This is a genomic window from Enhygromyxa salina, assembly GCF_002994615.1.
Lineage (GTDB): Bacteria > Myxococcota_A > Polyangia > Nannocystales > Nannocystaceae > Plesiocystis > Plesiocystis salina_A.
The window spans coordinates 1-56,951 of the sequence record NZ_PVNK01000171.1 but is presented as its reverse complement, the minus strand read 5'-3'; the positions used below and the strand labels follow the sequence as shown (position 1 = coordinate 56,951).

Below are 56,951 nucleotides of genomic sequence, written 5' to 3'. Positions count from 1 at the left end.
TCGCCGGGCTGACCGGGCTCAATTTCGACCACCTCCAGTTCTTCCGCGACAACGCCCGCATGCTGCGCGACGAGCAATTCTGATCACCCCAACTTGCGGCTGACCAGCTCGCGGAGGTGCTCGACGAGGTCCGTGCGCGAGTACGAGCCCTTGGCCAAGACCGAGGCGGCCTTGAGCGAGAGCAGGCGCCGCTCGGACTCGCTCAGCATCTTGGCCGTGACGATCACGACCGGCACCGCGCGCAGCGCAGGATCGGCGCGGAGCTGCTCGAGGACCTCGAAGCCGTCGATCTGCGGCATCATCAGATCCAGGAGCACCAGCCTCGGCTTGTGCGCGCGCATGGCCGCGAGCGCGATCAGCCCGTTTTGGGCCTCCTGGACGTGCCAGCCCGCCTCGAGCACGGCGCGACACAGGAGCTCGCGGGCGTCGGCGTCGTCATCGACGACCAGGACATGGTTGGACCCCGGCCCGAGGCGATAGCGCGACAGCACGCTCAGCAGGCGCTCGCGCGCGACCGGCTTGCTGAGCACGTCGGCGGCTCCGAGCGCGTAGCCCATGCCCGCGTCGGGGACCATCGAGACCAGCACGACCGGCGTGTCGGCGAGCGCCGGGATCTGCTTGAGGCGCGAGAGCACGGCCCAGCCGTCCATGCCCGGCATCATGACGTCGAGCGTGATCGCGTCGGGCTCGTGCTCGGCGGCGAGCTCGAGCGCCCGCGCGCCGCTCGGGGCGCTCAAGACCGCGTAGCCCTCGTTCTCCAGCAAGCGCCGGAGCAGCGCCCGCGACTCGGCCTCGTCGTCGACGATCAGCACGGTCCCGAGCTGCTCGCGCGGCGCCGGCTCGAACACCGCCGCGCCGGTCGAGGTCGGCGCGACGGGATGGACCGCGGGCAGCCACAAGCTGAAGGTCGAGCCGACCTCGCGCTCGCTCCGAACATCGATCCCACCCCCGAGCATCTTGGCGAACTGATCGCTGATCGACAGCCCGAGGCCGGTCCCGCCGAAGCGCCGCGAGGTCGAGGCGTCGGCCTGGGTGAAGGGCTTGAACAGCTTGGGCAGCTGCTCGGCGTCGATCCCGACCCCCGTGTCCTCGATCTCGTAGCGGATCCAGGCCTCGCCCTCGACATCGAGCTCGCGCACGCGCAGCTCGACGCGGCCGCTGTCGGTGAACTTGCACGCGTTGCTGAGCAGGTTGAACAGGACCTGACGCAGGCGCGTGACGTCGGTCGTGATCGTCTTGACGGTGGTCTCGACCGACAGGCTCAGCGCGTTGTCGTTGGCCCGCGCGAGCGGCTTGATCGTGGCCATGACCTCGGCGATCAGCTCGTCGAGCGAGATCGGCTCGATGTAGAGCTCGATCTTGCCGGCCTCGACCTTCGACAGATCGAGGATGTCGTTGATGACCCCGAGCAGGTGCTTTCCGGCCCCGCGGATGCGCTCGAGATCGGGGATGAGGCTCGCGTCGCCGCCGTCTTCGGCGTCTTCGATCAACATCTCGGAGTAGCCGATGACCGCGTTGAGCGGGGTCCGCAGCTCGTGGCTCATGCTGGCGAGGAACTGGCTCTTGGCCAAGCTCGCGGCCTCGGCCGCCTCCATGGCCTTGCTCAGCTCGCGCTCGGTTCGCTCGTGCTCGGCGACCTCCCGCTGGAGCGCGGCCGTGCGCGTGGCCACGAGCTCGTCGAGGCGCGCGAACATCTCGCGTCGCTGCTCCTCCATCCGCGCGCGCTCACTGATGTTGCGGCCGACCGCGACGAACAGACGCTCACCCTGCTCCATGAAGGGCGCGATCACCATCTCCATCGGGATCTCGTGGCCGTCCTTGTGGCGGTGGCGGGTCTCGACCCTGACCGAGCTATTGAGCGGCATCTTTCGCCAGCTCTCGCCGAGCTGCGCCTTGGGGATCGCGCCCACGGTCGGGTTGACGTCGCCGATCTCGAGCTTCAGGAACTCCTCGCGGGTGTAGCCGAGGTTCTCGTGGGCGTAGCGGTTGCTCTCGAGCAGGCGGCCGCGAATGTCATGCAGGACCAGCGTTCCGTGGCTGCGGTCGACGAGCAGGCGGAGGCGACTCAGCTCCTGCTCCATCTCGCGCATCCGCTGCTCGTCGGGCGTGGACTCACTCATTCGCGCTGCTGCTCCCCGGCCGTGGCTCGCCTGGTGTATCTTGCCTTGGTTTCATGGTCACGATTCTGATCGTCGAAGACAGCGAGCTCAGCCGCGACATGCTCAGTCGACGGCTGCGTCGACGCGGCTTCGAGGTCCTGACCGCGGCGGACGCGGAGACCGGCATGGACATCGCACAGCGTGACATGCCCTCGATCATCTTGATGGACATGAGCCTGCCATTGATCGACGGCTGGGAGGCCACGCGCCGGCTCAAGGCCAACGACGAGACCCGAGCGATCCCGATCCTCGCGCTCACGGCCCACGCGATGGCCGGCGACCGTCAATCCGCGATCGAGGCGGGCTGCGACGACTACGACACCAAGCCCGTCGAGCTCCCGCGGCTGCTGGGCAAGATCGAGCGCCTCCTCGCCCTCGCCCAGGCCCGAAGCTAACGCGGCGTTCGCGGGTTGCCTCGTGGTCTCCGTTGGGCGCCGACTCGGAGTAGCATCGCCTCGTGCTCGGCTCGATCTTGTCGTTGACGCTCGCCCTCGGGCCTGGCTTGGGCGCACCCGAAGACGGCAAGCGCTTCTCCCCGCCGCCGATCGAGCACGGCTTCGATCTGCGCGAGAGCTGGGACGACATCTGGCGCCGCTTCGAGGATCGCAACGGCCGGCCCGACCCCCACGGCCCGCTGCTCCAACCCGCGCCCGAGCTGCAAACCCACGAGTACGAGCTGACCCAGGCCGTCGCTGCCCACCCGCTCTACCTCGAGCGCGACTGGAACCTTCGGACCCGCGGCGCGCGGGTGTTCATCCACTCCGACGACGAGTTCTCGTTCTTCAACCAGGTCCGGCTCAAGGAGCAGATGCCGATGGGTAGCGTCGGGGCCCTGGGCATCCGCTACGACCGGATCGAGCTGCGCGAGATCCGAAGCTCGCTGGTTCAGCTCGCCTTCGCGTTCCCGGACATCCGCGGGACCGGGGCCTTCGTCGAGATCCGTCCGATCGCCCGGTTCGAGAAGCCCGACCTCGACATCGAGTTCGCCGCCGGTTGGGCGCGGCCCCACATCGGCCAGATTCAGGCCCGGGTGTTCCTGTTTGATCCCTTCAACAACGCTTCCGATGCCCTGGCCCAAAACCGCGCCGTCGTCCAGGATCTGCGCGTCGTCCAGCGGAGCCCCTCGATCGGGGTCTCGGGCGAGAGCGAGGTGTTCTTGCTCCCGAGCCTCCGCGCTCAGGCCTTCTTCGGCGCGGTCCTGCCCGCCCGGGCGAGCCTCTACTACGCCGACGAAGACAGCGCCGACGTGGTCCGCACCCAGTGGTCGGTGCTCGGCGGCGGCTGGCTCGAGTGGGCGCTGCCCGTGGCCCCGCTGTGGCTCGGCGCGAGCACGACCGTGGTCACCACCTTGCAAGACGACCACGACGAGTTCGGCGAGCTCGTCGACCGCCTGCCCGAGCGAGAGTCGCGGGCGCGGGTCTACATGCTCGCGCACCTCGACAAAGATAGCGTCGGTCGCTTCGTCGGCCGCCTCGAGCTCGAGCTCGCCGGGAGCTTTCGCCTGACCGAGCTGTGGAAGCACGCCTCGCAGTACGGCTCGATCCCCCGCGATCGGAGCTGGCTCGGCATGGTCCGCGCGCTGTGGATGCCCACGAAGCCGTTTGGGATCGAGCTCGGCTACCTCGTGCTCGATCGCTACGCGCCCGGCGACAACGATCTGGCGACCTTCTTGACCGCGACCAACCACCGGCTCAGCACGCGCTTCTCGCTGGCCTTTGATCCGCACGTGCGGATCACCTTCGGGGTTGGCTGGGATCTGGACGACCCTGACAACCCCTACGATCAGGGCGGCATGTCGTTGACGGCGCGCTGGTGAGCGCGAGCAGGGCAGCGAGGTTTTTTTTTCGAGCGCGCAGCGCTTGATTCAGGCCTAGCAGGCTGCTAGTCCGCCAGCCCCTGCGCGTAGACGTAGTCGGCCAGCGCCGCGATCTCCTCGTCGGAGAGCTTGCCCTCGAACGCGGGCATCTCTGCGTTCTCGCCGTAGAGATCAGCCTGGCTCGAATTGCGGATCACCCGAGCGATCCACGCCCGCGTGCCCCGCCCCCAAAACACCGGGGTCCCGACCCCGTCGGCGCCCTTCTCGATCTCGTGGCAGCCCGAGCAGTCGAGCTCGTCCTCCCACAGGGCCGCGCCCTGCTTGGCCAGCTTGGCGTCGTAGGCCGAGGGGTCCGGCTCGTCCTTGCCCTGCTCGCGCAGCTCGAGCAAGAACTCGATGACCGCGTCGAGCTGCTCGTCGGGCAGGTCCTCGACCGAGTAGGCCTCCATCTCCTCGTGGCCCTTGGTCCCGCCGAAGTAGGTCAGCGAGCGCGGCTCTCGCACGGCCCCGCGCAGCCACGCGCGGTCGTTGTAGTGGGTCAGGCTCGGCGCCTCCTCGGCCCCGCGCCCGTCGATCTCGTGGCAGGTCGCGCAGGTCTCCTTGAACACCGCGATCGCCGCGTACTGCGGGTCGTTTTGCCAGACCGCCGTGCCGCCCTCGGGCGGCACCCCCTCGGCCGCGAGCTCGCGGGTGCGCTCGGCGTCTTCGTGGGCCGCGACGAGGCCCTCTTGATAGTGCTCGTTGTTCGCGTCGGCGACGACCGCGAGCGCGGTCAAGACCACGACCCCGACCATGATCAGCCCGACCCCCGCGAGCACGGGGCCGCGCTTTTTCGCCGCCCGCGACTCGGACCGATCAATGAAGGGCAGCGCGAACAAGAAGGTCGCGACCCCGCCCGGGATGATGACCGTGGCGATGATCGACAGCGGCCCCTCGAAGTACTTGAGCAGCTGAAACAAAAACAGGAAGTACCACTCGGGCCGCGCGACGAAATTCGAGGCCGGATCGGCTGGCGCGAACAGCTCGGCGCCGTGGGTCCGGTAGGTCATCCACACCAAGACCGCCCCCGTCACCGCCATCGCGGCCACGTCGATGAACAGCTGGTTGGGCCAAAAAGGCTGGGTCTTGCGCGCGAGCTCCTCGTCAGACAGCGACGCGGGCGGCGTGACCCCGTGGCGACGAAACAGGTACAGGTGGGCCCCGAGCAGGACCGTGAGCGTGACCGGCAGCACGAACACGTGCAGGGCATAAAAGCGCGTGATCGTGAGGTTTCCGTACTGCGCCCCGCCCTGCAGCGTGTGCTGCATCGGCTCGCCGAGCGGCACCGTGCCCATGATCCCCGTCGCGACCTGCGTCGCCCAGTAGCCCTTTTGATCCCAGGGCAAGAGGTAGCCGGTCAGCGCGAACGCGAGCACCAAGCCGCCCATGAACAGCCCCGTCCACCAGTTGACCTCACGCGGCTTGCGGTAGGCCCCGGCGAGCACGACCTGCAGCAAGTGCAGGACCACGACCACGACCATGACCGAGGACCCGTGGTGATGGAGCCCGCGCAAGAACCACCCGCCGGCCACGCGATCTTGAATGAAGGCCGTGCTCGCCCACGCGTCGGTCGCCGAGGGGCTGTAGTAGGTCGCTAGCAGGATCCCGAGCACGACCTGCTGAAGGAACAGGTAGGTCAGGACGCTGCCAAACACGTAGCGAACCCGGGCGCCGCCGGGCACGTCCTCGTCGAGCCCCCCCTTGATCAGCGCGACGAGCCCCGTGCGCTCGTCGAGCCACCCGATGAGCTTCTTGCCGACGCCCATCAGACCTTCACCTTGTCCTCGATGCCCTGCTTGAAGCGCTCGAAGCGGATCGCCAGCAGCTTCCCGTCTTGCTGCTCCTCGAACTCGAGCTGATCGAGCGGGCGCGGCGAGGGCCCGGCCTCGTGGGCGCCGTCGAGCCCAAACGCCGAGTCGTGACACGGACACACGAACTTGTCGGACTCGGCCTCGTAGTCGACCGCGCAGCCGAGGTGCGGGCACACGCTGCTGAAGGCGTGGAGCTGGCCGTCGAGCTCGACGACCCAGGCCGAGCCGATCTTGACGTTCTTGGTCCGGTTCCAGGCGTCGACGCGGTCGGCGAAGATGTCGACCTTGACCGGCACGGCGCCGAACTGATCGCGCTTGCCGACGACCACGAACTCGTCGCCGCCCGACGTGACCTCGACGCCCTCGGCCAGCGGCCACAGCGAGTAGCGCAGCGCCGGCGCCACGACGACCGCGGCCAGCCCGGCCCCGAGCGCCCCGACGCCGACCTTGAGAAACGCCCGGCGGGTGTCGTCGCCCTCGCTCGGGGTCTGCGTGTCTTGCCCTTTTGCTTCGTCGCTCATGTCGCTCCTGTGGTCGACTGAATGTAGCCCAGCAGCGCGTGCCTGCGGCAGCTGCTGACCGAAAGGCCAGCTCGGCTCACTGCGCAGTTTCAGCGTTGGGCAGGGCGACAACACCCTGGACCCAACCGCTGTTACACGATCCTGCGGTACGATGGCGCGCCGTGCCTCGTACGTGGATCCGGGCGACCCTGACCGCCGCGACGCTCGTCGGGCTGTCGCTGAGCGGCTGCGGCAGCGGCCACGCGACGACGGAGTCCCGCGACGCGGCGTCGACCCGGGCCCGCTACGAGGAGACCCGCGAGTCGATCACCCGGCTGGCGCGAGATCTCATGCGCGTCAACGAGGTCACCGGGGTCTCGCTCGCCCTCGTCGACGGCGACGAGGTCGTGTGGGCGACCGGCTTCGGCATGGCCGACGTCGACCGCAAGCTCGAGGCCGGACCCCGCACGGTCTACGACGTCGGCTCGCTGGCCAAGCCGATCACCGCCGCCGCCGTGCTCCAGGCCGTCGAGCGCGGCGAGCTCGACCTCGACCAGCGCCTGGCCACGCTGATCCCCGAGCTCGAGCTCGCCGGGAGCGCCGAGCAGGACATCACCCTCGCCCAGCTCCTCACCCACCAGTCGGGCCTGCCCTCGGACTGGTTCATCCACAGCCTGTCCGAGGCCCCGCCGCCGTGGGAGCAGATCGTCGACGAGATCCAGGGCCTCGAGCTCGCCGCCGAGCCGGGCACGCGCACCGTCTACTCCAACCTCGGCATGACCCTGGCCGGCGTCGCGCTCGGACGCGCGGGCGACCGCCCCTACGAGCAGCGGGTCACCGAGACACTCCTGCGCCCGGCGGGCATGCGCACCGCCTACTTTGCGCGCGGCCCCGAGCCCGAGCCGGTCCTGCTCCCGACCCACGACGGCCCCCACGGCCTCGCCGCGATCGAGCACGCCGCCGCCTACCGCAAGCGCGAGGCCCGGCTCGATCCGGAATTTCGCATGGCCCCGGCCGGGGGCCTCCACGCCAGCGTCCTCGACCTCGCCGCGTTCGCCCGCCTGCTCCTCACCGAGGGCCGCGTCGGCGCCACCGAGGTCCTCAGCCCCGCCTCGGTCGAGGCCATGCTCAGCCCCCACAACGACGAGCTGGCCCTCGATCTCGATCACAGCTTTGGCTACGCGTGGTTCCTCGATCACGCCGAGCTCGACTGGGTCGGGCGCGTCGCCTCGCACGGCGGCCGGACCTACTACCACCACGCGCGCCTGATCCTGCTGCCCGATCACGACCTCGCCGTGGCCGTGGCCAGCAACTCGCTGACCGCCGCCAACGTGATCGAGAGCCTCGCCGTCGAGACCCTGATCTTGGCGCTGCAAGAAAAGCACGGGCTCGAGGCCCCGGCGCCGATCCCCAGCGTCGAGCACTCGGCCTCGCAGACCGAGCACACCGACGCCTTCCTCGACGCCCACGCTGGCGACTACGCGACCAGCATCGGCGTCTCGCGCGTCGGCCTCCACGAGGGCGAGGTCTGGTCCCGCGCCGCCGTCGGCAGCAGCCGCCTGACCCTCGACGGCCCCGACGGCGGCACCGTCGAGGCCATGCCCGGCGCGCGCGTACGCTTCCTCGACGAGGCCGAGCGCCACCTGATGGTCGTGCAGCGCGGCGAGAAGCAGCGGCGCACGGGCGTCCGCCTCGAGCCGCCCGCGCCGCTGTCCGAGCAGTGGCGGGCCCGTGAGGGGCGCTGGACCTTGATCGAGCGCCCCGGCGAGGTCTCGACGATCCGCGCGCCCGCCCTCCACGTCGTCAACGGCCGCCTGACCCTCGAGTTCCTCGGCTTGCTCGAGTACCCGCCGATGCCCGTGGCCATGGCCCTGCGGCCCCTCGACGACGCGCGCGCCCGGATCGAGGGCCTCGCCCGGGGCCAGGGCACGATCGTCGAGTTCCGCGACGGCGGCGACGGCGACGGCGAACATCTGTGGTGGGCCGGTCGCGAGTTTTGCCGCCGGGACTGACCCCGCCCGCGCGAGCTGGCATCATCTGCCCTCGCATGCCTGCCAAAGCTCTGACCGTGCTTCCCTCGCTGCTGGCGCTGGTGCTGGCCGCCCCAGCTGTCGCCGGCCCGCCCGGCGAGCCCGCGCCCGCGCCCGCGGCCAGCCCTGCTCCGGCCGCGCCCGACGGCGACATCTTCCCCTACCCCTGGCAGGAGAAGGTCCTCGCCAACGGCCTGAAGGTCATCGTGATCCCGACGCCGAGCGAGGGCCTGGTCGCCTACCGCACCGTCGTGCGCACGGGCGCCCGCGACGAGTACGAGGAGGGCGCGACCGGCTTCGCCCACTTCTTCGAGCACATGATGTTCCGCGGGACCGAGAAGTACCCGGCCGACAAGTACAACGAGATCGTCACCCGGATCGGCGCCGACTCGAACGCCTACACCTCGACGGACATGACCGTCTACGAGTTCGACATCGCCAAGGAGGATCTCGAGACCGTGGCCGAGATCGAGTCCGACCGCTTCATGAACCTCGCCTACGAGGAGGCCGCGTTCGAGACCGAGGCCGGGGCCGTCTACGGCGAGTACCGCAAGAACCGCTCGAGCCCCTTCTTCGTGCTCTACGAGGCCACCCGCAGCGAGGCCTTCAAGAAGCACACCTACGCGCACACGACCATGGGCTTCGTCGAAGACATCAAGGCGATGCCCAAGAAGTACGACTACTCGCGGAGCTTCTTCAAGCGCTACTACCGGCCGGAGAACTGCATCGTCGTGATCGCCGGAGACGTCGAGCCCGAGCCGACCTTCGCCCTGATCGAGCAGTACTACGCCGACTGGAAGCCCGGCTACGTCGCGCCCAAGATCAAGCCCGAGCCCAAGCAAAAGAAGGCCCGCCGGGCCGAGGTCGAGTACGAGGGCAAGACCCTCCCGCGCGTGTGGATCGCCTACAAGGGCGGCGCCTTCGCCCCGGCCGACCGGACCTGGGTCGCCTCGCTGGTCCTCGCCGAGCTCGCCTTCGGCGAGACCAGCGACATCTACCGCGAGCTGCGGCTCGAGCAGCAGCGGGTCGAGAGCCTCGATGTCGGCGCCGCGACGAGCCGCGACCCCGAGCTGTGGAGCGTGCTCGCCACGATCAAGAGCGAGGACGACGTCGACGCCGTGATCGCTCGAATTGAGCAGACCATCGCCCGCTACCGCGACGAACTCGCCGACCCGGGCCGGCTCGACGCCGTCAAGTCGCACATGCGCTACGACTACCTGCTCGGCCTCGACACCCCGAGCGCCGTCGCCGGGGACGTCGCCCACTTCGTCGGCACGACCGGTGACCTCGCCCAGATCGAGGTGCTCTACCGCGAGCTGTCGGCGGTCACGCCCGAGGACGTCCGCGAGGCCGCGCGCCGCTGGCTCGTCGAGGACCACCGAACAACCACGATCCTGCGCGAGGCCAAGCCCGAGCCAGCGCCCAGCAACAAGTCCAAGGAGGCCCGCTGATGAAGACCTCGAACTCCATCTACCTCGCGGCCGCCCTGCTCGTGCTGCCCGCGTGCAAGGTCGACGGCGAGACCGTCGTCGGCGACGAGACCAAGGCCGACACGACCCAGACCGAGGCCGCCGCGCCCAACAACGCGAGCATCGAGCTCCCGGTCCCGGCCGAGCCCAGCGTCAGCTACGGGGCGTGGTTTCGGGTCGGGAGCCAGGACGACCCCGTCGGCCGTGAGGGCCTCGCGTGGCTGACCGGCGAGCTCCTCGCGGGCGGCGGCACCCAGGATCACCCGTGGCAAGAGATCGTCGAGCTGCTGTTCCCGATGGCCGCGCGCTGGTACGTCAACGTCGACCGCGAGATGACCACGTTCGGCGGCCGCAGCCACCACGAGACCGCCAACGAGTACGCCGCGCTCTTGACCCGGCAGTGGTCCGCGCCCGCCTTCGACCCCAAGGACTTCGAGCGCCTGCGCAGCGAGGGCCTGAGCTACCTCGAGAAGAGCCTGCGCTACGCCTCCGACGAGGAGCTCGGCAAGGCCGGCCTCGAGTGGTTCGTCTACGAGGGCACCCGCTACGCGCACCCCCCGGTCGGGACCGTCGCCGGCCTCCAGGCGATCACCGTCGACGACGTCCGCGCGTTCTACGAGGCCCACTACACCCAAGATCGGGTCGTGTTCGCGATCGGCGGCCGCTACGAGCCCGCCCAGCTCGAAGCGCTCGAGGCCAGCGCCAAGGCCCTGCCAGAGACCGCCAGCGCCCCGCCAGCCCCGCCCCCCGAGGCCGCGCCCTTCACCGGCAAGCACCTCCTGCTGATCGACAAGCCCGGCGCCGACGCCTCGATCTCCTTTGGCCACCCCCTCGACGTCCACCGCGGCGACGACGACTTCTACGCGCTGTGGCTGGCCAACTCCTGGTTCGGCGAGCACCGCAATTCCTCGAGTCACCTGTTTCAGGTCATCCGCGAGGTCCGCGGGCTCAACTACGGCGACTACAGCTACATCGAGGCCTTCCCCCAGGGCGGCCGCCGTCAGATGCCGCCAACCAACGTCGCGCGGCGGGCCCAGCTGTTTCAGGTCTGGATCCGGACCCTGCCCAACGAGCACGCCCACTTCGCGCTCCGGGCCGCCCACCGCGAGCTCGAGGCCCTCGTCGAGGACGGCCTCAGCCAGGAACAGTTCGAGCTCACCCGCGACTTCCTGCGCAAGTACATCCTCCACTTCGCCGACACGACCAGCCAGCGCCTCGGCTACGCGATCGACGATCGTTTTTACGGCATTGAAGGCGAGGGCCACCTCCAACGCTTCGCCGAGGCCCTCGACACCATGACCCTCGAGCAGGTCAACGCCGCGATCAAAAAGCACATCGACCCCACCAAGCTCAAGATCGTGATCGTCACGGGCGAGGCCCAGGAGCTGCGCGACGCGATCGTCGCCGACCAGGCCGCGACGATCGACTACCCCTCGCCCAAGCCGCCCGAGGTCCTCGCCGAGGACAAGGACATCGGCGCACACAAGCTCGGGATCCCGGGCGAGAACGTGAAGATCGTCCCGGTCGACGAGATGTTCGCCAACTAGCAGCCCGGGCTGCAATCCATCGTGTCGCCTCGCGCCGGAATTTTCGCCGAGGGCGCGAAGCCAAAACGCCGCTGTACCGGGCGTACTGCAAGTTTTGGCGACAAAGCCCTCGGCGAAAAGGCCAAGCGAGGCGGCGCGAGGGATTGCACCCCGGGCTGCTAGCACCCCGGGCTGCTAGGCCCAGGCTCAGGCGCCGCAGTCGAGGCTCGGGCTCGACGACAGCTCGCAGACCGCCAAGACCTGCACGTCGCCGGGCACGGACACGCCCGGCCGACGCAGGAGCTCGAACTCGAGGTTGCGCTTGCTGGCCACGCACTCGGCGGCCAGGTCGGCGCCGGTCTTGGCGATCCAGCACGCGTCCTCGCCCGCGGGTAGCTCGTGCGTCTCGCCGACCAGCGCACACTCGACGAGCTCGCGCTCCTCGCCGCCGACCTCCTCGAGCACGTCGCAGCTGTAGTCGAGCGCCTCGGTCGAGCTGTCGACGTCGAGCACGCAGGCCGGGAAACAAGCCGGCGGCAGCTCGAGCTCGATGCCCGCGACGATGTCGAGGATCGCCGGGGTGTAGTCGGCCTCGCAGACCGAGTAGAGGTTGCGCCCCTTGTCGCCCAGGCTCGGGGCCATGAACGCGCTCGCGAAGGTCTCGAGCCGCACGGGCGGGATCGCGGTCTGGACCACGCCCTCGACCTCGTTCGCGCAGCCGGCCCCGATCCCGAAGTCGCGCTGAAACTCCGGATCGTCGCTGTCGGCGAACACCTGCTCGGCCTCCCCCTCGCTGTAGCCGGCCGGGACCCCGGCGATGACCGAGACCAGGACCTCGCGGCCGGCCTGCTTGGTGGCCGCGACGGCCTCGAGCTGCTCGACGTAGCGCGAGACCGGGCGCAGGACCATCTGAGCCGGGTCGCTGGTCTCCTGGCCCTGCGCGTCGAGGTTGACGTCCCAGCAGTCCTCGTAGGGGCTGTCGCCCGAACAGGCCACGCCCGCGTTCCAGCACACCGCCGAGGTCGCGAAGTTCGCGGTCTCGGCCCAGAAGGTCTCGGCCTCGAACAGCGCGCCCTCCATGCCCACGCCGAACGAACAGTCGACCTCGTCGGTCACGATCAACACGGCCAGGAGCGCGTCGTGACGCAAGAAGCCGTACTCGGGCTGGGTCGGGTCCTGCATGTTCGTCAGGGCCCGGGCCATCGCCTCGAGCGGCGACTCCCAGCCGCAGCCGCTGATGCCCTGGGGCGCGAAGCACTGGAAGGCGTCGAGGACCCCGATCGCCTCGGGCAGGTTGTCGACGCCGTTGAAGCTCTCGATCCACGGCCGCGCGCTGGCCTCGCCGTCGGCTGTGAGCGGCGTCGGGCGGATCGTCAGCTCCGCGTCGCCGTACTCGCACTGCGCGGCGCAGGCCACGTCGTACTGGTCATCGCCCGCGAACTCGAAGGTCTCGGGCCGATCGAGGCACGACCCTAGGTGTAGCTCGCCGCCGGTCCCCGTCTGGCAATTCGTCCCGCCCAGATCCGTGGTCGTGATCCCGATCCGGTAGTCGGCCCCCGCATCCTCGAGCTTCTCGATGAAGGGCCCGAAGTTGGCCGCGAGGTTGGCCTGCTCCTCGCCCATCGAGCCCGAGTTGTCGATGACCAGCAGCACGTCGACCTTCTTGTTGACGTCGAGCGGCAGGCCTTTGCCGTCCTCGAGGACCGGCGTGGCCTCGACCGGCTTGATCGGGTGGGGGTTACAGCCCGTCGCGGCGACGGACGCGGCGACGAGCAAGGGGGCGACAAAGAGCGAGGGGGTGCGGCGGCGAGTCAACATCTGCCGATCACCTGAGCAAAGCCCTCGCCAGCAAAAAGTGTGGTGATTTCAACGCCTGGCTCCGAACAGCCGACAACCGCGTTGGCGCGGGCCCAGGGAATGTGAAACCACGATTGCTGGCCGCTAGTGTGGCCACTGGTCGGCAACAGAGACACGAGGTGCGATATCGCTCAGCTGAAGAACAACCACGAAACTGTCATCAATCCGCTGAGTTTCAAGCCACGGGCTGGAGACAAAGAGCCCGAGCGAAAAATACTCGCTTGTGATGCAATGCCTCGCGCGATCAAAAAAACTTCGCCCTCGCGCTTGACCCATTAGGTCGCCCGAGTACACTGCGTCCGTATCGAGTTAGCTGAGGTATCGAGATGGCCCGCCAAGCACAGATCTGTGGACGCGAAGATGTTCCCAACGCCGCCTACAAGGGCGCCGCCGGGAGTTGTTCGTGGTCTGCGAGCGCTTGGGCGAGTCGCTGTCCCGGACCTTGGCGAGGTACCGGGGCCGCCTGAGCGGCGGCGGCAGTGAGCACGCCCTCGCCGACCTCACGGAGAGGCAAGCCGACAGCTGGCGACGGCACCCGATTCGAACTCGGGCGAGACCACCAGTCCTTGGGAGTTCGACCCTCCCTCTCTCCGCTCTGCGCTGCTCACCCAAAAACTGGCCCTGGAGAGACAAGCCGACAGTCGGCGACGGCACCCGGCCGCTACCCGGACGAGATCGCAAGATCCTTGGGAGTTCGACCCTCCCCCTCTCCGCGAGCCCTCCGTCTTGACAACTTGATTGATGAATATCGTGTGATTGCGAGCGTAGCTCAGCGGCAGAGCGCTGCGTTGCCAACGCGGAGGTCATGGGTTCGAATCCCATCGCTCGCTGTCTGTGTGCGGAACTCGATTGGCTGAGTACGACACTTCCAATGTCGCTGTTGCGGGTTCGACTCCCGTCGCACACTCTTTGGGCTGCTAGTTCAATGGGAGAATGCCTGGTTTGCACCCAGGTGATGCCGGTTCGAGTCCGGCGTGGTCCACTCTTTGTGATTGTTTGCAGTTTAGCGCGCCCGCCCGGCGGCGCTCGGTCTCCAACACCGAGCGGAGAGGGTTCGACTCCCTCGCGCGCTGGTCATGTGTATGGGTCTATCTTGATGCAGTGGCCGAAATGGAGAGGCGCACGATTGCAGTTCGTGTCCATGCGGGTTCGAGTCCCGCCTGCATCTTCCAGGTCTCCACGACACCTCCACGAGCGTGAGCCTCGCTCCCTCGGAGCTCGCGGCGGCCAGCTCGGGTTCGTTGATGAGGCTGTGTCGTGCCGCTGGGGCTCCGCGCAGGGCGCCATCCGACCGAGCCTTGCAGCGGAGCCAACGATTGCAACACGACGGCCCGGCGACCAGGGCTCCGAGGGTCCCTCGGAGCGAAGTTTTCACGGCGTATGCGTCTCAATCGAAGCGGCGCCGGTCACTCGGACTATCCGAAGACCGACACCGCTCATGCCTCCGGTGAGTGAATTCGCTTCGAGGGACCCTCGGAGCCCGCCGGGCCCCTCCGCCGTCAGACGACCCCAGAACAGACTTCGGTCGGGATCGGCTCGCCCAGGCGGAGAGTTCGGTCGCCCCTCAATCCGCGCTCGCGTGCGCCTCGTGCTCGGTGATGCTGCCGTCCTTGAACAGGTACTCCCGCAGCTCCTTGTCCAACACGGGCAGCCGCCGCCGCAACCACTCGAGGGTCATCGCGGCGTGCTCGATCTCCTCATCCCGGTTGTGGGCGAGGATCTTGCGCAGACCGTCATCCGTGCAAGCGTCGACGCGCTGGTTGTACCAATCAACCGCCTCGAACTCCTCCATCAGCGAGACGATGGCGCGATGCACGTCCCGGGTCTCGTCGCTCAGTTTGTCGTACGGCTCGTGGTAGCCCTCGTGTGCTGACATGGGTGCCCCATAGCACGCTCTTGGCCCGGTGCATGCCCGCTCATCGACCGAGCCGGAACGTGGTAACTTGCGCCGATGCGACGCTGGACCCACCTCTCGCTTGGACTGACCCTCCTCGTTGCGTGCGGCGACGACCAGACCACCGTCGACTCGGGCTTGGCCACGGCCGACGCGACGGGCACGGGTGACGGTGACGGTGACGGCGACTCCGGTGACGGTGACGGCGACTCCGGTCACGGTGATGGCGACGGTGACTCGGGCGACGGCGACGGCGATCCCGGCGACGGTGATGGCGACGGCGACGGCGACGGCGACGGCGACGGCGACGGCGATCCCGGCCCGCCCTTCGTGCCCTTCGATCAGGCCGACTGGGCCCACGGCGACATCGCGATCGACCGCGTGGAGGTCAACCAGGGCGTCGCGATCGAGGTCGTGTCCAACGGCCAGCTCATCCCCGTCGAAGACCGCGCGGGCGGCCTCGTCAAGGACCGCGACACCCTCGTCCAGGCGTTCTGGACCGTCCCCGGCAACTGGCAGCCCCGCCCGATCGTCGCCAAGCTCCACGTCCGCAACACCCAAGGCCAGCTCGACGTCATCGAGGTCACCAAGTCGATCTCCGGCAGCCCCTCGTCGGGCAGCATCGACGGCCCGATCACCTGGCAGCTCCCGGCCGAGGCCTTCGTCGGCAACCTCGAATTCTTCATCGAGCTGTGGGAAGAGGGCGACCCCGGCGACATCCCGGCGTCGAGCGCCTCGCCCTCGGCCCCGGCGGGAGGCATGCAACCGATCGGCGTCACGACCGAGCCGATGGAGCTCAAGGTCATCCTCGTGCCCGTTCAATACGACGTCGGCAACTGCCACACGAACACGACCGACGTCATCAACACCAACTTTCAGGCCTTCTCCGACTGGATCTTCGCCCAAAACCCGATCCACACCCTGCAGATCTCCATCCACGACGACATCCTCGTCCAGGACACCCCGCTCCAGACCCTGAGCGAGATCAACGCCAAGCTGGCCGGGATGCGCTTCAACGACTTCGCCGAGCCCAACGAGTACTACCACGCGGTCGTCAACGCGTGTGTGGGCGGCATCGACGGGGCCGGCGGGATCGCGCCCGGGACCCCAGGGCCGATCAAGGGCGCGGGTGACCTGCGCGTGTCGAATACGCTGTGGATCGACAGCAATTGGACCAAGGGCGCGATGGTCCACGAGCTCGGCCACAATCAAGGGCGCCCGCACTCCCCCTGTGGCAACCCCGACGGCGCCGATGTCAACTACCCGCACCCGGGCGCGAGCATCGGGGCCTGGGGCTTCAACATCATCGAATTTCAGTGGTACAACCCAAACAACTATAAGGATTACATGGCGTACTGCAATCCCTCGTGGGTGTCCGATTGGACCTGGGGATTGACCCACGAGCAGGTTCGGGTCCTGACCTCGTGGGACTACGCGGGCGCGCCAAACAATGACGACCCCTTCGTCGAGGTGCTCCACGGCTTTGTCCACCCCTCGGGCATGGAGCAGTGGTGGACCTCGCCGGGCACCGTCACCCAAGACATGCTGACGACGGCCGAGAGCATGGAATTTTACGACGACGAGGGCGCGCTGATCGAGTCGCGGCCCGCGGCCAGCTGGTTGATGTCGGACGGCAAGACGCGCTACTTCATGGCCGAGGTGCCCGACTCGGATCTCGACCTCGTCGGCGACATCGTGCGGGTCTCCAAGGACGCCCCCACGCTCGTCCCCCGCACCCAGGTCACCCGCTACTTCGGCAACTGAGGACGCAATGCGCAGCTCGAGCACAACCACGGCGCTGTTTTGGATCCTGGCCGCGCTCGGCCCCGCGTGGGGCTGCGGCGACGACGGGACCGGCAGTGAGACCCCTGCCCCCGAGACCAGCGGCGACGGCGACTCCGGAGACGGTGACGGCGACTCCGGCGACGGCGACACCGGCGACGGCGACGGCGACGGCGACTCCGGAGACGGCGACGGCGACGGCGACGGCGAGGGCGCCGAGCCCTGCTCGTTCGAGTTCGAGGCCACCCAGATGAAGACCAACGGCCAGATCCACGCGGCCTTCGACGTCGACGTCGGCCCAACTGGCGAGTTCGTCGCCGTCGGCCGGATCGCCAACGACTCGAGCGACGCGTGGATCGCCAAATTCAGCGCCGACGGCGAGATGGCGTGGGAGCAGGTCGTCGACGGCGGCGGCGGCTACGACTTCGCGTCCGGCGTGGCCCTCGACGACGCGGGCGATCTGATCGTCGTCGGCAGCCTGCAGGGCAACACCAACAAGGATCTGTGGATCGAGAAGCGCAGCGGCGCCGACGGCAGCACGGCGTGGACGGTCATGGAGGTCAGTAACTTCGACGGCGACAACGAGCCGGGTGACGTCGAGCTCGGCGCCGACGGCTCGATCTTCGTCTCGGGCTCCGTGCGCATGGGCGACGACGACACGGACGTGTGGGTCCGCAAGCTCTCGTCCGCCGACGGGGCCGCGGCCTGGACCGCGACCTACTCGGGCAACACCGACATGAGCGGGTTCTCGATCGACAAGGGCAGCCAGCTCGCGCCCGCGCCCGATGGCTCGGTCTACGTCAGCGCCGAAGAGGGGGTCGACTTCGAGACCCGCGACGCGATCCTGCTCGAGTTCGGTCCCGACGGCGGCGCCGCGCAGTGGAAGCTCGCGCCCGGCTCGAGCGACGATCCGCACATACACAGCTCGGGCGGGGTCGCGGCCGGGCCCGATGGCGAGGCCTACTTCGCCATGGTCCAGGCCAACGGGATCGAGCGGCTGTGGCTGCACCGGGTCTCGGCCAGCGGCGAGGTCGAGTGGACCATGACCGAGGACGACTTCGTCTACGAGCCTACCCGAGGCTGGTCGATCACCGGCCTCGACATCGGCGCCGACGGCAACCTGACGATCGGCGGCAGCCTGCGCAACGAAGAGACCGGCGAGGGCATCGACTGGAGCGAGGTCTGGGTCGCCAACATCTCGCGCGCGGGCCAGGGCGTGTGCATCGAAGCCCACACCTGGCAAAACGAGCACATCATCCCGGCCTCGACCTTCAACTACGGCCTCGCCGAGGGGCCCGGCGGCACGGTCGTGGTTGGCGAGATCCGCGATGGACCCGAGAACTACCTCTGGGTCGGCGGCTTCAACTGAGCCGACCTACTGCGGGTCCGGCAGCGACGACTCGCACTCGGTCAGCGGACCGGTGAGCCCGCTCCAGCCCGGCGGGTGATCGACGGAGGCGGGCGGTCCCGTGACGGCTTTCCCGACGTGTGCCTGACCCCGACGCCCGGCGGAGCCCCGGCCCCGGTCGCGTACCCAAACATCGCTGCTGGCAACATGGCCGTGCCCGGGGTGTACAACGTCCTGTACATGGGCATGCCCGCGCACAACATGTCGTCGGTGGTTCCCATGAGCGACGGCGACAACGGTGGCGTCGCCCTCGGCGTGGCTGCCGGCACCGTGATGGGCCCGTCGCGGCACCTGACCGGAGCATTTACGTGCATCGTCGGTGGCATGCCTGCGACTCGATTGAGCAGCGTTTCGTTGCAGAACAGCACCAACTGCCTGGGCGCGCGAACGGTACCCAGCCAGACGAAGGTGCTGCTCCTGGCGCTGTAGCTCGCCCTGGCGAGAGGCCGGTCACCGATTCCTGACCTCCCAGCCCGGCCGACGACTCATGGCCGCGCTTCGAATCCCCCAGTAACATTGCAGCGATGACCGTGACCCACAGACGCCGGCCACCCAACCGAGCACCGGGGCTTCTCGCTGTCGCTGAAGACGAACGGCAAGCTCGCGCGCGGTCTCGACCTCCCGCTGTCGACGCTGTTCTCGGCCTTCGACCTTGCCGAGTTGGACATCGAGCGCGAGGTCGTCGGCATCGCAAGGCGACGCCTCACACCCACTGAGCGCCAACTCGCGCCCCGATTCTTGACCGCGCTCACCTCGTTGTTCACCGCGATCCTGGTCAGCGAGGCCGATGGTGAGTGAGACGGACCGACGCGACGACGCTCCGCCCGAAAGGTTCATGGTCATGCGCGAGAGCTACCTCGACCCCGAGCAGGGCCGCTCGTCGCAGTGGCTCGACCGCGGAGCCATTTGCGATCCGACGGCTCACGCAGCGACGACTGCGGGACGTGTGGCAGCGCAAGGCTTGGGTCAATGCGCCGGGCGTGCGCGACGAGTACATGGTCAGGCTGGACACCTGGGACCACATGGAGGCCCAGCTGCTCAGCCAGCTCATCGAGGATGCCGGGTCAATCCGCCGCGCGGCGATCTCCATCGGTGTCCCGAGGTCAACCCTCACCGCGCGGGTCCACAACCATAGCAAGCGCGGGACGTGGCCGGGATGACGATCACAGGCGGTCGAGCAGATCGATCTCGTCGGACCAGACACCGACCACAAGATACGGATGCGAAAAATCGCCAGCGGCCCTCCATCGCAGCAGCGATTCGCCATGCGCCTCAAACACCTCTGAGCACACCTCTGCGAACCTTGTCAGACCGGCGCGGGCGCCCTGCGTAGTTTCACAAAACGGGGTGACTCGGCCACGGCCGCCGTCCGGTGTCGGAAGTGTCATCACTACCCCGTGTGGAGTGTGGGCGAACGCGGCGCGCTCCATGAATCGTTCTTCGAGTGGGATCATGTCGTCCTTACCGATTCTGCCATCATCAGCTTCCCAAGCAACCCATGCCACCTGGGTAGTCCCACGTGCGCGAGCCGGGGCAGAACTCGCCGAGTAAGCGGTCAACGAGGTGCATCTGTCATCGTGGCCCACATCCGGCCAGGATCGTCGGATGCCCAAACAGTCTCCAACCACTCGGAAACTGGCCCAGATCCTCGAAAGCCGCCGCTGGCCACGAGCAGACGCGGCAACCGTGGTCGCGGCCTGCCGCGCCAGCGAGCTGAGTCCCCGGGCATTTTGCGAGCGTCACGAGCCCGACGACCCTTATCGCAGAAGCTCGAGATTCTGGAAGAGCGAGTCTTCTTCCCCTTGGCGCTATGCCTCGACCCGGAAGACCCCGCGTCAGGCGTGGACGGGCTCGCCGGTCCAGCGGGGCTTGGCGAGGATCTGGAGGGGGGGAGGCGGGCATCCCGAGATCGTCGCCGGGATGCCGGCTCACGGGCAGATGCACTTCGCGGAGGGTTTACGGCTACAGATCCGCCCTGTGGATAGACACCGCGCAGCAGACGCCTGCTCTCACTGGCCGCAGTAACGCCGTCGAATGCGTATCCTCTACGCTACGGTAGCCACTTGCAAACCGAGTGATCTCAGGGCACAACTCCACCTCTAACCACGAAGATTGGAACGATGCCAACATTTGAGGATACTCAGATCATGTATACTCGCGCCCAGGGGCTCCGCGCCCTGGAGTCGTTTCGACATAGCCCGGGCTGGGAAGCCATATTCAACCAACCGGTTGTCCTCCGCATGAGGCTCTTGGTACGGCTCGCCAGCCACAAGGCTCCCTCAGCCGAAGACCTCGCAGAATTCTCGAAATGCTGCGCATTTGCGGCAGCAGAACCCGGCAACGACGACCAGTCCTTCTATACCGCGCCGACAACTCCACACTAGACGTGAATTTCGCTGAAATACCCTTAATGTATGCGAGCCCCAGGGCGCTTCATGCTGGCGACTTTTGGGGTGGTCTCCAGACCATGACCGTGATGGACCACCACGACTGGCCTCATCGGTTCATCGAGATCTATCAGCGCGGCTGCGAACTCATGGTTTCTCCCGTGGCTCCCCTAGCTTCGCTCCACGAAGAAGCCTACCTGTGCTTCTTCCGGTGTCTTGAGTATGTCGTGATGGGGAAGATCTTGAACCGGTCAGGACAGTTCTCCGAGAAGTATTTTCAGGCCGCATGCGAGCGCCTCGGTGCGAGGCCGGTCGATCCAAACTCCCCTCGAAAAGCGGCCGTGAGTCTCATTGCCACACGTGGTCACGCCGTGGCCCACATGACGAAAAAGCAGGCCAATGCACGACTTGATCCGAAGGACCTCGCCCACCTCAAGTCTCACTTAGATCTACTTTGTAGGGTGTTCCTCCGGAAGCACCCCAACGCTTGAGCCGATGTCCAAAGGTTCGTCCGACGACGTGGCGTCGGCCGCACCTCACCCTGTATAGCGATCGGCGACCGGCGCCGGAGGCGTCGACGGCTTGGCCTTGGGTTGGCGGACGCCGTCGAGGCGCAGCATCTCGTAGAACAGCGTGAGCAAGTGCGCGTCGGACGAGACGCTGGAGAAGGTCCCGCTCGAAGTCTGAACGGGTCAGATCACACCCGGCGCGTCAGCTCGCCCGGCAGGCGGGTCGTCCGAGCCGGTGGCGGCGAACCCTGGGAGGCCAGCCCGGACGGCTCCGGCTGAGCGAGGCGCTCACCGCCGCGCGTGGAGCACCCGCGAGACGTCGCCGAGGTCGTCCCAGGGTTCGCAGCCGACGCGCGCACCGCTCGGTGTGTGCTCGCGTTGGCTAGTTGCGAAGACCATCACGCTGTCACGAGGTCCGGAGACGCCGGCACGTCGTCGTCTTCGAGCGGTTCGCTCGGGATGACGGCGGCCATCACCTCGATGTTGACCCGCGGCTCCTCCTCGCCGGTGTGAATTCCTCGGTGATGGAGGGCTGATCGGAAGCCGGCGTACTCGCACAGCTGGCGAAGGTGCGACAGTTCCTGGTAGTCCTCCCGGTCGGTGATTCCGACGACTACGTAAATCCACAGGTCGCGATTGCGGCGGGGGGCGTGGACGATGATGTCCTCGATCTCGCCCTGAAGAATGAGACGCTTCTGATTATTGATCCCGCGTTTGATGGTAATGTACCAGTCCTCTTTGCCAAACTCCATGTAGGCGTCCACCTTGGTACCGGTGGGTAGCGGGGCATCCGGTTTCGCCACCACGTTCAGGGTATGAAAGAGCTGCTTGACGAGGAGATGCCGGTAGTCGTTCTCCTTGCCCTCCATGAGCCAGCAGGCCTCGACCGACTCCTTAACGGGAGCCAGACGGCGTGCGTAGTCCGCCTCCTCAAGCTTAGCCTCCAGCCGACTCACAACACCGAGCAGCGGAAACGACCCACCGAAGGCGAGCAACATGCCGACTCCCGCCCAAGAGCCAGTCTCGTTCCCGAAAACACCGTCCATGAACAGCCAGAAGGTGACGCCGAGGGCGGGCGGAACGAGAAAGAGGAGCTTGGGCTTGGGGCGGAGGAACATGGAGCCGTTGGACGCGGCGACCGCGAAGGTATTCTCCGTCAACTGTATCTCATGAGGCGCGGTCCGGGTGCTCCTCCGGTCCAGCATCTCCATCTGCGCGGCTGATATCGAATAGGTGAGCGGCAACGCCCAGCGACTGAGCAGTCCGCACCCCTCCAGGGGATCGCCTGCTGGCGTGATCGGCGACTCTCAAGACGACGTCGCGGGGGTGCTCGCCAACGTCGGCCTCGGGCCTCGGCTGCCACCGCGTCCACGGACCGGCACGCCAACTCCCCCCCGTGGCCGTGATGGGGGCTCGTGGGCCGAAAACGTCGATGCGAGGTGGTTGAGGGCGACGCTAGCGCCGCCCAACTCCGCCCAGGTCTTCAGCGCTAGAAGCCATGGGCGCGCATTCCGCCCCAAACCTTGCTTCATCTTGCTTAACCGCTGACGACGGTGGGCGAACATACTGAGCATCGGACACGGAGCCCTACGTGCTCGCGCCGATGCTCCGATCGACAAGACGCCCCAGTGTCTCGGCCACGAATTGGTTGTCGGCATAGTAGCCCGACGGGGCCTCACGGTTGCCCATGACCGCCGGAAGCGTCAGTTCGGCGAACTCGCGCTCGGCATCCGACCAGGGTTGGCCTTCGAGCGCCAGCTTCAGCACACGCGCGATCCCGCCTGCCAGGCAGTCCGCCGCCAAGAGCAGCGGCTCCCCCTTGGAGTCCCGCATCGAGAAACGGTGGATGTTGCGGACCCCGATCCGGTCGACCGCCATGCCCTGCGAATCCAGGACGCCCTCCAGTTCGCTATGCCCGACGCCGATTCCCTGCGACATCTGGACATAGAACTTGAACACGCGCTCGAACTGGGACTGCTCGTCATGGACGAGTGTGCCCTGCTTGGGGCGATACATGTCCAGCACCATGTCGCACTTGCGCATGAACTGCATCAACGCCGGCACGTTCAGGCTGGCGTATTCGGCGTGCTTGCCATCGTCGATGGAGTCGTAGTCCTCCGCCTCGATGATCGCGTCGAGGGAGTCCAACGCTCCGCGGAATCCGGCCGCGAGCAGGGGCTCGCGCTGCAACTCGGCGAACTCGACGAGGCGCTCGATGCAAGACCTGAACACAGGCGTGTTCTCGGATGGATCTTTGTAAGCTTCTGCGAAGTCGCGCAGCACGTCATCGCGGACCGTGTAGACGAGCTGCGTCAGCCGCTGCCGCTCACGGAGCGCGGTGGTGGGCAGCCACGAGGAGCCCGGGTTGTGCAACGGGTCGAGCAGCACGTCCACGACCTTCCCGGCGACCGCAAACTGCTTCTGCATGAAGTAGAAGACCGGGAACGCTCGAGCCTGGCCAAGCTCCCTCAGCATCCCGAGCGTCCGCGCGCGCCGGCTCTTCCTCCACACATCGCGGAACTTGGGCTCCTTGCCGCCAGGCAGGTCGAGGTCTTCGACGAACGAGAGGACCGCAGCCTCCGCCTTTCGACGCGCCCCCCCTGCCACAACGAAACCGGCGAGGACGAGGAAGGGGTCGGTATCGAGGTAGTTGATGCCCGAGTTACCCGACTCGTCGCAGAACACCCAGGCTTCGCGGGCTCGACAGACCAGCCGTCGAGTGTAAGCTATTCCGTTACCCATCCGCCCCAAGCTAGCACCGATGGATTCGTCCGCAAGCGTCGTCGACGGCTTGCCTGACGGCATGACAATCCCCGGGATCGCTAGGAAGCGTCCGTCCCGCGAGCTCTCCGTCGGCATCGGCGACATACATCGCGCAACCGGAGGCCGCGCGTTCGAAGTGCGCCCAGAAGGAGCGCAACTCGAGTTCGCGGCTCAGCCTGTGGATGTCGCTGGCGAGGCGCGGGGCGTCGCCGTACAACCGTTCGTTGCTGAGCTCCGACTTGAGGCGAAGGACCTTGGCCATGGCGTTGCGGGCGTGGAGCAGTCGGCGGCAACGGATGTAGGCGAGCAAATCGTTCTCGCCGCCAAGAAGCAGCGGTCGGCCATCAAAGGTAGCGACCGGGACCCCCCTCGGGTCCATGCGGGCGCCAGGTTGCGAGTACGCCAAGCCCATCGCGCCCGAGAGCGTGGAAGCCAGCACGGTCGTGATCTTCAGCAGCCGGCGGTTGTAGTAGTTGTCGCCCCGGTTGACCACGAAGGACACCTCGTCCGAGAGCCGCAGGACCGCCAGCAGGAACGGCCTCGAGGGTTCGGGGGCCCAGTCGCGCCACAGCCGGAAAGTCCAGGGGACGGAGGGCGGCTCCGTGGGCTACAGCAGCGGGATCGAGCGCTGGTCGGCCACCACGACCCGAGATACATGCCCTTTTCATCGCACGACGTGCGCTCGCCGGCCGAGGTGACCGAGATTCGGGCCACTGCGCGGCCGGGCGGGAGCCCCGGCCGCGCTGGTCTGCGGCGGCTACGACTTCGCGTCCGGCGTGGCCCTCGACGACGCGGGCGATCTGATCGTCGTCGGCAGCCTGCAGGGCAACACCAACAAGGATCTGTGGATCGAGAAGCGCAGCGGCGCCGACGGCAGCACGGCGTGGACGGTCCTGGAGGTCAGCGACTTCGACGGCGACAACGAGCCGGGTGACGTCGAGCTCGGCGCCGACGGCTCGATCTTCGTCTCGGGCACCGTGCGCATGGGCGACGACGACACGGACGTGTGGGTCCGCAAGCTCTCGTCCGCCGACGGGGCCGCGGCCTGGACCGCGACCTACTCGGGCAACACCGACATGAGCGGGCTCTCGATCGACAAGGGCAGCCAGCTCGCGCCCGCGCCCGATGGCTCGGTCTACGTCGACACGGTCTGGTCGTACTCGAGCGGGACGACCAACTTGTTGCAGCGGCGGATCCGCGAGCTGTTCGCCGACGACGCCGCCGACCACCGATTTCCGCGCGAGGCCCTGTTCGAGCCGCTGGGCATGACATCCGCGATCATGGAGACCGATCCCAGCGGGACCTTCGTCGGCTCGTCGTTCATGTACGCGACCCCGCGCGACTGGGCCCGCTTTGGCCAGCTCTTCCTGCAAGACGGCGTGTCGGAGGGGCAGCGGATCTTGCCCGAGGGCTGGGTTGCGCGCAGTGTCACGCCCACGCCCACGCACCCGAGCGCAGGCTACGGGCTGCAGTGGTGGCTCAACGCGGCCGAAGATCCCGCGAGGCGCGCGCGCTGCCGGACGTGCCGCGAGACGCCTACTGGGCCTCGGGGCACCAGGGCCAGACGGTCGTGGTCGTCCCCTCCCGGGACGCGGTGATCGTGCGCATGGGCATGACCAACGGGCCGGGGTGGCCGCGCTCAAAATTCGTCGCCGGGGTGCTCGCCGCGCTACCCTCGCCCCTAGCCCCGACGGGACTCGACATGCAGATCACCGCCAACACCACGGGCATGGCCGCGGACCTCGGCGTCGCGGCTGACGTCGAGGCCCGCGATCACTGCGTCATCGTGATCAAGGGCAGCTTCCAGGCCGACCCGGCCGGCGCGATGACCCTGCTGCCCGAGCAGCCCCCACCCTGCGCGACCGACGAGCACTACGGCGACCCCGCGACCACGAGCCTGCGCCGCGCCAACGACTTCGCCCTCTACAAGCCTCGCGCCGAGCTCCTCGTCGACGGCTTCGCTCACGTCCCGGAGGGCAGCCCTCCCGTGCCCGAGCTGCGCGTGACCCTCGAGGTCGGCGAGCGCCGCAAGCAGGTGCTGGTCAGCGGCGAGCGCGTGTGGGTCTCCAACTTCGGCAGCGCGAGCCCGTCGCCGCCGGTCCCGTTCACGCGCATGCCGCTGCGCTTCGAGCGAGCCTTCGGCGGGCCGCTCGAGCCGCGCAATCCCGTCGGCGTCGGCTACCACCCCAAGCGCAGCGCGCGAGATGTCGACGGTCTGCCCGTCCCCAACCTCGAGGCCCCCGACGAGCGCGTCGAGCGACCCGACGCGCGGACGAGACCCGTCGGGCTCGGACCGCTCGGGCGATCGTGGCAACCACGCCTTCGCCACGCGGGCACCTACGACGCGCGCTGGCGGAGCGAGCGCTGTCCCTTCTTGCCGGACGACTTCGACGCTCGCTACTTCCTGAGCGCGCCCGAAGACCAGCACTTCGATCACTTCCGCGGCGCGGAGCGGATCCGCTGTCACCACATGGCCGCGCGACCGGTGGTCACCTACGTGCTCCCGACCGTGCGCGTGCCGGTCCACGTGTTCACGGCGACGGGCCCGAGTCGGGCGGGGCTGGCGGTCCTCGACACCGTGATCTTGCAGCCCCACCTCGCGCGGGCCGAGCTCGTGTGGCGCACCAGCGTGCCGTTGACCAAGAAGCTCGGCGCCCTGCGGGAGGTCCGGATCGGCGAGCTGCCCGCGCGCGCCGACGGCATCCTCGGCTACCGCGACGGCAAGCCACACTTTGGCGATCTGAGAGCGGCGCTGCGCTGGCTTCGTCGCAAGCCTGGGAGCCCGCGGCGATGAACCTCTTCGTCGCCGCGATCGGCATGACCTGCCCCGTCGGCTACCTCGCGGCCACGGCCTGCGCCGCCATGCGCTGCCAGCTCAACCGCAGGCGCGAGCTGACCTATCACGACCGCACGGGCGAGCCGATCGTCGGCTCGGCGATGCACGACTGGTTCGAGGTCGGCACGGCGCGGAGCGAGCGGATCGCCGTCCTGGCAGCGCGGGCGATCGAAGACGCGCTGCGCGGTCTCGGCGAGCGGGGCGAGACAGATCGCGCCCTCGAGCGTCACCCGCTGATCCTCGCGCTCGCGTCGACGCTCGGAGACCGCGAGCGCGCCGCCCTGACCCAGCGAGTGTGCGCGCTGCTCGAGGCACGCCTCGGCGTTCGCGTCGACCCGCGGCGCGTCGGCGTGATCGCCGACGACGCCGCCGGGGCCTACCGCGGCCTGGCCTGGGCCGCCGAGCTGTTCGCGTCGGCGCAGGCCGAAGCGTGCATCGTCTGCGCCGCGGACTCGCTGATCTCCGCCCGCGAGCTGCTGCGCCTCGAGCGGGCCCAGCGTCTGGTTTGCGCCCTCGACAGCGATGGCCTGATCCCCGGCGAGGCCGCGGCCTGCGTCGTCGTTCAACCGCGGCGAGATCGACCTCTGGGCCCCGCGCGCGGCCAGGTCCTCGGCCTCGGCTTCGCGCGCGAGGCCTCGAGTCTGACCAACGACGTCCCGCTGCGCGCCGACGGCCTCGTCGCCGCGACCCGAGCTGCCCTCGATCAAGCCGGCCGCGAGCTCCACGAGGTCGATCTGCGCATGTCCGACCTCACCGGCGAGAGCTTCTTCTTCAAGGAGCAGACCCTGCTCCTGACCCGCGTCATGACCACGCCCCGGCCCGAGCTCCCGCTGTGGGCCTGCGCGACGACCCTGGGCCATACCGGGGCAGCGGCGGGGATGTGTAACCTGGTCTGGGCCCACGCCGCCAACGCGCGCGGCTACGCACCCGGGCCCCTCGTTTTCGCCTGCGCCGGGTCCGACGACGGACTCCGCGGAGCGCTCGTCTTGTCCCTGTCGCCCAGGGAGCCATCACGAACATGAGCAAGAAGGTCTACGCCAACGGCAACGCCGTCGTCTGTGCCGCCGGGGCGGGCAAGCTCGTCGCGGCCTTCCCCGACGTGTGCATGAGTCCCCCCGGTCCGCCGACTGGACCCGTGCCCGCGCCCTACGCCGACACCTCCCACACCCGCGACACCAAAAAGGGCAGCAGGTCCGTCAAGATCGGCGGCAAGCCCGTGTACCTGTCGGGCCAGAGCCACCTGGCGACCTCCCCGCTGGGCAACGAGTCGGCGACCAAGACCTTCGGCGCCAGCGTCGTGACCCACACGACCACGGGCAAGACCCAGTTCTCGGGCCACTCCATGGACGTGCAGGTCGAGGGCAAGTCCGTGTGCCGGCACCTCGACCTGGCGACCGCGAACCACGCGAGCTACCCCGGCGCCACGCCGCCGTTTCCGGAGATGGAGGAGATGAACCTCGTCGCGCTGCAGCGGATCAAGGAGCGAGTGTGTCCTTGCTGCGGGAGCACGAACTGTCCGTCGGCGTTCAAAGACGGACAGGAGGCGCAGAGCCTCGAAGATTTTTACGGCTTCGAGGACAAGGGACCCGATGGAGCCCCGACGCAGGAGGCGTTGGTGCGGCGCAAGACCTATCGGCGCTTGATCGCGGCGAAGGACATGTATTGTACGTGTGAGGGGCGGGTGTTTCCGGAGGCGCCTTGTGATGTGTTTCGGGCGCCGAACACCAAACGGAAGAAAGCCATCGCAGCAGCCTGGGAAAAGGCGGCGATCGCGTACCGTGAACACTTCGAAGCGGCCCATCCCGACGCGATCGCATCCTTCGTCGCGCGCAACCCCAACGAACTCGCTCCGCGCTCGGCCAAGACCTTCTCCAAGGTCGACCACCTGACCCCGAAAGCAGGGGGCGGGTGCCCCGACAACCCCGGCAACCTCCAGCCCCATGACCTGCTGTGCAGCACCTGCAAGATGATCGACGACACCTTTAGTGACTGGCAAGCCAACGACGTGCGGTGGCGCGCGAAGTGGAACACGGCGTTTCGCCGCTCGGGCATGAAGCGGCGGCGCCTCGATACCTTTCAGCCGAGTTGGTGGTGAGATGAGCGATTCGAAACAACGACCATACTTCCACGAGACACAGCTCTTGTTTGAGAAATTTGGCTATTTCGTTCGGCTGCTGGAACCCGGCGTCCCCGTGCCCGGGCGCCCCCCAGGCCACGCCGGTCGCTGGCGCCGCTTGTACGACGCCCTCGATCGCGCCATGCGAGGCGACTTCACGGCCGCCGGGGACGTCCTCGAGGTCTACCGCGAGTCTCACGGCAACGAAGACGAGCCGGTCGACTACTGGATCGAGTGGAACGCGATCATCATCCTCGGCCACATCGGCACCGTCGAGTGCTTCCGGGACATGCGACGCGAAATCGAGGCGCCCGACGTCCGCGGGGCCGATCGCCACGACTACTACGCGAACACGAAGATCACGGATTACTGCCGCGCCTTCTCGCTCTGGGGTCGCCTCGACGCGCTGCCCGTGATCCTCGATCAGTACCTCAACCAGCGGATGAAGGGGGCCCCCGAGCTCGATATCTTCGGGACCTACCTGTCCGAGCTGCTGCTCCCCGTTGGCTGGTCGGACAGCATGATCCCCGACGAGCCACCCGCCGACATGCTCGAGGACTACCTGAACCTCGTCATGGACCGCTACGACGAGGTTGTCGCCGAGCTGGGCTCGGAGACGGTCCACGTCGCGTTCAGCGAGCTCCTGTCCCCACGCACCCTCGCGCGCCACATCTGCGCACCGATCGAGACGCCCTACCTCCGACACGAGCTCATCTGCCTGCGCGAGCGCTTCGAGCCCATGACCGGCATCGACTGCACCGACTTCTTCACCTCCGACCCCTGGACCCCTCTCGCCGCCGCCGCGATCGCCGAGGACTTCCTCGCCAGCGACGCCTCCGCTCGCTTCGAGGACGGCGCCCGCTACTTCTTCGGCCACCGCATCCCCGACTGACGCCCCTCCACGAACATGAGCAAGAAGGTCTACGCCAACGGCAACGCCGTCGCCTGTGCCGCCGGGGCGGGCAAGCTCGTCGCGGCCTTCCCCGACGTGTGCATGAGTCCCCCCAGTCCGCCGACTGGACCCGTGCCCACGCCCTACGCCGACACCTCCCACACCCGCGACACCAAAAACAGTTCGAAGCGGCCCATCCCGACGCGATCGCATCCTTCGTCGCGCGCAACCCCAACGAACTCGCTCCGCGCTCCGACGAGACCTTCTCCAAAGTCGACCACCTGACGCCAAAGGGCGCGGGCGGGTGTCCCGACAACCCCGGCAACCTCCAGCCCCATGACCTGCTGTGCAGCACCTGCAAGATGATCGACGACACCTTCGGCCTCTGGCAGGCCAACGACGTGCGGTGGCGCGCGAAGTGGAACACGGCGTTTCGCCGCTCGGGCATGAAGCGACGGCGCCTCGATACCTTTCAGCCAAGTTGGTGGTGAGATGAGCGATTCGAAACAACGACCGTACCTTCACGAGGCACAGCTCTCGTTTAGGTTTGGGAAGGTTGGCTATTCCGTTCGGCTGCTGGAGCCCGGCGTCCCCGTGCCCGGGCGCCCTCCAGGCCACGCCGGTCGCTGGCGCCGCTTGTACGACGCCCTCGATCGCGCCATGCGAGGCGACTTCACGGCCGCCGGGGACGTCCTCGAGGTCTACCGCGAGTCCCACGGCAACAAGGACGAGCCGGTCGACTACTGGATCAAATGGAACGCGATCACGATCCTCGGCCACATCGGCACCGTCGAGTGCTTCCGGGACATGCGACGCGAAATCGAGGCGCCCGACGTCCGCGAGGCCGATCGCCACGACTACTACGCGAACACGAAGATCACGAGCTACTGCCGCGCCTTCACGCTCTGGGGTCGCCTCGACGCGCTGCCCGTCATCCTCGATCAGTACCTCAACCAGCGCATGAAGGGGGCCCCCGAGCTCGATATCTTCGGGACCTACCTGTCCAAGCTGCTGCTCCCCGTTGTCGGGTCGGGCAGCATGATCCCCGACGAGCCACCCGCCGACATGCTCGAGGACTACCTGAACCTCGTCATGGACCGCTACGACGAGGTCGTCGCCGAGCTGGGCTCGGAGACGGTCCACGTCGCGTTCGGCGAGCTCCTGTCCCCACGCACCCTCGCGCGCCGCATCTGCGCACCGATCGAGACGCCCTACCTCCGACACGAGCTCATCTGCCTGCGCGAGCGCTTCGAGCCCATGACCGGCATCGACTGCACCGACTTCTTCACCTCCGACCCCTGGACCCCTCTCGCCGCCGCCGCGATCGCCGAGGACTTCCTCGCCAGCGACGCCTCCGCTCGCTTCGAGGACGGCGCCCGCTACTTCTTCGGCCACCGCATCCCCGACTGACGCCCCTCCACGAACATGAGCAAGAAGGTCTACGCCAACGGCAACGCCGTCGCCTGTGCCGCCGGGGCGGGCAAGCTCGTCGCGGCCTTCCCCGACGTGTGCATGAGTCCCCCCGGTCCGCCGACTGGACCCGTGCCCGCGCCCTACGCCGACACCTTTCACACCCGCGACACCAAAAACAGTTCGAAGCGGCCCATCCCGACGCGATCGCATCCTTCGTCGCGCGCAACCCCAACGAACTCGCTCCGCGCTCCGACGAGACCTTCTCCAAAGTCGACCACCTGACGCCAAAGGGCGCGGGCGGGTGTCCCGACAACCCCGGCAACCTCCAGCCCCATGACCTGCTGTGCAGCACCTGCAAGATGATCGACGACACCTTCGGCCTCTGGCAGGCCAACGACGTGCGGTGGCGCGCGAAGTGGAACACGGCGTTTCGCCGCTCGGGCATGAAGCGGCGGCGCCTCGATGCCTTTCAGCCGAGTTGGTGGTGAGATGAGCGATTCGAAGCAACGACCATACTTCCACGAGACACAGCTCTTGTTTGAGAAATTTGGCTATTTCGTTCGGCTGCTGGAACCCGGCGTCCCCGTGCCCGGGCGCCCCCCAGGCCACGCCGGTCGCTGGCGCCGCTTGTACGACGCCCTCGATCGCGCCATGCGAGGCGACTTCACGGCCGCCGGGGACGTCCTCGAGGTCTACCGCGAGTCCCACGGCAACAAGGACGAGCCGGTCGACTACTGGATCAAGTGGAACGCGATCATCATCCTCGGCCACATCGGCACCGTCGAGTGCTTCCGGGACATGCGACGCGAAATCGAGGCGCCCGACGTCCGCGAGGCCGATCGCCACGACTACTACGCGAACACGAAGATCACGAGCTACTGCCGCGCCTTCGCGCTCTGGGGTCGCCTCGACGCGCTGCCCGTCATCCTCGATCAGTACCTCAACCAGCGCATGAAGGGGGCCCCCGAGCTGGGTATCTTCGGGACCTACCTGTCCGATCTGCTGCTCCCCGTTGTCGGGTCGGGCAGCATGATCCCCGACGAGCCACCCGCCGACATGCTCGAGGACTACTTGAACCTGGTCATGGACCGCTACGACGAGGTCGTCGCCGAGCTGGGCTCGGAGACGGTCCACGTCGCGTTCGGCGAGCTCCTGTCCCCACGCACCCTCGCGCGCCACATCTGCGCACCGATCGGAACGCACTACCTCCGACACCAGATCAGCTGCATGCGCGAGCGCTTCGAGCCCATGACCGGCATCGACTGCACCGACTTCTTCACCTCCGACCCCTGGACCCCTCTCGCCGCCGCCGCGATCGCCGAGGACTTCCTCGCCAGCGACGCCTCCGCTCGCTTCGAGGACGGCGCCCGCTACTTCTTCGGCCACCGCATCCCCGACTGACGCCCGCCAGCCCGCGGGCGCGATCGGCCATGAAGCCGCGCAGGAGTTCGGCGACGAGCTCGGCATGGGCGGGGTGTCGACGTGTCACGCGACACCTCCAAGCAGCGCGTCGTAGTTCGCCAGATCCGGACGGCCGACGTCGAGCTGCAGGATCTCGGACTCGCGTGGCCGGATCTGGGTCTCGACGGCAGCCAGCTCGCGCCCGCAGACAACCTCGTGCCCTCGTGTGCGCCGTGCAACCCCGCCAAGGGAGACGACAAGCTGCTCATGTACATGCTGCGCAGAGACGCCTGAGCATCGACGGGATCAGCAGCCGCGAACCCACTCTTGGGCGGCCTGCCCGCTGACCTCGATGTCGCGCTCGTGGACGAAGCCCGCGCGCGTGAACGCCCGGCGACTGGCCTCGTTGCTCGGCCGGATCTGGGCCTGGATCTGCTTGAAGTTCAGCTCCTTGGCGACCGCGACCGCGGCCTTCAGCGTCGCGGTGCCGATCCCACGTTGGCGGGCCTCGGGCGCGATGTTGATGCTGACCAGGCAGACCCCCTGGTGCTCTGGGATCGTGTTGAGCCGGACAAAACCGACCGGATCGCCCTGGTGCTGGACGATGAACAGGTGGTGATCGGCGCGCTCGAGCTCGCGGCAAAACCACGCGACGTGATCGACCAGCGGGATCGGCTCGGGCGAGAACGAGGCCTCGCGGGTCATGGGATCGTTGGCCCAGCGATGGATGATGTCGGCGTCGCCCTTCTTGGCCGGGCACAGGCGCAGCCCCCGGACGACGGGTTTGCAGCCGTCGAGGTCCTCGTCGGTCAGCGGGGTCTCGGCCGCCAGGTCGCGGGCCGCGACGGCGCGCAGGACATCTTCGAGGTGCTTGGGCGCGAGGCCGCCCTCGAGCTTGCCGCGACGCAGGACGTCGACGTTGTCCCGTGAGAAGGGCTCGCCCTTGGTCACGGCTTTGGTCGTCATGAGCACGCGCCGGGCGAAGCCGCGCAGCTCGTCCTCGACCCCGAGCACGGCCTTGGTACCGCTGCCGACGACCCGCTCGGTCGCCCGAACCCCGGCGACCAGGCGCCGCAGGCCCTCGGGCTCGACCGCGAAGGCGTGGTCGGGCCCGGGCAGGTACTTGGACAGGGTGTAGTGCTTCTCGAGCACCGCGGCCCCGAGCGCGGCCGCGGCCATCGGCGCGACCTCGGGGTGCTCGGAGTGATCGCTGAGCCCGGTCGGGATCTCGAACTCCTCGCGCAGGGTCACGAGCGCGCGCGCGTTGACGGCCTCGGGCGGGGTCGGGTACGCGGCGGTGCACTGCATGATCGCGAGGCGGTCGCAGCCCGCGGCCTCGAGCGTGGCCACGGCCTCGCGGATCTCGTCGAGATCGCTGGCCCCGGTCGACATGATCACGGGCTTGTTGCGCTTGGCGACCTCGCGCAGGAGCGGGGCGTGGGTCAGCTCGTAAGACGCGATCTTGAACGCGTCGACGTAGGGATCGAGGACCGCGACGGCCTCTTCGTGGAAGGGCGAGGCGATGAACGCGAGGTCATGCTGGTCGGCCCGCACGCGCAGACGCGGGAGCCACTCCTCGGGCAGCTCCATGGCCGAGATGATGTCGAAGATGCTGCGGGGATCGCCAAGGTAGTCGCTGCGCCCGGCGGCCTCGGGGTACAGGCGCTTGGCCTTGAACACCTGGAATTTGACCGCGTCGCAGCCAGCCTCGGCGGCCACGTCGATCAGCGCGAGCGCCTGCTCGAGGCTGCCGTTGTGGTTGCTGCCGGCCTCGCCGATCACGAAGCAGGGCCCGCTCAGGCCGAGGGTGCGTCCACGGATCTCGAAGCTGCGTTGCATGGTCATGCCTTGGCGCCGCGTAGAAGGTACACGCCCCGGCCGACGATCGCCCGCGCTTCACCCAGGCCCGCGCGCGCGGGCTCCTGGCGCGCGTTCCGGGCTCCCGGCTGCCGCCAACCCGCGCCGCTCGCCGCGACCGCTCGGTCCCGCGACAGCCCATCGAAGCGGACGATCACCCCGGGAGCCTGCGGCGCACAGCGAGGACCGCGCGCGCAGCCCCTGGCGTCCTGGTCAGCGGCCGTCCCCGCTCACATCGAGCCCGAACACGGCCAGTGCAAGAGCAAGTTCGGCGTCCCGCCGGGGTTTCCGCTGATCTTGTTCGGAGTCGCCCAGGTCTGGATGTCCGACTTGATCTGGTCCCAGTCCTCGTCACCGAACGCGTGCTTGTACAAGGCGGCCACGCCGGCCAGGTGCGGCGAGGACATTGACGTGCCGCTCGCGGTCCGCGAGCCGCCATCGGGCCAGGCGGAGCGGACGTTGGTGCCCCCAGCATAGATGTCGACGCACGAGCCGTAGTTGGAGAAGCTCGCCCGCTGGTCACCGCTGTTGTTGGCCGCGACGGCCACGGAGCTGGCCGCGGCCGCGGGCGAGTAGTTGCACGCGTTGGCGTCGTTGTTGCCCGCGGCCACGGCGACAAACACGCCGCTGTCGGCGAGTTGGCCGATCGCCCAATTGACAATGTACGATTTGCGCCCGCTCAGCGACATGTTGGCGACCGCGGCCGTATCGCCCTTGTTGTCGATGACCCAGTCGATGCCTGCGATGAGCCTCGACCACGAGCCGTGCCCGGTGCAGTCGAGCACTTTGACGCTGATGATGTTCGAGTCCTTGGCCACTCCGTACTTTGTCCCGCCGATGATCCCAGCCACGTGGGTGGCGTGGCCGCTGCATCCCTCGCCGTCCGGGGGGTCGTTGGGGTAGCCGTCATAGCCGCGGCTCGCGCGGCTGGTGTTGGGGTCGTCGGGGTCGTCGAAATCCGAATGCTCGGTAAACATCCAGGTGTCGAACACATAGACATTCACCCCGTCCCCGCTCCAGGTGTAGGTGTAGCTGTTGCTGAAGGGCAGGTCGCGCTGGTCACAACGATCGACGCTGTATGCGGGGGCATAGTCTGGCGACCCGCTCTTGAGCTGAATCTCCGGATCTGGAGACGCCCCCGGGCACGCCAGCTCCGCTGCGGTCACGACCTGGTCGCGCTCGATACGGACGACGTCTTGACGACGCGAGAGGGCCTCGAGTTGGCGCGCGTCGAGGGGCCCGGCGAAGCCTCGGATCGCGTGATTGTATACGTGCGTCGGCGTGGCCCGCACCGCAGCGGTGGCGGCGAGGGGATTGGCGCGGCTGTCCATCATCACAATGTAGTGCCCGGGGATGTCGCCCGGCTCGACCCGGTCCTCCTCCAGGTCCACGCCGCCCGTCTCGGCTCGATCTTGGCTCCGCAGCTCGGTCTCGCTCAGGTCGACATCCTCGAGCTCGCCACATCCCGCGACCAAGATTGCGGCAGCCAAGATGAGCGACCCCGCGATTCTCTCGCGCGGTGCGTCTACGATTTTTGTCCATTGACCGACTCGTACCCGTTGCATGTTTTGATCATGCGGCAGGCAATTGACTCGGTCGAGACAGCCGCAAAGCTGCCCCGACAATGAAGCGCTCGCAGGCGAATATCAGCGAATCCCACGCATGGCACCGAGCGCCTCCCTTGGAGGAACAGGTCCGGCGAGGGTACCGCGCGAAAGCGAGGGTTGGGCGGACTAGCAGCCCTTGGTGCAATGCATCGCGTCGCCTCGCGCCGGAATTTTCGCCGAGGGCGCGAGCATTGCACCACGGGCTGCTAGCAGCCCGGGGTGCAATGCATCGTGTCGCCTCGCGCCGGAATCTTCGCCGAGGGCGCGAAGCCAAAACGCCGATGTACCGGGCGTACTGCAAGTTTTGGCGACAAAGCCCTCGGCGAAAAGGCCAAGCGAGGCGGCGCGAGGCATTGCACCCCGGGCTGCTAGCCGCCCTTGCTCAGCTTCTTCTCGAGCTTCGCCCAGCTGTCGCGCAAGGTGATCGTCCGATTGAGCACGGGCTCGCCCTCGGCCGAGTCCGGATCGACGCAGAAGTAGCCGATCCGCTCGAGCTGAAACCCAGCCCCGACCTCGACCGAGGCGAGCGCGGGCTCGAGCTTGCAGCCCTGCACAACCCTCCGCGCGTCGGGGTTGAGGTTGTCGCGGAAGTCGGCGTCGCCCTCTTGCGGGTTCTCTTTGGTGAACAGCCGGTCATAGAGGCGGACCTCGGCCGAGAGCGCGTGCTTGGCCGAGACCCAGTGCAGGGTCCCGCGGACCTTGCGGCCGTCGGGCGAGGTCCCGCCGCGCGACTCGGGATCCCAGGTGCAGCGCAGCTGCACGACCTCACCAGACTCGTCGGTCACGACCTCGTTGCAGGTCACGAGGCAGGCGTAGCGCAGGCGGACCTCCTTACCGGGCGCGAGCCGATGCCACTTGCGCGGCGCCTGCATGCGGAAGTCGTCGCGCTCGACGTAGATCACCCGACCAAAGGGCAGCTTGCGGGTCCCGTAGGCGGCGTCCTCGGGGTGCAGCGGCGCGTCAAACTCCTCGTCCTCGTCCTCGGGGTAGTTCTCGATGACCAGCTCGAGCGGGTTGAGCACGCCCATGTAGCGCGGCGCGACCTCGTTGAGGCGCTCGCGGATCGCGTGCTCGAACAGCGAGATGTCGACGATCCCGTCGCGCTTCGAGACCCCGATCCGCTCGCAGAAGCGGACGATCGCCTCGGGCGGGATCCCGCGCCGCCGCATGCCGCTGAGCGAGGGCATCCGCGGGTCGTCCCAGCCGTCGACGTGGCCCTCGTTGACGAGCTGCAGGAGCTTGCGCTTGCTCATCAGCGTGTAGCCGAGGTTGAGCCGGGCAAACTCGGTCTGCTCGGGCTGGCCCTCGACCGGGCAGTTCTCGACGACCCAGTCGTAGAGCGGACGGTGGTCCTGAAACTCGAGGCTGCACAGCGAGTGGGTGATGTCTTCGATCGCGTCCTCGAGCGGGTGCGCGTAGTCGTACATCGGGTAGATGTTCCACGCGTCCCCGGTCCGGTGGTGGGTCTGCTTCAAGATCCGGTACAGCAGCGGGTCGCGCATGTTGAGGTTGCCGTGCTGCATGTCGATCTTCGCCCGCAGCACGTGCTCGCCCGCCTCGAACTCCCCGGCCCGCATGCGCGCGAACAGGTCGAGGTTCTCGTCGACGCTGCGCGTCCGGAAGGGGCTGTCGACGCCGGGCTTGTAGAAGTTGCCGCGGCCCTCGCGGATCTGCTCGAGGGTCTGGCTGTCGACGTAGGCCTTGCCCTCGCGGATCAGGTGGACGGCGCACTCGTACATCCGCTCGAAGTAGTCCGAGGCGAAGAACTCGTTGTCCCAGGTGAAGCCTAGCCACTCGATGTCGCGGCGGATCGCGTCGACGTACTCGACCTCCTCGGCGATCGGGTTGGTGTCGTCGAAGCGCAGGTTGCACTTGCCGCCGAACTCGGCGGCCATGCCGAAGTCGATGCAGATCGCCTTGGCGTGGCCGATGTGGAGGTAGCCGTTGGGCTCGGGCGGGAACCGGGTGTGGACCCGGCCCCCCCACTTCCCGCCCTCGACGTCGGCGGCGATCATTTCGCGGATGAAGTTGGACGCACCCTCTTCGGACCGTTCGGACGTGCTCACCCGGGCTTCTTACCCCAATCCGTGGCGCGCGACGACGGCGGTCCTCGACCCGGCCCACAGCTTGGGCTAAAAGCCCCGCCGACATGGCTTGGTTCTACGAGCACTACCGGGACGCGTCGGCCACGGGCATCCACACCACCGGCCTCGTTCACGCCGAGAAGAGCGAATTTCAGTCGATCGCGGTCCACGAGACCGTCGGCCACGGCCGGCTCCTGACCCTCGACGACATGGTCATGCTGACCGAACTCGACGAGTTCGTCTACCACGACCTCCTGACCCACGTGCCGCTGTGCGTGCACCCGAACCCGCGCGCGGTCCTGGTCGTCGGCGGCGGCGACGGGGGCTCGGTCCGCGAGACCCTGAAGCACCCGAGCGTCGAGCGGGTCGTGCAGTGCGAGATCGACGAGCGGGTCACCCGCGTGTGCCAGGAGCACATCCCCTCGGTCGCGGGCGCCCTCGACGACCCCCGCGTCGAGTTGGTGTTCGCGGACGCGACCGCCTACGTCAAGCAGCACCCCGACAGCTTCGACGCGATCCTCGTCGACTCGACCGAGCCGATCGGGCCGGCCGCCGCGCTGTTCGCCGAGCCCTTCTTCCGCGACCTCTCCGCCGCGCTGCGGCCTGGCGGCGTCATCAGCTCCCAGGCCGAGTCGCCCTTTTACGCGCCCGAGGTCGTGCGCGAGCTGTTCACGAGCGTGCGCAAGGTGTTCGCCGAGGTCCACGGCTACTACGGCGTGGTCCCGACCTACCCCGGCGGCGGCTGGGTGTTCTGCCTCGCCAGCGACACGCGTCGGCCCGAGCAGGCCGACCTCGACCGGGCCAAGGCGCTGTCGAGCCGCTACTACTCCCCTGCCCTGGCCAGCGGCGCGTTCGCGCTGCCGCCCTTCATCGCCGAGCTCGTCGAATGAGCGACGCGCCGAAGTTCTTGGGCGCGGGGCCGGCCGCGGCCGCCGACGACGCCCGCGCGGCGCTGGTCGGCGTGCCCTACGACGGCGCGGTGACCTACCGCGGCGGCGCCAGCGAGGGGCCCGAGGCCCTGCGCCTGGCGTCCGACAGCATCGAGACCTACTGCCCCAAGCTCGATCGCAGCCTCGACGACTTCTCCTATGTCGACCTCGGCGACCTCGACCTGAGCGCGCCCGCGGCTGGGGCCGGATCGACGCCCGGCGAGCGCCTCGTGCGAGGGCTGCGCGCACAGCTCGACGCCCTGCCCGCGCTGCCGCTGATCGCGATCGGCGGCGATCACCTCGTCGCCTACCCCTTCGTCGAGCGCGCCCTCGAGCAGCACCCGCAGCTCCAGATCATCCACGTCGACGCGCACATGGATCTGCGCGAGGCCTGGGAGGGCGAGCCCTACAACCACGCGACGGTGCTCGGGCGCCTCCGCGAGCGCATGGGGCCCGACCACCGCCTCCACCAGTGGGGCATCCGCTCGGGCGAGCGCGCCGAGTACCAGCTCGCGGCCAGCGACCCTCGCGTCGAGCTGCTCGCGCCCACGCTCGCGCCGATCGCCGCGCGGATCCGTGAGCTGCTCGCTCGAGATCTGCCGATCTACGTGACCCTCGACGTCGACGGCATCGACCCCGCCGACATCCCCGGCACGGGCACGCCCGAGCCCGACGGGCTGCGCTTCGGCGATGTCGAGGCCGCGCTCGGGGAGATCGCCCGCGCGCCCACGGCCGGGCCGGGGCTCGTCGGTGCCGACGTCGTCGAGCTCGCGCCGCGCCTCGATCCGAGCGGCCGCTCGCAGGTCGCCGTCGCGCGCCTGGTCCGGACCCTGCTCCTCGCGCTGGTCCGGAGCTGACGGTCGACGGCGAGCGGGTGTTCGAAGCTCGAGGCCGGGGATCGTCTCGGGTTGCTACACTCGGCGCGTGGCGACAAGAGACCGCGACGAGGGCAAGGTCTGGGGGCCGTTCATCAAGACCGCGCTGGTCTGGCTGATCCCGGCCCTGCTCCTACTCCCGCTGTACCTGGTCTTGATCGCTATCTCGATGTTCGCGGGCGACGGGTCCCTGCTCGAAGCGACCGAGGGGGTCCGCGGTGGCATCAACGCCGCCCTCGGACCGCTGCTGATCCTGTCCGGGGTCGCTGTCGGGGTGTTCACGGCCATCTACGCCGGCGAAACGCAGGACTGGATCTCGGGGGGGCTCGCGGTCGTGATCACGGTCGGTGCCGGCGTCGTGCTCGGGCAGCGGGCGCTCGCGCAGCTTCGCAAGGCCGCGACATGACCTCGACCGAGCGAAGCACCGTGCTGCCCGCAGCCGACGACGTCGTCGAGAGTCACCGAGACCCCCTCACGGCCGTCCGCGCTCGTCGGCTCGGCCGGGATGTCCACGACAGTCTCGAACACGAGTGAACCCAACGGGAACCGCAACCCCCTCGCTGAGCGCCCCCATGCGTCGTCAGACCGACTCGCCCTCGTACAGGGCCCGATCCGCCAGCACCCGCGGCACGAGAAAATCGACCAGGGCCCGGACCCGCGCGGCCCGGCGCAGGTCCGCGTGGATCAACAACCACAGCGTGGTCGTTGCCTCGGCCGGCTCGCCCACCCTTCGCAGCTGCGGATCGGGATCGCCCAAGAAGCACGGCAGCAAGCCCTGGGCCGGGGTCATTCGGAGGAGCGCGTGCATGGCCGCGACCTGCTCGACCAGCAGCAGCGGCTCGTCGCCCGCGAAGGTCTTCCTTCTCCAGGCGATCGGCCCGACGTGACCCAGCCCGAGATAGTGCAGCCAGGGGAGCCCGTCGCCGCTGCTGCTGCTCGGCGCGTAGCGGCACCACGCAATCTCGACCAGCCGCCGACCGACCACGGACTCCGGCGGACGCTGTGTCGGCCGCAGCGCGATGTCTGCCCCCCTCCCCAGATCGAGGAGGGCGTTGTCGGCGAGCACGATCGGGCGCACGCGGGTGCAGCGGTCGCGAAACGCGACCAGGTGTGGGCCCACTGCCGTCAGGAAGTCGACCGGAAGCGTGACGCGCACGTCACCCGAGACCTGCTCGTCGTGACCAACGACGGTTCGGGCGGCGGCGAAGACCGCCTCTTCCACCTCTTCAGCCCGCGGGAGCAAGGCCTCTCCCACCGCGCTGAGGCGATAGCCACGCGGCCCCTTCTCGAACAGCCCCGCGCCGACCTGCTCCTCCAGCGCCGCGAGGCGGCGATGCAGGGTCGAGGCGTTCAAGCCGAGGTCCTCCGCGGCGGCGGTCAAGGTTCCCCGCCGAGCAACGGCGAGGAAATGGCGTAGATCGTCCCAGCGGTCCATTTTGCGTGAAAGCAAAACTATCGTGCACCACTGAGCGTGGTCAACCTTCCTTCGCAAACCTATTTTCAGGGGGTCACCGACACCTTCCAGGAACGAAGCATGACCACCCCCAGCTCTCCACCACCGCCGCCGCGATCGTCGTCCCGGGTCACGGCCGCCCCGTGTCCGTCGACACCTTCGACTTCTCGGTCGGCGACCTCGACACCCTCATCGCTGGTGTCCAGGACTCGATCGACGAGGGCCTCACGGTCGAGGAGACCGTCGAGGGCCTGACCCTGACCGACGACCAGGGCTACGCTCTGTGGGACGGGATCCACAGCGCAGTCAACGTACCCAACACCTACACCGAACTCAGTGAGTGAATCATGGCAAGCCGCATCGACACAGCAACCGGTCCCTCGCTCAAGCCCATCACGCACGTCCTGTCCCCAACCGAGCGCCACTGGGTCGGCGACGGGTTCGCGGTCAGCACCATCTTTTCACCGAGCCGCCTCGACGCCGAACTCCTCAGCCCCTTCATCTTGCTGGATTACGGACCCCCCCGCCGCTTCGAGCCCGCTCCGAAGCCGCGCGGCGTCGGCCCGCACCCCCACCGCGGGTTCGAGACCGTGACCTTCGCCTACCAGGGCGAGGTCGATCACCGCGACTCCCACGGCGGCGGCGGCACGATCAGGGCCGGGGATGTCCAGTGGATGACCGCCGGCTCCGGCGTCGTCCACGAGGAGATGCAGTCTGACGGCTTCACCCGAAGCGGGGGGATGTTCGAGATGGTCCAGCTGTGGGTCAACCTGCCCGCACGCCTCAAGATGACCGCGCCCCGCTACCAGGCGCTGGAGGACTCGAGCTTTCCACGGCTCGAGTTCGAGCGGGGCTCGGGCCGGCTCATCGCGGGGACGGTCCATGGCATGACCGGGCCGGGCGAGTCGCACACGCCGATCACGCTCTTCGACCTGACGCTGCCCGAGGCCGGCCTCGCCTCGTTCGAGCCGCCCGTGGGGATGACGACCCTCGCGCTCATCCTCGACGGTCGAGCGATCGCCCAGGACACCACGGAGGTCCGCGCGGGTGAGCTGGTGGTTCTCGACCGAGACGAGCCCGGCGCGCTCACCTTGAGCGCGAGCGAGGGCGCGCGCGCCCTGGTCCTGAGCGGAGCGCCCCTCGGCGAGCCCGTCGTGGCCCACGGCCCCTTCGTGATGAACACCCGGGCCGAGATCAGCCAGGCCATCCTCGACTACCAAAGCGGGCGCATGGGCGAGCTCGCGCCCAGGGCCTGAGGCGTCGAGTCAGCAACGGCCGAGCCGAGCAGGCCGAGGACCACGGCCTGCTCGGCTCGAGCCGTGCGCGTCGCCCGAGCTCGGGGGTTCACCGCGCCCGCCGATCTGCGGCGAAGGCCGCCGCCGTGCACACCCCAACCGTGCGCAGATCGGCGGGCAGCCGCCCGGCGAAACAGTTGGTCACGACCGCGACCCCAAGCTCGCGCTCAGGGTCGGCCCACGCGCCCGAGCCCCCGAGCCCAAAGTGACCAAAAGCATCGGCGCTGGCGATGCCCAGATCCTTGCTGCGCCCGCGCACCGACACCCGCAGACCGAGCGAGATCGGCCGGTGGTAGCCCATCTTCACCCGCAGCGGGAACGGGATCACCCGGCCGAGGCCAACGTTTTGATCGGCGCGCGCGCGCTCGATCGCCGCGCGCGACATGAGCCGGACCCCGTCGAGCTCGCCGCCGCCGGCCAGCGCGGCGTAGAGCCGCGAGAGCGAGCGCGCGTCGAACACCCCGTTGAGCGAGGGGATGACCGCGCGCAAAAATACCGGCGAGTTGAGATCGAGGCTCGACAGACCCCGGGGCAGCATCGCGCCGACCATGTCCGAGGGATCGAAGCGCAGACCGAGCGCGCGCGCAGCCCGACCCGCGACCTCGACGCTCGCGCCCGCGGCCCTGCGCAGCCTGCCCGACCCGCCCGGCGTGGAGAACCCCAGCTTCGTCGAGCCCCACTCGATCGTCTGCGCGACCCGGGCCCGCTCGTGCTCGGGCAGCCCGATGTACAGGCCCTCGAGCCCGAGCGGCTCGGCGATGCACTCGCGCAGCAAGTCGGTGAACGAGGCCCCGGTCGCGCGCTGAAGCAGCTCCCCCACGAGCCAGCCGAAGGTCCACGCGTGATAGCCGAAGTCGCGACCGGGCGCGTGGGCCGGCGCGGCGCGGGCGAGGGCCTCGACCATGCGCGGCCAGTCGTAGATGTCCTCGATCTGGTCGATCAAGGGCCGCACGGCGTAGAGCCCGGCGCGATGCGAGACCAGCTCGCTGACGGTGATCCCGCCCTTGCCGCCCTGGGCGAACTCGGGCCAGTAGCGCGCGACGGGGGCGTCGAGATCGAGCTCGCCGCGGTCGGCGACGATGTGGAGCAAGGTCGCCGTGACGCCCTTGGCCGTCGACAGGCACATGACCAGGGTGTCCGGCTCCATCGGCGCCCCCGCGCGATCGCGGGTCCCGATCGCGATGTCTGCGACCAGCTGACCGCGGTGGTGCACGCTCAGCGCGGCACCGCCGGGACCGCGCAGAGGGACATAGAGCTCGAGCGCGCGCACGAGCGGCGCAAACTCGGGGTCCACGAAGCCTCGTACTCGCGTCGTCACCACGCTCGGGCTGTCTACCGCGGCCCCCACGGCTCCGCCAGCGTTCCAGCGCGGCGCCCCGTTTGAGTTCGCGCTGCCAGGCACGTCTGCGGCGCTTCTGGCGTTGCCGGCTCGGCGCTCCCAGCGGGTCAATCACAGCGTTGGGCTCGCTCCGGGCGCCACGTCCCGCAGCCTGTCCCGACCTTCGTGGCGGGCAGCTCGAGCTCGTTGTTCGAGCTGCCCTCGACCCGATCGCCGCCCGGGGCCCTGCGATCGGGTAGAGTTCGACGTAGATGCCCGGCGCGGCCCAGCTCCTGCTCCTCGCGGCGCTCGTCGCCGGCGAGCCCGAGTTCGCCGTGCACCTGCGCGCCCCCGCGGTCGAGGCCCCGCCGACGAGCGCGGGGACCTCCGCCGCCACCCAAAAAGCGCCCACGCCCCCCGAGCTCCCGGTCCCCTACGCCGACGCCGTGCCCATGGATCCCGAGATCCTCAGCGCGCCTCGGCCCCGGCGCAAGCTCGGGACCAACACGACGATCTTCGTCAACTTCGACGGCGTCCACATCAGCGAGTGCAACCCCTCGAACAGCCACGAGAACTGCTCGTGGCTCAAGAAGAATACGACCTTCGAGCCGTGGAGCGGCAACCTCGCCCAGCGCGTGGCGATCCTCGACGCGATGCGCTCGCAGGTCAACGAGCTCGGCGTCCGCGTGACCGGCCAGCGGCCGCCGGCCACCGAGCCCTACACGATGGTCGTCTACGGCGGCGACTCGATCGAAGAGGAGGCCCTCGGCCGCGCGCCAGCCGGAGACTGCTGGGACGATCTGCCCAACCAGATCGCCTACGTGTTCCTCGACGGCGAGCGCAGCACCTGGATCAACGGCGGCGCGAGCACGGCCCTGCACGAGTCGGCCCACACCTGGGGCTTTGACCACATCGGGCTCGAGTACTCGCTGATGGCGCCCTCGGGCGACAACACGCTCGTCAAATTCTTCGACGGCTGCGCCCAGATCGTCGACAACCCCGAGCTCGACCCGGTCGACGAGGGCAGCTGCCCGCAGATCAGCCTCGAGCAGTGCGGCCTCTCGGACTTTCAAGACGACATCGCGATGATGCGCCTGTTGTTCGGCGAGCCCTACATCGACGACGTCGCCCCGACCCTCGAGCTCGTCGATCCCTTCGACGGCCGCTACTTTCAGGGCCCGGCTGATTTTCCGGTGACCCTGCGGGTGATCGACGATCAGCACCCGCAGGTCTACGAGCTTGCGATCGGCGTTCGCGGGCTGATCGACGAGCCCGCGTTCTCGGCCGTCCACGATCCCAGCTTCGACGTCGAGGCCCTGCCGATCGGCGAGTGGGTGTTCGAGCTGCGCCTGCGCGACGCCGCTGGCAACGAGACCTCGCTCGATTTCACGGTCGTGGTCGGCGAAGAGGCGCTGGTTGCCGACGATGGCTGCAATTGCAAGGTCGACGAGGGTGGCCACGAGGACCGCCGCAACGCCGCGGTCCTCGGGCTCCTCACGCTGCTCGGACTGGTCGGGCGTCGCCGATCTAGCTCTTCTGGAAGCTCACCAGCCAGGACTTGCTGGCGTTCTTGCCCAGCTTCTCCGACACCCGGTGCGCGTCGGTGCCGTTGACCTCGATCAGAAACTCGATCTGCCCGCCGCCCGTGAAGTTGATGCCGGTCAGGAGCATGTCTTGCTTGGGCGAGCGCAGCGCCGGGCTGATGTCGATCTCGTCTTGCATGTGCGGATCGAAGTCCGTCATCCGCTCGTAGATCTTGCGCCTGACGGTGGTGCTCTCGGCCAAGTACCCGAGCAGAATGTTGTCCGCACGCACGATCCTCATCGTGACGCGATCACCTGATTTGTATTTGACTGTTGCCATGGTGTGTCTACTTTCTTTTTCCATCGCCCATTGTCAGATATGACAATACATCAACGACGGCGAGGGTTTTGTATACACTTTGAGGTTACGGGGGCCAAGCGCCAACAGTCGATCTGAGAATGAAAAATATTCGTAGCACTTGCCCTACGATCACATCATTCTTCGCGAGTTCACGAAAATCGGCCCAAACATGATCTGTACGCCGTCGTGCCTCCCCCGGGTGCCATGACCGACACCTGGCTACCCGGTCTGCCCGGAGCCCATCGGTCGAATGGGTCGCGAAGATGGACTCGAACTCGGCCTCAGAGCTCGACCCGAAGCACCGTCATCATCCCGCCGTCGACGTGAGGCTCGTGCTGGTGGCAGCCGGCACCCGCCGTGGTCTCGGTCTGTGCGGTGCCCGACTCGCTCCCTCGGTCCGGGCGCCGAGGGTCTCGCTCGCGGCCGTCTCGTCGCCCGCGTCGACCGCGACGGCGTCATCGCCACACCCGAGCGCCCGCAGCCCGAGGGCCCCACAGCCAGCTCGAGCGACCCCGGCACGCAGCCCCCCGCAGCGCGACGCGTGAGCTGTCCGCGCGACCAGGCGAGAGCCAGGCCGCTTCTGGCCGTTGCGCCCCGAGGCTCTCGACCTCGCTGCCCAGCGACGATAAGAACACCTCGACCATGTCCGCCCTGCCCTCCGCCCCGTCCTATCCGCTCGCGGCGATCATGCTGTGCCTCGCGTGCCCGGCCACGGTCTCGACTCCGCAAAGCGAAGCCGACTCCAAGCCCGCGCCGCCCGCGGGCGTCGCCGTCGCGGACCCCGACGATCCCCGCGTCGTGCGCGACGGCGAGGATCTCTACACCGTCGACTCGGCCCCGCACCCGGCCCCCGACGCCCCCGCGCCCGGCTCGGGCAGGCCCGACACGAGCAACGGGGTCTGCAAGCTGTTCGCGCCCAAGCTGCCCGAGCCCGCGTGCTGCCCGTTCGAGACCGGCTTCGACGCCGAGCGGATCCAGCAGCTCTGCGGCCATCAGCTCTACATGGGCGAGTCCGTGCATCAAAGCTGCGGCTACTTCTTCTTGCCCGACATGGAGGGCAGCTACCCCGTGGCCATTCGAGCGTCCCAGATCCAACACCAGGATCCGGCCGAGGCCGTCGCCGACCACGACACGCGCATGGCCCGAACCACGCGCAACCCCAACTTCGCCTCGACGCCCGTGCCCGGGGTCGAGGGCGCCATGTGGAGCCAGGCCAACGGCATCCACTGGGCCTTCCTGCCCGGCTGGGCGAATGTGCGCATGGTCAGCTGGACCGACGACGCGTGCCCGAGCGACAAGATGCCCGAGGTCCTCGCGCTGATCGCCGCAGCCAAGGAGCCGCCGCCCAACGCCCCCCGCCCCGGCCTCGTGCCCCAAGCTCGCCAGTAAGTAGTAAAGTCGGGGGGCCACGAAGGCCACTGCGCAGCACATGGGAGCCCACCGAGTGAAGAACGAGGGACCGGACGCGCAGCGGCCGTGCGTGGCGTCGCGCAGGACGCCGACCGGGGCCAAAGGTAGCTGGTGGTCCAGCAACCCGGGCAAGGCCGCAGCCGAGCGCTTTTATCTGATCTACAGCCCGATCTGGATCGCGCTGGTCGGCCTCGTGATGCTCAGCGGCATGTACCGCAGCTGGGGCGACGCGGGCTTCATGCTCTTCGGCCTCGGCGCCGCCGCGCCCCTGGTCTTCGTCCCCTACCTCGCGCCGCGGCCCGAAGACGCCAACAAGCCCGCGTGGGCCACGTCATGGTTTCGGCTCAACCTCTGGATCGGGATCTTCGTCTTCGTCGGCAGCTATTTTTTCACCCACTACTTCTTCGACGTCGTGGGCATGCGCTACGCCTTCCCGACCAGCTGGAACGGCTCGGCCGAGCTCGTCGGCGACAGCGAGGGCCAGGTCCCGCTGTTCTTGTACCCGCTGACCCAGGCCTACTTCATGACCTACCACGTGGCGGTGACGGTCCTGCTTCGCTACCTGAGCACCCGCTTCGTGCTCGGGCGCGTGGCCAAGGCCGCGCTGATCGTCGCGCTCGCTTACCTCGTGGCCTTCGCCGAGACTTTCTTCATGGCCGTGCCGCTGCTCGCCGACGTGTTCGAGTACGCCGACCGCGGGCGGATGCTGGTCTGGGGCTCGATGTTCTACGGCAGCTTCTTCGTCATCAGCGTGCCCGTGTTCGCGACGATCGACGAGGACGAGCCGTGGACCCTCGGCCGCACGGCCCTCTCGGCGCTCGGCGTCAGCATGGCGGTGTTCATCGTGCTCGATCTGTGGGCCAAGCTCCTCGGCCCGCTCTGAGCTGCTATCATCCGCCACCGCCATGCACGTCGTCGATGACTCCACCGTCCGCAGCTGGTTTCACTCCGGCGAGAACCTCGAGCAGCTGACCGGCGCGCTCGGCAGCCACCGACCCAGCGCCACCTACATGCAAGACGTGCTCGGCATGCCCCTGCACGTGCAGTTCGTGGTCGAGCAGCTCTCGCAAGCGGGCCGCTCGCTCGACGAGCTCAACACGATCCCCTTCTACTCGCTGTGCCGCGGGCTGCTGATCCCGCTGATGCGCATGCACCCCGAGAAGGCCGCGCAGCTGTTTCGGCTCGAGATCAGCAAGCCGCCCGACACGGCCGGCCGCGCCGAGCTCGTCCAGTCCTTCCTCGACCGGGACGTCGGGCTCAGCGCGGTCCAGAAGATCGGCTGCCTGGTCGGCGACGTGTTCGTCGGGCGCACGAGCACCTTCAAGCGCGACAGCCTGATCCGGCTGCTGATGTCGGTCCAGATGAAGAGCCACCGCGACATGCTCGACCGCCTGACCCAGGTCGGCGACGTCGGCGTGCTCTTCGCCGAGTCACGCAGCGAGCTCAAGTCCGATCCGCCGCTGACCGCTGGCGAGGTCCTCCTGACCCTCGAGTTCCTGCCCGACGCGGTCCGCAGCCTCAAATTCGATCTGCTCCGCTCGCTGCTCACCCGCATGGGCAAGGTCGAGGCCTACCTGATGGCCCGGCTGATCCTGCGCAAGGCCGACTTCGGCTTCGAGTACGAGGGCGCCGTCATCGCCAAGGCGCTGGCCAGCTACTACGGCGCCGAGGCCGAGGCCGTCCAGCACGCGATCGCGCTGTCCGATCCCTTCGCCGTGGCCCGAACCCTCGCAACCAAGGGCCCCGACGGCCTCCGCGAGGTCCGGCTCCAGCCGCTGGTAGCGATCAAGCCCGCGCTCGCCAGCGGCTCGACCGACACCGTCAAAAAGTACCCGGCCTGGGTCGAGCGCAAGTACGACGGCATCCGCTTCATGCTCCACAAGTCGACCGACGCCCACGGCTCGATCCTGTGCGCCGCCTACACCCGCGGACGCAAAGACTGGCTCGAGCAGGTCCGGGGCATGCAACAGACGATCAGCATGTTCCCCTGCCGCGACTGCATCGTCGACGGCGAGCTCTACGGCACGGTCCTCGACCTCGACGGCCCGCGCCTGGCCACGGTCTACGAGGTCTACGCGAGCCTCTCGGGCGAGGTCGTCCAGCGCCCGGTCAACCTCAAGTACGCTGCCTTCGATCTGGTCTACCTCAACGGCCAAGATCTGACCCAACTGCCCCTGCGCCAGCGTCGGAAGGCGCTGCAGCAGTTCTTGAGCCCGCTGGCCAACTACACGCTGCCGATCCCCGTGTCGATCGCCGAGGGCCAGCTCGCCAACGACAAGAACGACGTCAACCGCCTGTACCAGTACTTCCGCCACCAGGGCTACGAAGGGATCATCACCAAGGATCTCGACGGCACCTACGCCCTCGCGCGCCGCGATCCCAACTGGCTCAAGCGCAAGCCCGAGATCACCCTCGACCTCGTGCTGCTGCAGGGCATCTTCTCGGTCACCTCCAAGCAAAAGGCCGGGATGTTCGGCAGCTTCGCGATCGGTGCCCGCACAGCCGACGGCGCGTTCGTGGATGTCGGCGACGTCGCGGGCGTCGATCAACACCGCGACCGCGAGCTCCAGGCCGAGATCATGCGCAGCGGTCTGATCACCGGGCGCCGCGTCGAGCGCCAGAGCGCCTCCGGGGTCCGGCCCGGCGTCGAGCTGCGGCCCCACATCGTCGTGACCGTGCGCTTCGAGGGCATCGTGAAGGACAACGTGACCAAGGAGCTCAAGCTCCGCGACCCGAAGCTGGTCGCGATTCGGTCCGACAAGCACGCAGGCGAGACCGACAAGGTCTCGGCGATCGAAGAGCTGTACTTTCAGCAGCGCATGGGCTGAGGGCAACAGCGCATGGGCTGAGGGCAACAGCGCATGGGCTGAGGGCAGCAGCGCATGGGCTGAGGGCAGCAGCGCATGGGCTGAGGGCAGCAGCGCCATCGGCCGGCCGCTCGATTTCCCGCCCCTCGCGCGTCCCATGGACCCAGAAAAACTGCGCTGAAGCCCCTTTCCAAGGGCCCACGGAGGCGACTGCGAAGCCCATCCCAGCCCAGCGAGGGAGAGGGTCCAGGGCTGACGTGCTACCGTCGCGGTCTCCATGGCACTGACGGTCTTCGCTGAGAAGATGGGCTTCTTCCACAAGGGCTGCGCGGGCATCGGCGTCGCGCCGGTCGACGTGTGCCTGTCGCCGCCGCCGGGTCCGGTGCCGATCCCCTACACGAACGTCCTGTTCGCCAAGGATCTGATCAAGGGCAGCAAGACCGTACACATCGACGGCGAGCCGACCTTCCTCGAGGACTACTCGATGACCTCGAAGAGCATCGGCGACGAGGGCGGGACCCTCGGCGGCAGCGTGGTCTCGGGCGTCATCCTCCGCAACGGCTACTTCATGGTCTGGTCGATGACCGTGCAGGTCGAGGGCCTCGGGGTCTGCCGCCACGGCGACATCATGGGCCAAAACAGCGCCTCGGGCCCGCCGCCGTCCTCGCTCAACGCCGGGGGGCTCTGCAAGCCCGCCCCGGTCAAGGCTCCGGCCCCCGGCCCCGTCGCCGCCCGCCGGGCCGCCGAAGCCGAGGTCCTCGACGCGACCGGCCCCGGCGACTCCGAGGTCGTCGAGGTCCCGCCCTGCGACTTCGAGAAGATCACGATCAAGTGCAGCCACACGGGCGAGGGCGACGGCAAGCGCGGCTTCGGCCCGTTCGAGTACACCTTCAACGGCCAGATCCAAGACAACCTCCCGCGCCCGGCCAAGGGCTCGAAGCGGGTGTTCACCTCGAACATCCAGGTCGTCGCGGGCGAGGACGATCGCCGGGCCGAGAAGCTCGAGGTCGAGCTCACCGGCGGCCCCGGCTACGGCTGCGACAAGGTCCACCCCTTCATCAGCCTGACCGACCGCGCGACCGGCAAGCCCGAGACCTACTCCGGCGCGACCAAGAAGGAGTTCTCGCTCAAGTGCCGCAAGGTCGAGCTGCCGGTCATCGCCTACATGAGCCCGGCCGCGCTGATCGGCTATTTCTTCTTCTCGCCCAAATCCACCAGGCGCTACACCCTCGAGGTCGAGTCGTGCGGCGTGCTCGAGGACAAGAGCCCCGGCTTTCGCAAGCTCTCGCGCACGATCGACGTGTACTCGAGCGACCAGTACAAGCTCTCGCTGTCGATCCCCGAGGTCTTCAACCGCAAGTACGCGGGCGCGGCCATCAAGAAGCTCGAGCCCAACGCCCAGTGGGAGGCCGGCGAGAAGGACGGCTGGGACAAGGGCTACAAGGACGGCAGCGACTGGTTCGGCGACAAGCCCCCGGTCAACGAGGTCATCAAGAAGACCGGCGGCAGCATCACGCTCGAGCGCAACAGCGAGGACCTCAAGGCCACCGCGAAGCTCGGCGAGATCATCCAGGGCTTCATCAACGTCCAGAACAACATCCAGTCGGTGATGAACTTCATCGAGAAGTTTCAGCCCCAGGTCGGCTGGAAGTTCAATTTTTCGATCGCCTTCTTCACCGGCGAGCTCGCGTTCGAGTGGGGCTCGAAGGAGTGGAAGGACCACACGGTCTTCAACTGGTGGAAGTTCGAGGCCGCGCTCTCGCTGCTCAAGCTCGAGCTCGAGGCCAGCTTCGGCGTCGAGTTCAAGGTCTGGGTGTTCGGCGTCACGATCTTGGTGTTCGGCAAGGTCTCGGGCGAGGCCAAGCTCAGCGCCGGCTGCGAGGCCACGCCCGACGAACCCGAATGGGGCACGACGATCGGCGTCGAGGTCAAAGGTGAGCTCGGCATCAAGGGCGCGCTCGGGGCCGACTGGGTCGCGGCCGACGGCAAGTTCGAGCTCGTGTTCCCCTTCGAGGCCTCGCCCAAGATCGACGACAAAGACGGCCTGAAGATCGACTGGAAGCTCGGCTTCAAGGGCCTGACCGGCAACGTCACCGGGTACCTCAAGGGCGTCGGCAGCTTCCAGCGAACCTTCCCGATCATGAAGCCACGAAGCCTCGGCGAGGGCACCTTCCCCTCGGGCGAGAAGAACGAGACTGGGATCCCCAGCCCCCAAGGTGCGATCAAGTGAGCGGCGAGATCTTCTACATCCACGTGGACGCCCGCGGCTGCCACGGCGAAGTCCGACTCAACGACGCGCCGGTCCTCGGGCTGTCCCTCGACTTCCCGGTCCACGCCTTCCCGACGATCAGCGAGTGGGTCGTCGACGGCGAGAACCTGCTCAGCGTCCACGTCGAAGACAGCGACGAGAGCGCGCGCCTCCACGTGGCCCTGTGCGAGGCCAAGATCGGCGACGTGCCCGAGCCGGGCAACGAGCTCGAGCTCGCGGTCATCGAGTGGCCCCCGACCCCGACCCCGACCGAGCCCGAGGTCGAGCTTCCCCTCCCCGCGCTGCCGCCGGTCCTGAGCGCGACCGGCGTCGCCGTCCAGCCCTGGGGCGAGTGGGGCTGGCAGCGCTCGCCGCCTTTCGCCGACGACGCCAGCACGATCACCGACGTCGTCGCCTGGGTCCGAGATCTCCACGCCGCCCTCGCCGCCGGCCAGATCGACGTGCTGCTCGCCCACAGCCCGACCAAGTACCGCGAGCTGGCCCTGGCCTACGAGATGAGCGAGGCCGAGCTCGAAGAGCGGCTCACGCGGACCTGGGCCCACCTGAGCGCGCTGCCGGGCTGGGAGCTCGCGCCCTTCAACGAGGCCGAGCTCGAGCTGCGGGTCCGCTGCGACGGCCAGCTCGTCGAGCCGTGCACCGCAGCCGGCGAGCCCGTGATTCGCCAGGCCCGAGCGATCAACAACGAGCGCTGGTCGCTGCCCTTGTTCCTCGCCCGGACCAACTGGGAGTACACGGCCGGCCAGCTGACGATCATGCGCTGAGCGACAATCCTGCACGGAGCCAGCCGAGTCCGTCGCCTTATACTCTCCTGGCAACGTGGGCGAGCGACCTGACCTCAGCGAGCGGCTTCGTCGCATCGTCGGCCTGATCGGCGACGACGCCAACCCGCCACAACCCGAGAGCGAGACCCGCTCGCTCGCCGACGTCGCCGCCCGAGCGCTGGGCTCCACGCTCGAGCGCTGGAGCCAGAGCCCGGCCCTGCGGCTGTTCATCGGTGGGGTCGAGCGCGACGTGCTGACCAGCCCCGGCGAGTGGGTCGAGCTCGAGGCTCAGGTCGGCGTCGCGGCCAAGTTCGGCGACATGGCCCGCTTCTACCTCGATCGAGAGCTCGTCGCCGAGGTCCCGATCGGCGAGCGCGACGAGGTCCGCGCGACGGTCCGCGCGATGATCCGCGCGCCCGCGCCGGGGCTCTATCGCGTCAAGGTCGAAGTCACGAGCGCAACCGGACGAGTGAGCCCCGCGGCGGTCCTGGCCGTCGGCCGCGTGCTCCAGGTCGCCGACGGCCGCCCGGTCGCCCTCGTCCACGCCGAGCTCCTGCTCCCGAGCGCCGAGCCCGGCCAGCGCCTCGGCCCCGACCTCACGCTGCTGAGCGCCCTGCGCAAGGCCGGGTTCGAGCTCGCGTTCTTCGACATCCACGAGAAGAACCGCCACGCCGCGATCCACGAGGCGATCGTCAGCCACCACATCACCCCGGCCGCGACGCTGATCTACGGCGCGCGCGAGCAAGAGCTCATCAGCCTCGGCGTCAACTTCACCCAGATGTTCCGGCTGACCGCGATCCGCACGCTGCGGGCCATGGGCGTGCCGGTGACGACGATCGTCAGCGAGCGCTTCTCGGCCGCGGACGGCACCCTCGATCCGGTCGAGCTGTTGTCGCCGGCCGAGGCCACGGCGCGCGCCCGCGCGGGCGAGCTGGACCCGGCCCACGAGCAGGCCCGGAGCTTTCGCCGCGAGTGGCACCGCGCCGATCGGATCACCTGGCGCCTCGATCGCGCGACCGGTTCGGCGCTGGTCCAGGGCAACAAATTCCACGCCGAGCTCGACAACCACCGCGCGCGCGAGCGGGTGTTCGAGCTGATCGAGACCGCGACCAGCTCGCTCCACCTCCAGTTCTATATCATCCGACCCAGCGAGTTTAGCGAGCGCTTGATCGTCGGGCTGATTCGGCGGGCCCGCGCGGGGGTCCAGGTCCGCTTCATGATCGACGCGCTGTACTCCGAGGAGGAGCTGCTCGGCCGGCTCAACCCGCTGCTCGCCTCGCTCCGGGCCGAGCCCAAGGTCGAGGTCCTCGCGCTCGAGCGGATCGAGTCGCGGCGCGACGTCGAGGTCACCAAGCTCAAGCGCCGTGACCACCGCAAGCTGATCATCGTCGACGGGCGCCGGGCGATCGTCTCGGGCCGCAACGCGGGCGACGAATACTACTCGGGCTTCGTCGAGATCCCGGTCCACGACAACACCCGCCACGAGCGGATCCCCTGGCTCGACGCCCACGTCGAGATCGGCGGGCCGCTGGTCCGACAGGTGCAAGCCTCCTTCCTCGAGACCTGGCGCGAGCAGGGCGGCGCGCTCGCCCCGACGCTCGAGCCCGCGCTGCTACCCGAGCTCGCGCCGGTCGGGTCGAGCGCAGGCCGGCTCGTGGTCCATCATGGCCTCCGCGACGCCAACGGCCTCGCGATGTACGAAGCGATGCTCGACCTCGCCGAGGACCACGTCTACATCGTCAACGACTTCCCGATCGTCACCACGCTCGAGCGCGCGATCCGCCGACTCCTGGCTCGGGGCGTGCGGGTTGAGCTGCTCACTGGCAACGCGGCCGCGCGGCGGGCCGACGGGAGCTTCTTTCCGGCCCCGATGCACAGGACCTTGTTCGAGCACATGGTCAAGGCTCGGCTCGAGCCGCTGCTGCTCGCGGGCGTGAAGATCTACGAGTTCCAACCGCCCGCGTCGCCCCTCGTCGTCGCCCGCGGGGGACGGGTTCGGCCCTACGTCCACGCCAAGCTCATGACCGTCGACGCCCGCATCGCCAGCATCGGCTCGGCCAACCTCGACGCGACCGCGAGCTTCTGGGAGAGCGAGGCCAACGTCGTCGTGCAGGACACCGCGTTCACGGCCGAGCTCGAGACCGAGCTGCGCGAGCTGATCGCCGGCAGCGTGCTCTTGGACCCGAGCTCGGACTACTGGCGGAGCGAGCGAGCCCAGCGCGCGGTCGTCGGCACGCTGTGGCCCGGGTCGCTCTATGCTTGAGTCGGGTCAGCGGCGCGAACGAAAGCCCGGCACGAGCAGGAGCAGCGGGAGCGCGAGCACCCCCCACCCTGGCGCGGGTCCATCCTGCACGCTGCACTTACCGCCGCCCTCGCTGTCGCCGTCGTCGCCCGTGGCGCTGGTCCCGCCCGGCGCCGGCTCGTCGACGTAGACCTTCACGCCGGTGGCGTAGCCACTGTCGGCGACGAGCTCCAAATCGTGCACCCCCTTGGCCAGCTCGATGCCTGGGAAGGTGCAGCCGTCGGGGCAGTCCTGAGCGCCGATCGACTCATCGTCGACGAACAGCTCAATCGAGCTGATTGAGACGCCGTCGAGGCCCTGATGGACGCCGATCTCGGCGTCGATCGTCACGGGCGCGCCCTCGTACGCGGCGTTGGGCAAGGGCACGACGAACCACGCCGACGAGAGATCACCTCCGTTCTCGCCGTCCCCCGTGGCGAGGGCATCGCCGGACGTGAGCGCGAAGGCAGCGGTCATCGCAACGCAGAGCAATTTTTCGCGTAGGAGCACAGGAGCATGGTGCCCCCGAGCTCTGACTCGATCAGCCCTGCGGCCAAACACGCCCTCGAGACCGACAGAACAACGTTTAGCTCGGTGACGCTCAGCCCACGCCGAGGCGCTCGCTGTCGGTGAAATCGAGGCGCAGCCCCGCCCCCCACGCGCGCGCCCGCGCGAGCTCACCTTCAACGAGCGGCCCTAGCGAGCCGATGACGAAGAAGTGCTCGGGCCGCGCGATCAGCTTGAACGCCCGTCGCTTGAGTCGCGCGGCCGCGGGCCTCGCCGCCGAGCCCGTCGGAAACCACTTCATCTGAATCGCGGTGTCGAACGCAGCGGCGAGGATCCGGCCTCGCGCCCGCGGGAGCCGCTCGATCCACTCGCGGATCCCCTCGCCCTTCGATGGCGGGTCGAGGCGCTCCCGCTGCGCGTCCTCGCGCGCGCTCTCGCGCGTCGCGAGCCGAGTCATCGTCCACACGTGGATCGGGCCGCCGATCACGACGAGGCCGAAGCCCCTGGCCGAGGCGGGCGCCTCACCGACCTCGGCGAGCACGAGCTCGTCGATCTCCGGGTTCGAGCGCAGGCCCTCGGCGATCGCCCGGGCGACCTCGCGGGTGTTGCCGAAGATCGACTCGAACACGACGAGGGCGTCCATGACCCCAGCATGATGCGGCAGCCAGGACCGACGTGAGCGCGCAGTTTTTGGTGGGCCCGAGCGGTCGAAGCGGCAGCACATTCGCGTCTCGCTCGCTCATCCCTCGATCAGCGTGGGACCATCGTCGAGTTCTTCCGCGGGATCGTCGACGGCGACGGGGTCGACTCCAGCGCCTGGTCCTACGAGCCGACCGCAAGTCTTGGCGACAAAGCCCTCGGCGAAAAGGCATTGCACCACGGGCTGCTAGCAGCCCGGGGTGCAATGCATCGTGTCGCCTCGCGCCGGAATTTTCGCCGAGGGCGCGAAGCCAAAACGCCGCTGTACCGGGCGTACTGCAAGTTTTGGCGACAAAGCCCTCGGCGA

Annotated in this window: 52 protein-coding genes and 5 tRNA genes (1 of these 57 running past the window's edge); 40 read left to right on the top strand and 17 right to left on the bottom strand. The window is 68.4% G+C overall.

All coding sequences use genetic code 11. The features are described from left to right. Positions 1–83 carry the 3' end of an esterase/lipase family protein gene (locus ENSA5_RS20100; protein ID WP_106393297.1) on the top strand. It extends 1,300 nt beyond the left edge of the window, so the window shows 83 of its 1,383 coding nt (coding positions 1,301–1,383); its start codon lies off the left edge, out of view; it ends in the stop codon at positions 81–83. Here the strand turns inward: ENSA5_RS20100 and ENSA5_RS20095 are convergent, their stop codons facing one another. Then, the gene (locus ENSA5_RS20095; protein WP_106393296.1) at positions 84–2,120 is read right to left on the bottom strand and encodes a hybrid sensor histidine kinase/response regulator; all 2,037 of its coding nucleotides are present in this window, start codon (positions 2,118–2,120) and stop codon (positions 84–86) included. 53 nt (positions 2,121–2,173) lie between these two features. On the opposite strand from ENSA5_RS20095, the gene ENSA5_RS20090 reads away from it, so the two are divergent. Continuing rightward, entirely contained in the window at positions 2,174–2,554 is a 381-nt protein-coding gene (locus ENSA5_RS20090) for a response regulator (protein ID WP_106393295.1), read from the top strand. Between the two features lie 62 nt (positions 2,555–2,616). Beyond that, entirely contained in the window at positions 2,617–3,975 is a 1,359-nt protein-coding gene (locus ENSA5_RS20085; protein ID WP_106393294.1) for a hypothetical protein, read from the top strand. A gap of 65 nt (positions 3,976–4,040) precedes the next feature. On the opposite strand, the gene ENSA5_RS20080 is transcribed toward ENSA5_RS20085, so the two are convergent. Together ENSA5_RS20080 and ENSA5_RS20075 are read right to left on the bottom strand one after the other, a co-directional pair. Further along, positions 4,041–5,780: a cytochrome b N-terminal domain-containing protein gene (locus ENSA5_RS20080; protein ID WP_106393293.1), complete on the bottom strand. Its 1,740-nt coding sequence runs from the start codon at positions 5,778–5,780 to the stop codon at positions 4,041–4,043. Further along, entirely contained in the window at positions 5,780–6,346 is a 567-nt protein-coding gene (locus ENSA5_RS20075) for a Rieske (2Fe-2S) protein (RefSeq protein WP_106393292.1), read from the bottom strand. Before ENSA5_RS20075 ends, ENSA5_RS20080 begins: the two co-directional genes overlap by 1 nt. Positions 6,347–6,507: 161 nt before the next feature. Between ENSA5_RS20075 and ENSA5_RS20070 the strand changes: the two genes are divergently transcribed. From ENSA5_RS20070 to ENSA5_RS20060, 3 genes are read left to right on the top strand one after another with little or no spacing between them, the layout of a single operon-like run. After that, positions 6,508–8,337, top strand: a complete 1,830-nt coding sequence (locus ENSA5_RS20070) for a serine hydrolase domain-containing protein (RefSeq protein WP_106393291.1) — start codon at positions 6,508–6,510, stop codon at positions 8,335–8,337. Between the two features lie 35 nt (positions 8,338–8,372). Further along, entirely contained in the window at positions 8,373–9,806 is a 1,434-nt protein-coding gene (locus ENSA5_RS20065; RefSeq protein WP_106393290.1) for a M16 family metallopeptidase, read from the top strand. Next, positions 9,806–11,371 carry a M16 family metallopeptidase gene (locus tag ENSA5_RS20060; protein WP_106393289.1) on the top strand — a complete coding sequence of 522 codons (1,566 nt, stop codon included), beginning with the start codon at positions 9,806–9,808 and terminating at the stop codon, positions 11,369–11,371. The genes ENSA5_RS20065 and ENSA5_RS20060 overlap by 1 nt, the downstream gene beginning before the upstream one ends. Before the next feature lie 186 nt (positions 11,372–11,557). Here the strand turns inward: ENSA5_RS20060 and ENSA5_RS20055 are convergent, their stop codons facing one another. Continuing rightward, entirely contained in the window at positions 11,558–13,168 is a 1,611-nt protein-coding gene (locus ENSA5_RS20055) for a vWA domain-containing protein (RefSeq protein ID WP_106393288.1), read from the bottom strand. A 543-nt stretch (positions 13,169–13,711) separates the two neighbouring features. Between ENSA5_RS20055 and ENSA5_RS37925 the strand changes: the two genes are divergently transcribed. The 5 genes from ENSA5_RS37925 (at position 13,712) to ENSA5_RS20035 (ending at position 14,375) form a co-directional block, all read left to right on the top strand. Beyond that, positions 13,712–13,800 (top strand) — tRNA-Ser (locus tag ENSA5_RS37925). A gap of 165 nt (positions 13,801–13,965) precedes the next feature. Continuing rightward, positions 13,966–14,037 (top strand) — tRNA-Gly (locus ENSA5_RS20050). 4 nt (positions 14,038–14,041) lie between these two features. Further along, a tRNA-Gly gene (locus ENSA5_RS20045) sits at positions 14,042–14,114 on the top strand. A gap of 4 nt (positions 14,115–14,118) precedes the next feature. Next, a tRNA-Ala gene (locus ENSA5_RS20040) sits at positions 14,119–14,189 on the top strand. A 113-nt stretch (positions 14,190–14,302) separates the two neighbouring features. After that, positions 14,303–14,375: transfer RNA gene (locus ENSA5_RS20035), tRNA-Cys, on the top strand. A 396-nt stretch (positions 14,376–14,771) separates the two neighbouring features. Here the strand turns inward: ENSA5_RS20035 and ENSA5_RS20030 are convergent. Continuing rightward, positions 14,772–15,083: an encapsulin-associated ferritin-like protein gene (locus ENSA5_RS20030; protein WP_106393287.1), complete on the bottom strand. Its 312-nt coding sequence runs from the start codon at positions 15,081–15,083 to the stop codon at positions 14,772–14,774. Positions 15,084–15,158: 75 nt separating this feature from the next. Here ENSA5_RS20030 and ENSA5_RS36170 point away from each other — a divergent pair, with 75 nt between their 5' ends. The 5 genes from ENSA5_RS36170 to ENSA5_RS20010 all read left to right on the top strand — a co-directional run bounded on the left by ENSA5_RS36170 (position 15,159) and on the right by ENSA5_RS20010 (position 19,451). Beyond that, positions 15,159–16,865, top strand: a complete 1,707-nt coding sequence (locus ENSA5_RS36170; protein ID WP_146155904.1) for a M66 family metalloprotease — start codon at positions 15,159–15,161, stop codon at positions 16,863–16,865. A gap of 7 nt (positions 16,866–16,872) precedes the next feature. Beyond that, on the top strand, positions 16,873–18,252 hold the full coding sequence (locus ENSA5_RS37920) for an NHL repeat-containing protein (protein WP_181197967.1): 1,380 nt from the start codon (positions 16,873–16,875) through the stop codon (positions 18,250–18,252). 75 nt (positions 18,253–18,327) lie between these two features. Next, the gene (locus tag ENSA5_RS20015; protein WP_106393286.1) at positions 18,328–18,720 is read left to right on the top strand and encodes a DUF4150 domain-containing protein; all 393 of its coding nucleotides are present in this window, start codon (positions 18,328–18,330) and stop codon (positions 18,718–18,720) included. Positions 18,721–18,951: 231 nt separating this feature from the next. After that, the gene (locus tag ENSA5_RS37915; protein ID WP_181197966.1) at positions 18,952–19,089 is read left to right on the top strand and encodes a hypothetical protein; all 138 of its coding nucleotides are present in this window, start codon (positions 18,952–18,954) and stop codon (positions 19,087–19,089) included. A 146-nt stretch (positions 19,090–19,235) separates the two neighbouring features. Then, entirely contained in the window at positions 19,236–19,451 is a 216-nt protein-coding gene (locus ENSA5_RS20010) for a hypothetical protein (protein WP_106393285.1), read from the top strand. Between the two features lie 3 nt (positions 19,452–19,454). Here ENSA5_RS20010 and ENSA5_RS36165 read toward each other — a convergent pair whose 3' ends face one another. Then, complete coding sequence (locus tag ENSA5_RS36165) at positions 19,455–19,745, bottom strand: hypothetical protein (protein WP_146155903.1); 291 nt, start codon at positions 19,743–19,745, stop codon at positions 19,455–19,457. Between the two features lie 1,022 nt (positions 19,746–20,767). Between ENSA5_RS36165 and ENSA5_RS36160 the strand changes: the two genes are divergently transcribed. After that, positions 20,768–21,169 carry a hypothetical protein gene (locus tag ENSA5_RS36160; protein ID WP_146155902.1) on the top strand — a complete coding sequence of 134 codons (402 nt, stop codon included), beginning with the start codon at positions 20,768–20,770 and terminating at the stop codon, positions 21,167–21,169. Between the two features lie 416 nt (positions 21,170–21,585). On the opposite strand, the gene ENSA5_RS20005 is transcribed toward ENSA5_RS36160, so the two are convergent. From ENSA5_RS20005 to ENSA5_RS36155, 3 genes are all read right to left on the bottom strand, one after another. Further along, positions 21,586–22,398, bottom strand: coding sequence for a hypothetical protein (locus ENSA5_RS20005; protein WP_106393284.1), 813 nt, complete (start codon positions 22,396–22,398; stop codon positions 21,586–21,588). Positions 22,399–22,774: 376 nt separating this feature from the next. Continuing rightward, the gene (locus tag ENSA5_RS20000) at positions 22,775–23,872 is read right to left on the bottom strand and encodes a DUF3800 domain-containing protein (RefSeq protein WP_181197965.1); all 1,098 of its coding nucleotides are present in this window, start codon (positions 23,870–23,872) and stop codon (positions 22,775–22,777) included. A 67-nt stretch (positions 23,873–23,939) separates the two neighbouring features. Further along, complete coding sequence (locus ENSA5_RS36155; protein ID WP_181197964.1) at positions 23,940–24,443, bottom strand: hypothetical protein; 504 nt, start codon at positions 24,441–24,443, stop codon at positions 23,940–23,942. Between the two features lie 283 nt (positions 24,444–24,726). Here ENSA5_RS36155 and ENSA5_RS36150 point away from each other — a divergent pair, with 283 nt between their 5' ends. From ENSA5_RS36150 to ENSA5_RS19950, 10 genes are all read left to right on the top strand, one after another. After that, on the top strand, positions 24,727–25,548 hold the full coding sequence (locus ENSA5_RS36150; RefSeq protein WP_219906816.1) for a serine hydrolase domain-containing protein: 822 nt from the start codon (positions 24,727–24,729) through the stop codon (positions 25,546–25,548). After that, a complete protein-coding gene (locus ENSA5_RS19990; protein ID WP_146155900.1) occupies positions 25,521–26,744 on the top strand; it encodes a DUF2169 family type VI secretion system accessory protein in 1,224 nt (407 codons plus the stop codon). The genes ENSA5_RS36150 and ENSA5_RS19990 overlap by 28 nt, the downstream gene beginning before the upstream one ends. Next, complete coding sequence (locus ENSA5_RS19985; protein ID WP_106393281.1) at positions 26,741–27,808, top strand: hypothetical protein; 1,068 nt, start codon at positions 26,741–26,743, stop codon at positions 27,806–27,808. The genes ENSA5_RS19990 and ENSA5_RS19985 overlap by 4 nt, the downstream gene beginning before the upstream one ends. Then, positions 27,805–28,881 carry a PAAR-like domain-containing protein gene (locus ENSA5_RS19980; protein WP_106393280.1) on the top strand — a complete coding sequence of 359 codons (1,077 nt, stop codon included), beginning with the start codon at positions 27,805–27,807 and terminating at the stop codon, positions 28,879–28,881. The genes ENSA5_RS19985 and ENSA5_RS19980 overlap by 4 nt, the downstream gene beginning before the upstream one ends. 97 nt (positions 28,882–28,978) lie before the next feature. Then, complete coding sequence (locus ENSA5_RS19975; RefSeq protein ID WP_181197963.1) at positions 28,979–29,794, top strand: hypothetical protein; 816 nt, start codon at positions 28,979–28,981, stop codon at positions 29,792–29,794. 98 nt (positions 29,795–29,892) lie between these two features. Next, positions 29,893–30,285, top strand: coding sequence for a hypothetical protein (locus ENSA5_RS19970; protein ID WP_106393278.1), 393 nt, complete (start codon positions 29,893–29,895; stop codon positions 30,283–30,285). Positions 30,286–30,388: 103 nt separating this feature from the next. Continuing rightward, positions 30,389–31,204, top strand: a complete 816-nt coding sequence (locus ENSA5_RS19965) for a hypothetical protein (protein ID WP_181197962.1) — start codon at positions 30,389–30,391, stop codon at positions 31,202–31,204. 98 nt (positions 31,205–31,302) lie between these two features. Next, on the top strand, positions 31,303–31,695 hold the full coding sequence (locus ENSA5_RS19960; protein WP_106393276.1) for a hypothetical protein: 393 nt from the start codon (positions 31,303–31,305) through the stop codon (positions 31,693–31,695). 1 nt (position 31,696) lies between these two features. Next, a complete protein-coding gene (locus ENSA5_RS19955) occupies positions 31,697–32,608 on the top strand; it encodes a hypothetical protein (protein ID WP_106393275.1) in 912 nt (303 codons plus the stop codon). An 81-nt stretch (positions 32,609–32,689) separates the two neighbouring features. Further along, a complete protein-coding gene (locus tag ENSA5_RS19950) occupies positions 32,690–32,902 on the top strand; it encodes a hypothetical protein (RefSeq protein WP_106393274.1) in 213 nt (70 codons plus the stop codon). 12 nt (positions 32,903–32,914) lie between these two features. On the opposite strand, the gene ENSA5_RS19945 is transcribed toward ENSA5_RS19950, so the two are convergent. The 3 genes from ENSA5_RS19945 to ENSA5_RS19935 form a co-directional block, all read right to left on the bottom strand. Next, entirely contained in the window at positions 32,915–34,453 is a 1,539-nt protein-coding gene (locus ENSA5_RS19945; RefSeq protein WP_181197961.1) for a GNAT family N-acetyltransferase, read from the bottom strand. Positions 34,454–34,695: 242 nt separating this feature from the next. Continuing rightward, positions 34,696–35,955, bottom strand: coding sequence for a S8 family peptidase (locus tag ENSA5_RS19940; protein WP_181197960.1), 1,260 nt, complete (start codon positions 35,953–35,955; stop codon positions 34,696–34,698). Positions 35,956–36,440: 485 nt separating this feature from the next. Next, positions 36,441–38,138, bottom strand: coding sequence for a glutamine--tRNA ligase/YqeY domain fusion protein (locus ENSA5_RS19935; protein ID WP_258182935.1), 1,698 nt, complete (start codon positions 38,136–38,138; stop codon positions 36,441–36,443). 83 nt (positions 38,139–38,221) lie between these two features. Here ENSA5_RS19935 and speE point away from each other — a divergent pair, with 83 nt between their 5' ends. From speE to ENSA5_RS39290, 4 genes are all read left to right on the top strand, one after another. Next, complete coding sequence (speE, locus tag ENSA5_RS19930) at positions 38,222–39,046, top strand: polyamine aminopropyltransferase (RefSeq protein WP_106393271.1); 825 nt, start codon at positions 38,222–38,224, stop codon at positions 39,044–39,046. Next, entirely contained in the window at positions 39,043–39,942 is a 900-nt protein-coding gene (speB, locus tag ENSA5_RS19925) for an agmatinase (RefSeq protein WP_106393270.1), read from the top strand. The genes speE and speB overlap by 4 nt, the downstream gene beginning before the upstream one ends. 67 nt (positions 39,943–40,009) lie before the next feature. Next, positions 40,010–40,366 (top strand): hypothetical protein, encoded by a 357-nt coding sequence (locus ENSA5_RS19920; protein WP_106393269.1) that lies wholly within the window; start codon positions 40,010–40,012, stop codon positions 40,364–40,366. After that, complete coding sequence (locus ENSA5_RS39290; protein WP_258182934.1) at positions 40,363–40,494, top strand: hypothetical protein; 132 nt, start codon at positions 40,363–40,365, stop codon at positions 40,492–40,494. The genes ENSA5_RS19920 and ENSA5_RS39290 overlap by 4 nt, the downstream gene beginning before the upstream one ends. A gap of 46 nt (positions 40,495–40,540) precedes the next feature. On the opposite strand, the gene ENSA5_RS19915 is transcribed toward ENSA5_RS39290, so the two are convergent. Beyond that, a complete protein-coding gene (locus ENSA5_RS19915; protein WP_106393268.1) occupies positions 40,541–41,395 on the bottom strand; it encodes a LysR family transcriptional regulator in 855 nt (284 codons plus the stop codon). A gap of 161 nt (positions 41,396–41,556) precedes the next feature. Between ENSA5_RS19915 and ENSA5_RS19910 the strand changes: the two genes are divergently transcribed. Further along, positions 41,557–41,757: a hypothetical protein gene (locus ENSA5_RS19910; protein WP_106393267.1), complete on the top strand. Its 201-nt coding sequence runs from the start codon at positions 41,557–41,559 to the stop codon at positions 41,755–41,757. Between the two features lie 3 nt (positions 41,758–41,760). Beyond that, positions 41,761–42,669, top strand: a complete 909-nt coding sequence (locus ENSA5_RS19905; RefSeq protein WP_106393266.1) for a pirin family protein — start codon at positions 41,761–41,763, stop codon at positions 42,667–42,669. Between the two features lie 88 nt (positions 42,670–42,757). Here the strand turns inward: ENSA5_RS19905 and ENSA5_RS19900 are convergent, their stop codons facing one another. Beyond that, positions 42,758–44,002: a serine hydrolase domain-containing protein gene (locus ENSA5_RS19900; protein WP_181197959.1), complete on the bottom strand. Its 1,245-nt coding sequence runs from the start codon at positions 44,000–44,002 to the stop codon at positions 42,758–42,760. Between the two features lie 296 nt (positions 44,003–44,298). Here ENSA5_RS19900 and ENSA5_RS19890 point away from each other — a divergent pair, with 296 nt between their 5' ends. Next, complete coding sequence (locus tag ENSA5_RS19890) at positions 44,299–45,639, top strand: MYXO-CTERM sorting domain-containing protein (RefSeq protein ID WP_106393263.1); 1,341 nt, start codon at positions 44,299–44,301, stop codon at positions 45,637–45,639. Here the strand turns inward: ENSA5_RS19890 and ENSA5_RS19885 are convergent. Then, positions 45,554–45,841, bottom strand: coding sequence for a hypothetical protein (locus tag ENSA5_RS19885; RefSeq protein WP_181197958.1), 288 nt, complete (start codon positions 45,839–45,841; stop codon positions 45,554–45,556). The two genes, ENSA5_RS19890 and ENSA5_RS19885, sit on opposite strands and share 86 nt — an antisense overlap. A gap of 711 nt (positions 45,842–46,552) precedes the next feature. Here ENSA5_RS19885 and ENSA5_RS19880 point away from each other — a divergent pair. The 6 genes from ENSA5_RS19880 (at position 46,553) to ENSA5_RS19855 (ending at position 55,420) form a co-directional block, all read left to right on the top strand. Then, a complete protein-coding gene (locus tag ENSA5_RS19880; RefSeq protein WP_106393261.1) occupies positions 46,553–47,299 on the top strand; it encodes a hypothetical protein in 747 nt (248 codons plus the stop codon). A 55-nt stretch (positions 47,300–47,354) separates the two neighbouring features. Further along, positions 47,355–48,203, top strand: coding sequence for a hypothetical protein (locus tag ENSA5_RS19875; protein ID WP_146155897.1), 849 nt, complete (start codon positions 47,355–47,357; stop codon positions 48,201–48,203). A gap of 22 nt (positions 48,204–48,225) precedes the next feature. Continuing rightward, positions 48,226–50,148, top strand: a complete 1,923-nt coding sequence (locus ENSA5_RS19870; RefSeq protein ID WP_106393259.1) for an ATP-dependent DNA ligase — start codon at positions 48,226–48,228, stop codon at positions 50,146–50,148. Positions 50,149–50,404: 256 nt separating this feature from the next. Continuing rightward, positions 50,405–52,357, top strand: coding sequence for a DUF4150 domain-containing protein (locus ENSA5_RS19865; RefSeq protein ID WP_106393258.1), 1,953 nt, complete (start codon positions 50,405–50,407; stop codon positions 52,355–52,357). Next, entirely contained in the window at positions 52,354–53,157 is an 804-nt protein-coding gene (locus tag ENSA5_RS19860; RefSeq protein ID WP_106393257.1) for a hypothetical protein, read from the top strand. Before ENSA5_RS19865 ends, ENSA5_RS19860 begins: the two co-directional genes overlap by 4 nt. 55 nt (positions 53,158–53,212) lie before the next feature. After that, on the top strand, positions 53,213–55,420 hold the full coding sequence (locus tag ENSA5_RS19855) for a phospholipase D-like domain-containing protein (RefSeq protein ID WP_106393256.1): 2,208 nt from the start codon (positions 53,213–53,215) through the stop codon (positions 55,418–55,420). Positions 55,421–55,426: 6 nt separating this feature from the next. On the opposite strand, the gene ENSA5_RS19850 is transcribed toward ENSA5_RS19855, so the two are convergent. Next, positions 55,427–55,915: an MYXO-CTERM sorting domain-containing protein gene (locus tag ENSA5_RS19850; protein WP_106393255.1), complete on the bottom strand. Its 489-nt coding sequence runs from the start codon at positions 55,913–55,915 to the stop codon at positions 55,427–55,429. Between the two features lie 124 nt (positions 55,916–56,039). After that, positions 56,040–56,588, bottom strand: coding sequence for a flavodoxin family protein (locus tag ENSA5_RS19845; RefSeq protein ID WP_106393254.1), 549 nt, complete (start codon positions 56,586–56,588; stop codon positions 56,040–56,042). Positions 56,589–56,951: the final 363 nt, after the last annotated feature.

Coding starts and splice junctions, on each gene's coding strand:
- ENSA5_RS20095 (WP_106393296.1), bottom strand. CDS start 2,120: ATGAGTGAGTCCACGCCCGACGAGCAGCGGATGCGCGAGATGGAGCAG.
- ENSA5_RS20090 (WP_106393295.1), top strand. CDS start 2,174: ATGGTCACGATTCTGATCGTCGAAGACAGCGAGCTCAGCCGCGACATG.
- ENSA5_RS20080 (WP_106393293.1), bottom strand. CDS start 5,780: ATGGGCGTCGGCAAGAAGCTCATCGGGTGGCTCGACGAGCGCACGGGG.
- ENSA5_RS20075 (WP_106393292.1), bottom strand. CDS start 6,346: ATGAGCGACGAAGCAAAAGGGCAAGACACGCAGACCCCGAGCGAGGGC.
- ENSA5_RS20065 (WP_106393290.1), top strand. CDS start 8,373: ATGCCTGCCAAAGCTCTGACCGTGCTTCCCTCGCTGCTGGCGCTGGTG.
- ENSA5_RS20060 (WP_106393289.1), top strand. CDS start 9,806: ATGAAGACCTCGAACTCCATCTACCTCGCGGCCGCCCTGCTCGTGCTG.
- ENSA5_RS20055 (WP_106393288.1), bottom strand. CDS start 13,168: ATGTTGACTCGCCGCCGCACCCCCTCGCTCTTTGTCGCCCCCTTGCTC.
- ENSA5_RS20030 (WP_106393287.1), bottom strand. CDS start 15,083: ATGTCAGCACACGAGGGCTACCACGAGCCGTACGACAAACTGAGCGAC.
- ENSA5_RS36170 (WP_146155904.1), top strand. CDS start 15,159: ATGCGACGCTGGACCCACCTCTCGCTTGGACTGACCCTCCTCGTTGCG.
- ENSA5_RS37920 (WP_181197967.1), top strand. CDS start 16,873: ATGCGCAGCTCGAGCACAACCACGGCGCTGTTTTGGATCCTGGCCGCG.
- ENSA5_RS36165 (WP_146155903.1), bottom strand. CDS start 19,745: ATGATCCCACTCGAAGAACGATTCATGGAGCGCGCCGCGTTCGCCCAC.
- ENSA5_RS36160 (WP_146155902.1), top strand. CDS start 20,768: ATGGACCACCACGACTGGCCTCATCGGTTCATCGAGATCTATCAGCGC.
- ENSA5_RS20005 (WP_106393284.1), bottom strand. CDS start 22,398: ATGGAGATGCTGGACCGGAGGAGCACCCGGACCGCGCCTCATGAGATA.
- ENSA5_RS19985 (WP_106393281.1), top strand. CDS start 26,741: ATGAACCTCTTCGTCGCCGCGATCGGCATGACCTGCCCCGTCGGCTAC.
- ENSA5_RS19980 (WP_106393280.1), top strand. CDS start 27,805: ATGAGCAAGAAGGTCTACGCCAACGGCAACGCCGTCGTCTGTGCCGCC.
- ENSA5_RS19955 (WP_106393275.1), top strand. CDS start 31,697: ATGAGCGATTCGAAGCAACGACCATACTTCCACGAGACACAGCTCTTG.
- ENSA5_RS19945 (WP_181197961.1), bottom strand. CDS start 34,453: ATGACCATGCAACGCAGCTTCGAGATCCGTGGACGCACCCTCGGCCTG.
- speE (WP_106393271.1), top strand. CDS start 38,222: ATGGCTTGGTTCTACGAGCACTACCGGGACGCGTCGGCCACGGGCATC.
- speB (WP_106393270.1), top strand. CDS start 39,043: ATGAGCGACGCGCCGAAGTTCTTGGGCGCGGGGCCGGCCGCGGCCGCC.
- ENSA5_RS39290 (WP_258182934.1), top strand. CDS start 40,363: ATGACCTCGACCGAGCGAAGCACCGTGCTGCCCGCAGCCGACGACGTC.
- ENSA5_RS19915 (WP_106393268.1), bottom strand. CDS start 41,395: ATGGACCGCTGGGACGATCTACGCCATTTCCTCGCCGTTGCTCGGCGG.
- ENSA5_RS19905 (WP_106393266.1), top strand. CDS start 41,761: ATGGCAAGCCGCATCGACACAGCAACCGGTCCCTCGCTCAAGCCCATC.
- ENSA5_RS19890 (WP_106393263.1), top strand. CDS start 44,299: ATGCCCGGCGCGGCCCAGCTCCTGCTCCTCGCGGCGCTCGTCGCCGGC.
- ENSA5_RS19880 (WP_106393261.1), top strand. CDS start 46,553: ATGTCCGCCCTGCCCTCCGCCCCGTCCTATCCGCTCGCGGCGATCATG.
- ENSA5_RS19870 (WP_106393259.1), top strand. CDS start 48,226: ATGCACGTCGTCGATGACTCCACCGTCCGCAGCTGGTTTCACTCCGGC.
- ENSA5_RS19865 (WP_106393258.1), top strand. CDS start 50,405: ATGGCACTGACGGTCTTCGCTGAGAAGATGGGCTTCTTCCACAAGGGC.
- ENSA5_RS19850 (WP_106393255.1), bottom strand. CDS start 55,915: ATGACCGCTGCCTTCGCGCTCACGTCCGGCGATGCCCTCGCCACGGGG.
- ENSA5_RS19845 (WP_106393254.1), bottom strand. CDS start 56,588: ATGGACGCCCTCGTCGTGTTCGAGTCGATCTTCGGCAACACCCGCGAG.